Source organism: Streptomyces sp. NPDC057543 (assembly GCF_042801895.1).
Taxonomy (GTDB): Bacteria; Actinomycetota; Actinomycetes; order Streptomycetales; family Streptomycetaceae; genus Streptomyces.
This window is the reverse complement of record NZ_JBHVFF010000027.1, coordinates 1-45,121: the sequence shown is the minus strand read 5'-3', so window position 1 is coordinate 45,121 and position 45,121 is coordinate 1. Positions and strand designations below refer to the sequence as shown.

The 45,121-nt window shown below is 71.4% G+C and carries 42 protein-coding genes and 1 pseudogene; 22 read left to right on the top strand and 21 right to left on the bottom strand.

Annotated elements, in window-relative coordinates; genetic code table 11:
* Nucleotides 1-59: 59 nt before the first annotated feature.
* Both ACFU8Q_RS07670 and pip read right to left on the bottom strand, forming a co-directional pair.
* Nucleotides 60-2,348, bottom strand: a complete 2,289-nt coding sequence (locus tag ACFU8Q_RS07670) for an N-acetylmuramoyl-L-alanine amidase (RefSeq protein ID WP_384449251.1) — start codon at nucleotides 2,346-2,348, stop codon at nucleotides 60-62.
* 383 nt (nucleotides 2,349-2,731) lie between these two features.
* Nucleotides 2,732-3,718 carry a prolyl aminopeptidase gene (pip, locus tag ACFU8Q_RS07665; RefSeq protein WP_384449248.1) on the bottom strand — a complete coding sequence of 329 codons (987 nt, stop codon included), beginning with the start codon at nucleotides 3,716-3,718 and terminating at the stop codon, nucleotides 2,732-2,734.
* Between the two features lie 66 nt (nucleotides 3,719-3,784).
* Here pip and ACFU8Q_RS07660 point away from each other — a divergent pair, with 66 nt between their 5' ends.
* The 4 genes from ACFU8Q_RS07660 to ACFU8Q_RS07645 all read left to right on the top strand — a co-directional run bounded on the left by ACFU8Q_RS07660 (nucleotide 3,785) and on the right by ACFU8Q_RS07645 (nucleotide 6,615).
* Nucleotides 3,785-4,270 carry a hypothetical protein gene (locus ACFU8Q_RS07660; RefSeq protein WP_384449245.1) on the top strand — a complete coding sequence of 162 codons (486 nt, stop codon included), beginning with the start codon at nucleotides 3,785-3,787 and terminating at the stop codon, nucleotides 4,268-4,270.
* Nucleotides 4,271-4,389: 119 nt separating this feature from the next.
* Entirely contained in the window at nucleotides 4,390-4,917 is a 528-nt protein-coding gene (locus ACFU8Q_RS07655; protein ID WP_384449242.1) for a MarR family winged helix-turn-helix transcriptional regulator, read from the top strand.
* A complete protein-coding gene (locus ACFU8Q_RS07650) occupies nucleotides 4,914-5,792 on the top strand; it encodes an ABC transporter ATP-binding protein (RefSeq protein ID WP_384449239.1) in 879 nt (292 codons plus the stop codon). The genes ACFU8Q_RS07655 and ACFU8Q_RS07650 overlap by 4 nt, the downstream gene beginning before the upstream one ends.
* Nucleotides 5,752-6,615 (top strand): ABC transporter permease, encoded by an 864-nt coding sequence (locus ACFU8Q_RS07645; protein ID WP_384449236.1) that lies wholly within the window; start codon nucleotides 5,752-5,754, stop codon nucleotides 6,613-6,615. Before ACFU8Q_RS07650 ends, ACFU8Q_RS07645 begins: the two co-directional genes overlap by 41 nt.
* A gap of 73 nt (nucleotides 6,616-6,688) precedes the next feature.
* Here the strand turns inward: ACFU8Q_RS07645 and ACFU8Q_RS07640 are convergent, their stop codons facing one another.
* Nucleotides 6,689-8,443, bottom strand: coding sequence for an NlpC/P60 family protein (locus ACFU8Q_RS07640; protein WP_384449233.1), 1,755 nt, complete (start codon nucleotides 8,441-8,443; stop codon nucleotides 6,689-6,691).
* Between the two features lie 263 nt (nucleotides 8,444-8,706).
* On the opposite strand from ACFU8Q_RS07640, the gene ACFU8Q_RS07635 reads away from it, so the two are divergent.
* Both ACFU8Q_RS07635 and ACFU8Q_RS07630 read left to right on the top strand, forming a co-directional pair.
* A complete protein-coding gene (locus ACFU8Q_RS07635) occupies nucleotides 8,707-9,291 on the top strand; it encodes an isochorismatase family protein (protein WP_384449230.1) in 585 nt (194 codons plus the stop codon).
* 149 nt (nucleotides 9,292-9,440) lie between these two features.
* Complete coding sequence (locus ACFU8Q_RS07630) at nucleotides 9,441-10,103, top strand: hypothetical protein (RefSeq protein WP_384449227.1); 663 nt, start codon at nucleotides 9,441-9,443, stop codon at nucleotides 10,101-10,103.
* 37 nt (nucleotides 10,104-10,140) lie between these two features.
* On the opposite strand, the gene ACFU8Q_RS07625 is transcribed toward ACFU8Q_RS07630, so the two are convergent.
* Entirely contained in the window at nucleotides 10,141-10,959 is an 819-nt protein-coding gene (locus ACFU8Q_RS07625) for a class I SAM-dependent methyltransferase (RefSeq protein WP_384449224.1), read from the bottom strand.
* A gap of 449 nt (nucleotides 10,960-11,408) precedes the next feature.
* Here ACFU8Q_RS07625 and ACFU8Q_RS07620 point away from each other — a divergent pair, with 449 nt between their 5' ends.
* Nucleotides 11,409-12,035 carry a TetR/AcrR family transcriptional regulator gene (locus tag ACFU8Q_RS07620; RefSeq protein ID WP_384449222.1) on the top strand — a complete coding sequence of 209 codons (627 nt, stop codon included), beginning with the start codon at nucleotides 11,409-11,411 and terminating at the stop codon, nucleotides 12,033-12,035.
* 49 nt (nucleotides 12,036-12,084) lie between these two features.
* On the top strand, nucleotides 12,085-12,711 hold the full coding sequence (locus ACFU8Q_RS07615) for a helix-turn-helix domain-containing protein (protein WP_384449219.1): 627 nt from the start codon (nucleotides 12,085-12,087) through the stop codon (nucleotides 12,709-12,711).
* Nucleotides 12,712-12,781: 70 nt separating this feature from the next.
* Here ACFU8Q_RS07615 and ACFU8Q_RS07610 read toward each other — a convergent pair whose 3' ends face one another.
* Nucleotides 12,782-13,468, bottom strand: coding sequence for a GDSL-type esterase/lipase family protein (locus ACFU8Q_RS07610; protein ID WP_384449216.1), 687 nt, complete (start codon nucleotides 13,466-13,468; stop codon nucleotides 12,782-12,784).
* Nucleotides 13,469-13,526: 58 nt separating this feature from the next.
* Between ACFU8Q_RS07610 and ACFU8Q_RS07605 the strand changes: the two genes are divergently transcribed.
* Both ACFU8Q_RS07605 and ACFU8Q_RS07600 read left to right on the top strand, forming a co-directional pair.
* Nucleotides 13,527-14,537, top strand: coding sequence for a WD40 repeat domain-containing protein (locus ACFU8Q_RS07605; RefSeq protein WP_384449213.1), 1,011 nt, complete (start codon nucleotides 13,527-13,529; stop codon nucleotides 14,535-14,537).
* Between the two features lie 51 nt (nucleotides 14,538-14,588).
* Nucleotides 14,589-15,119: a GNAT family N-acetyltransferase gene (locus tag ACFU8Q_RS07600; RefSeq protein ID WP_384449210.1), complete on the top strand. Its 531-nt coding sequence runs from the start codon at nucleotides 14,589-14,591 to the stop codon at nucleotides 15,117-15,119.
* 23 nt (nucleotides 15,120-15,142) lie between these two features.
* Here the strand turns inward: ACFU8Q_RS07600 and ACFU8Q_RS07595 are convergent, their stop codons facing one another.
* Both ACFU8Q_RS07595 and ACFU8Q_RS07590 read right to left on the bottom strand, forming a co-directional pair.
* Nucleotides 15,143-16,573, bottom strand: coding sequence for an amidase (locus ACFU8Q_RS07595; RefSeq protein ID WP_384449207.1), 1,431 nt, complete (start codon nucleotides 16,571-16,573; stop codon nucleotides 15,143-15,145).
* A 121-nt stretch (nucleotides 16,574-16,694) separates the two neighbouring features.
* A complete protein-coding gene (locus tag ACFU8Q_RS07590; protein WP_384449205.1) occupies nucleotides 16,695-18,086 on the bottom strand; it encodes an MFS transporter in 1,392 nt (463 codons plus the stop codon).
* 271 nt (nucleotides 18,087-18,357) lie between these two features.
* On the opposite strand from ACFU8Q_RS07590, the gene ACFU8Q_RS07585 reads away from it, so the two are divergent.
* The 7 genes from ACFU8Q_RS07585 to ACFU8Q_RS07555 all read left to right on the top strand — a co-directional run bounded on the left by ACFU8Q_RS07585 (nucleotide 18,358) and on the right by ACFU8Q_RS07555 (nucleotide 25,335).
* Nucleotides 18,358-19,107 (top strand): helix-turn-helix domain-containing protein, encoded by a 750-nt coding sequence (locus ACFU8Q_RS07585; protein ID WP_384449202.1) that lies wholly within the window; start codon nucleotides 18,358-18,360, stop codon nucleotides 19,105-19,107.
* A gap of 231 nt (nucleotides 19,108-19,338) precedes the next feature.
* Entirely contained in the window at nucleotides 19,339-19,857 is a 519-nt protein-coding gene (locus ACFU8Q_RS07580) for a type 1 glutamine amidotransferase domain-containing protein (protein ID WP_384449199.1), read from the top strand.
* Nucleotides 19,858-19,985: 128 nt separating this feature from the next.
* Nucleotides 19,986-21,161, top strand: a complete 1,176-nt coding sequence (locus ACFU8Q_RS07575; RefSeq protein ID WP_384449196.1) for an aromatic ring-hydroxylating dioxygenase subunit alpha — start codon at nucleotides 19,986-19,988, stop codon at nucleotides 21,159-21,161.
* 134 nt (nucleotides 21,162-21,295) lie between these two features.
* Nucleotides 21,296-22,348 carry a PDR/VanB family oxidoreductase gene (locus tag ACFU8Q_RS07570; protein WP_384449193.1) on the top strand — a complete coding sequence of 351 codons (1,053 nt, stop codon included), beginning with the start codon at nucleotides 21,296-21,298 and terminating at the stop codon, nucleotides 22,346-22,348.
* 107 nt (nucleotides 22,349-22,455) lie between these two features.
* Complete coding sequence (locus ACFU8Q_RS07565) at nucleotides 22,456-23,322, top strand: NAD-dependent epimerase/dehydratase family protein (RefSeq protein WP_384449190.1); 867 nt, start codon at nucleotides 22,456-22,458, stop codon at nucleotides 23,320-23,322.
* 61 nt (nucleotides 23,323-23,383) lie between these two features.
* Entirely contained in the window at nucleotides 23,384-24,037 is a 654-nt protein-coding gene (locus tag ACFU8Q_RS07560) for a hypothetical protein (RefSeq protein WP_384449187.1), read from the top strand.
* The gene (locus ACFU8Q_RS07555; protein ID WP_384449184.1) at nucleotides 24,034-25,335 is read left to right on the top strand and encodes a DUF1116 domain-containing protein; all 1,302 of its coding nucleotides are present in this window, start codon (nucleotides 24,034-24,036) and stop codon (nucleotides 25,333-25,335) included. The genes ACFU8Q_RS07560 and ACFU8Q_RS07555 overlap by 4 nt, the downstream gene beginning before the upstream one ends.
* Here the strand turns inward: ACFU8Q_RS07555 and ACFU8Q_RS07550 are convergent.
* From ACFU8Q_RS07550 to ACFU8Q_RS07515, 8 genes and pseudogenes are all read right to left on the bottom strand, one after another.
* Nucleotides 25,336-25,461: pseudogene (locus ACFU8Q_RS07550) on the bottom strand (Uma2 family endonuclease); the annotation flags it as partial.
* A gap of 129 nt (nucleotides 25,462-25,590) precedes the next feature.
* On the bottom strand, nucleotides 25,591-26,709 hold the full coding sequence (gene serC, locus ACFU8Q_RS07545; RefSeq protein ID WP_384449181.1) for a phosphoserine transaminase: 1,119 nt from the start codon (nucleotides 26,707-26,709) through the stop codon (nucleotides 25,591-25,593).
* Between the two features lie 110 nt (nucleotides 26,710-26,819).
* A complete protein-coding gene (locus tag ACFU8Q_RS07540) occupies nucleotides 26,820-28,028 on the bottom strand; it encodes a cytochrome P450 (RefSeq protein ID WP_384449178.1) in 1,209 nt (402 codons plus the stop codon).
* Nucleotides 28,025-29,317, bottom strand: a complete 1,293-nt coding sequence (locus tag ACFU8Q_RS07535; RefSeq protein WP_384449175.1) for a cytochrome P450 — start codon at nucleotides 29,315-29,317, stop codon at nucleotides 28,025-28,027. The genes ACFU8Q_RS07540 and ACFU8Q_RS07535 overlap by 4 nt, the downstream gene beginning before the upstream one ends.
* Nucleotides 29,314-29,964 carry an ATP/GTP-binding protein gene (locus tag ACFU8Q_RS07530; RefSeq protein WP_384449172.1) on the bottom strand — a complete coding sequence of 217 codons (651 nt, stop codon included), beginning with the start codon at nucleotides 29,962-29,964 and terminating at the stop codon, nucleotides 29,314-29,316. Before ACFU8Q_RS07530 ends, ACFU8Q_RS07535 begins: the two co-directional genes overlap by 4 nt.
* Nucleotides 29,945-30,307: a DUF742 domain-containing protein gene (locus ACFU8Q_RS07525; protein ID WP_266747753.1), complete on the bottom strand. Its 363-nt coding sequence runs from the start codon at nucleotides 30,305-30,307 to the stop codon at nucleotides 29,945-29,947. Before ACFU8Q_RS07525 ends, ACFU8Q_RS07530 begins: the two co-directional genes overlap by 20 nt.
* On the bottom strand, nucleotides 30,304-30,747 hold the full coding sequence (locus ACFU8Q_RS07520) for a roadblock/LC7 domain-containing protein (RefSeq protein WP_327273700.1): 444 nt from the start codon (nucleotides 30,745-30,747) through the stop codon (nucleotides 30,304-30,306). The genes ACFU8Q_RS07525 and ACFU8Q_RS07520 overlap by 4 nt, the downstream gene beginning before the upstream one ends.
* Nucleotides 30,744-32,189: a sensor histidine kinase gene (locus ACFU8Q_RS07515; protein WP_384449168.1), complete on the bottom strand. Its 1,446-nt coding sequence runs from the start codon at nucleotides 32,187-32,189 to the stop codon at nucleotides 30,744-30,746. The genes ACFU8Q_RS07520 and ACFU8Q_RS07515 overlap by 4 nt, the downstream gene beginning before the upstream one ends.
* A gap of 343 nt (nucleotides 32,190-32,532) precedes the next feature.
* On the opposite strand from ACFU8Q_RS07515, the gene ACFU8Q_RS07510 reads away from it, so the two are divergent.
* Nucleotides 32,533-35,367, top strand: a complete 2,835-nt coding sequence (locus ACFU8Q_RS07510) for an FAD-binding and (Fe-S)-binding domain-containing protein (protein ID WP_384449165.1) — start codon at nucleotides 32,533-32,535, stop codon at nucleotides 35,365-35,367.
* 208 nt (nucleotides 35,368-35,575) lie between these two features.
* Here ACFU8Q_RS07510 and ACFU8Q_RS07505 read toward each other — a convergent pair whose 3' ends face one another.
* The 4 genes from ACFU8Q_RS07505 to ACFU8Q_RS07490 form a co-directional block, all read right to left on the bottom strand.
* Entirely contained in the window at nucleotides 35,576-35,761 is a 186-nt protein-coding gene (locus ACFU8Q_RS07505; RefSeq protein ID WP_384449162.1) for a DUF397 domain-containing protein, read from the bottom strand.
* The gene (locus tag ACFU8Q_RS07500) at nucleotides 35,758-36,645 is read right to left on the bottom strand and encodes a Scr1 family TA system antitoxin-like transcriptional regulator (RefSeq protein ID WP_384449159.1); all 888 of its coding nucleotides are present in this window, start codon (nucleotides 36,643-36,645) and stop codon (nucleotides 35,758-35,760) included. Before ACFU8Q_RS07500 ends, ACFU8Q_RS07505 begins: the two co-directional genes overlap by 4 nt.
* A gap of 406 nt (nucleotides 36,646-37,051) precedes the next feature.
* Nucleotides 37,052-37,612: a hypothetical protein gene (locus ACFU8Q_RS07495; protein WP_384449156.1), complete on the bottom strand. Its 561-nt coding sequence runs from the start codon at nucleotides 37,610-37,612 to the stop codon at nucleotides 37,052-37,054.
* 207 nt (nucleotides 37,613-37,819) lie between these two features.
* Nucleotides 37,820-38,737 carry a LysR family transcriptional regulator gene (locus ACFU8Q_RS07490; RefSeq protein WP_384449153.1) on the bottom strand — a complete coding sequence of 306 codons (918 nt, stop codon included), beginning with the start codon at nucleotides 38,735-38,737 and terminating at the stop codon, nucleotides 37,820-37,822.
* Between the two features lie 150 nt (nucleotides 38,738-38,887).
* Here ACFU8Q_RS07490 and ACFU8Q_RS07485 point away from each other — a divergent pair, with 150 nt between their 5' ends.
* Together ACFU8Q_RS07485 and ACFU8Q_RS07480 are read left to right on the top strand one after the other, a co-directional pair.
* A complete protein-coding gene (locus ACFU8Q_RS07485) occupies nucleotides 38,888-39,862 on the top strand; it encodes a DMT family transporter (protein WP_384449151.1) in 975 nt (324 codons plus the stop codon).
* Between the two features lie 192 nt (nucleotides 39,863-40,054).
* The gene (locus ACFU8Q_RS07480; RefSeq protein WP_384449148.1) at nucleotides 40,055-40,849 is read left to right on the top strand and encodes a TIGR03084 family metal-binding protein; all 795 of its coding nucleotides are present in this window, start codon (nucleotides 40,055-40,057) and stop codon (nucleotides 40,847-40,849) included.
* Between the two features lie 21 nt (nucleotides 40,850-40,870).
* On the opposite strand, the gene ACFU8Q_RS07475 is transcribed toward ACFU8Q_RS07480, so the two are convergent.
* Nucleotides 40,871-41,980, bottom strand: a complete 1,110-nt coding sequence (locus tag ACFU8Q_RS07475) for a citrate synthase 2 (RefSeq protein WP_384449145.1) — start codon at nucleotides 41,978-41,980, stop codon at nucleotides 40,871-40,873.
* Between the two features lie 220 nt (nucleotides 41,981-42,200).
* Between ACFU8Q_RS07475 and pdxH the strand changes: the two genes are divergently transcribed.
* Nucleotides 42,201-42,827 carry a pyridoxamine 5'-phosphate oxidase gene (pdxH, locus tag ACFU8Q_RS07470; RefSeq protein WP_384449254.1) on the top strand — a complete coding sequence of 209 codons (627 nt, stop codon included), beginning with the start codon at nucleotides 42,201-42,203 and terminating at the stop codon, nucleotides 42,825-42,827.
* A gap of 356 nt (nucleotides 42,828-43,183) precedes the next feature.
* Here the strand turns inward: pdxH and ACFU8Q_RS07465 are convergent, their stop codons facing one another.
* Entirely contained in the window at nucleotides 43,184-43,939 is a 756-nt protein-coding gene (locus tag ACFU8Q_RS07465) for an SIS domain-containing protein (protein ID WP_384449142.1), read from the bottom strand.
* Between the two features lie 210 nt (nucleotides 43,940-44,149).
* Here ACFU8Q_RS07465 and ACFU8Q_RS07460 point away from each other — a divergent pair, with 210 nt between their 5' ends.
* On the top strand, nucleotides 44,150-44,842 hold the full coding sequence (locus tag ACFU8Q_RS07460) for a metal-dependent transcriptional regulator (RefSeq protein ID WP_266747775.1): 693 nt from the start codon (nucleotides 44,150-44,152) through the stop codon (nucleotides 44,840-44,842).
* Nucleotides 44,843-45,121 lie beyond the last annotated feature (279 nt).

The following is a 45,121-nucleotide window of genomic DNA, read 5'->3' as shown; positions in this document are numbered from 1 at the left end:
GCCCCCGGCGCGGTGCCGGGGGCAGGGCGTCACGCGAATGCCTCGCGGGAGTGGCTACGTCACTTCAGGTACACGATGCCGTCGGTGGTGACCGTCGGCCGGCCGGAGGTGGCCACGACGACGATCTTGACGGTGTGCTTGGCGCTGCTGGTCCAGCTCTTCGTCCACAGCGCGTCGCGGTACTTGGTGGTGCTGGACTTCAGGTCCACCGTGGACACCTTGACCCCGTCCACATAGACGTACACCTGGCCGGAGGTGGTGGCCCTGGAGGCGATCAGGGCGACCGAGCGGCCGGTGAACGTCCAGCTCAGGCTCGCGTTCTTCGACGAGCTGGAGTACGACTTGCCGCCGAGGTAGCTGGACGAGGACTTCGTCGTCCAGGTGCCGGTCTTCGTCGCCGAGCTCTCCTGGACGATGACCGGCGTGCCGGAGACCGATGCGGCGGCGGTGTTGCCGGCCAGGTCGTACGCGGTCATGGCCCAGCTGGTCGCGACGCCCGACTTCGCGGTGTGCGAGGCGCTGGTGGTCGTCGGGCCGTAGGTCTTGGCGACCGGGGCGGTGAGCCTGACCTCCTTGAGCGAGGCGGCGTCGGTGGCCTTCCACTTCAGGGTGAGCGGTACGGCCGTGGTGTTCACCGTGCCGGTGCGCAGGGCCAGGTTGGGCTTGGTGGTGAAGGAGGGCGCCGCCTGGTCGGCGACGACGGTGGCCGCCGTGGACGTGGTGACCTTGCCCGACTGGTGGGTGGCGCGCACCTGGACCTTGTGGGAGCCGACGGTGAGCGTGGCCTTGGCCGAGGTGGCCGTCCCGGCGGTGGTGGCGACGGACTTGCCGTCGACCAGCAGCTCGTACTTGGAGACGAACGCGCTCGGGGTGCTCGCCGACCAGCCCACGGTGACCGCGGACTTGGTGTAGTACGTCGTGCCCGAGAGCCCGGCGCCGGTCACCGACTTGATGGCCAGTCCGGTGACGGGGCCCGCGGCGAGGCTGCGGATCGCGGGCAGCTGCCCGTACAGCTTGGTGCCGGGGCACTCGGTGTTGAAGCCGTCGCGGTGCCCGGAGATCTGGTTGAACGGGTACTTCGTACCGGCGGTGAACGTCTTCCTGAAGCCGTTGGAGCCATTGGCGCCCGCGGTGAGCATCGTGGTGCCCGTCGGGTCGCCCTTGTACTGGCCGAGCTTCCATGCGGCGATCCGTGCCACGGAGGTGGTCACCGCAGTGGGAGCGGTCGCGTCCGTGTACGTACCGATGACCGCGATACCGGTCGACTCGCGGTTGAAGCCGTAGGTGTGCGCGCCGAGGACCGGCCGGTCCACGCCGCCCTTACGGCCCTCGAAGACCGTCCCGCACTTGTCGACCACGAAGTTGTAGCCGAGGTCCTTCCACCCGTTGGCCTTGACGTGGAACGCGTACAGGCTGCGCACGATCGCCGCGGAGTCGGCGCAGGAGTATGTGTTGCTCCCCGCGGTGTGGTGGACGAAGACGGCCTTGATGGTGTCCAGGTACTCCGGCGCCTCCGGGCTCATCGACTCGTCGGCACCCCAGCCCGCCCGCGAGGTGATGGGCGGCTTCGGCACGGTCGACGGCGGCGCGGGCGGCAGGGTCTCGGACGGGGTCGGACTCGCGGACGGCGAGGGGCTCTGGCTCGCCGGGGGAGTGGGCGCCTGTGTGGCCGGGGCGGACGGGGTGGGCGACGCCGGTTCGGACGGAGTGGCCTCGGCGGGCGGTTCCGTGCTGTCGCTGGGCGCGAGCGACTCGGGGGTGGTGGAGTCCGTCTCGTCGGCGGAGGGCGTGGCCGAGGGGTCGTCCGCCGTCGGGAGGTCGGCGGCGAAAGCGGCCGGGTCCGCGTTCAGGGTGCTGCTCCGGCCCGGGTCCACGGTGTCCAGCCGCAGCCCTGCGGGCAGCTTCGAGGAAACCTTGCCGCCCGCGTTGATCCGTACCTCGACCCCGTTGGACGGGCCCACCCAGCGCGGCTCGGTGGTCCCACGTACGCCGGCCCGGCCGGCCTCCGTGCGTCCGTCGACGTCGGTTTCGAGCGGCAGCCAGGACGTCCAGTTCCCGTTGGCGGCGGACCGGGTCCGTACCTCCACGGCCCCGGTGACCTTGGCCGCCGGGTCGGTCCAGGTGATGCCCAGCATGCTGAACGGCGCGGTGTCCCGCTTGTCGAGGGAGGCGGACGTGCCGTCACCGGTGACCTCGAGCGCGGTCGCGCGCACATCGGCCTTGGCCGGGGCGGACTTGGTGTCCGAGTCCACTGAGGGGTTGCCCGTCACCCCCTCGAAGACCAGGACGCCCGCCAGGGCGGAGGTGGCCACGGCAGCCGTGACCCAGATTCTCTTCTTCGATCTCAAGTCGTACCCCAAGGATCGCTTTCGGACGGTCATTGCGTCGGGGGCTGCGGCAGGCGACAGCACCGGTCGTCACAGGACCAGTGGGGGGTACGAGTGCTACCGCGCGCATACAGCGGAGACATAGCTTGCCATGGTCCGACGCCGTGGTGTCTACGCGGGTGGCATCGCGCCGGTCCGGGGAGCGCCGGGTGCCAGGATCCAGCCGGGTCCCAGGGCGGTGACGAGCCGGACCGCGCAGCCCACGGTCAGTGCGCCGAACGCTCCGGGAGGGGTGCAGAGGGCGAGTGCCGGCTCGGAAAGGTCCGGGCGCCGGCGCTCCAGGGCGGCGCCCGGTGTCCCCGTACGCCGCTACCGGTTCCCGATTCCCTTGTACATCAGGGACGCTACGGCCGGGTCCGGACCGCGAACCGGTCCAGCGCCGCCAGCACCGTCCGGCTCGTCGCCGGACCGCCCAGATGCCCCGCACCGTCGATCACGGTCAGTTCCGCGTCCGGCCACGCCTTCGCCAGTTCCCAGGCCGTGATCAGCGGCCCGCCCAGGTCGAACCGCCCGTGCACCAGCACGCCCGGAATCCCCGCCAGCCGTCCCGCGTCCCGGATCAGCTGCCCCTCCTCCAGCCAGGCGCCCTGGGAGAAGTAGTGCGAGCAGATCCGCACCAGCGCCTGCCGCGCCCGGTCGGGGCGCCCGCTGTACGGCGGCGGTCCCGAGCAGGTCTCCTGGGAGAGCACCGCGTCCTCCCAGGCGCACCAGTCGGCCGTCGCCTTCTCCCGTACTCCGGCGTCGGGGCTCTCCATCCGCCGGGCGTACGCGGCGAGGACGTCCGCAGTCGCGCCGCTTTCGGCCTCCGGCACACCCGCCCGGAACAGTTCCCATGCCTCGGGGAAGATCTGCCCGGCGCCCCGGTACAGCCAGTCGATCTCGCTGCGCCGGGTCGTCGTGACCGCCGGAATCACGATCTCGGAGACCCGTTCGGGGTGCTGCTCGGCGTACGCGAGGATCAGCGTCGATCCCCAGGAACCGCCGTACAGCAGCCAGTTGTCGATCCCGAGGTGGCGGCGCAGCCGCTCCATGTCGGCGATCAGCCGGTCGGTCGTGTTGAACCGCATGTCGGTGGCCGGGTCGCTCGCGTGCGGGGTGGAGCGGCCGCAGCCCCGCTGGTCGAAGAGGACGACGCGGTAGCGGTCCGGGTCGAAGTACTGCCGGGACCGCTCGGTGCACCCCGAGCCGGGACCGCCGTGCACGACGACTGCGGGTTTGCCGTCCGGATTTCCGCACACCTCCCAGTACACGAGGTTGCCTTCCCCGACATCGAGCATGCCGTGCTCGTACGGTTCGATCGGCGGGTACTTCTCGTCGGGCTCGCGGTCCATGGCGCGGCGGCTCCTTCGACTCGGCGGGCAAAGGGGCCAGCGTAGGGCGGGCGTAGCCTGTTCGTTGTGAATTCCGTACCCCGGGTACTGGCCGTACTCGACGAACTGCTGACCGCCGCCGCCCACGACGACCGCGGAGCGCTGTGGCAACTGGCCGAGCAGGGACGGGAGTTGGACGCCAATCTGGTGCGTCTTCCGGCGGGCGCGGAGGTCGGTGAGCATCAGGAGGACGTCCTGGACGTCCTTCTCGTCGTCGTCGCGGGCAGCGGCCGGATCGTGGCCGGGGGCGGCGACGTGCTGAACCTGACCCCGACCACGGTCGTCTGGCTGCCCCGCACTTCGCGCCGTGCGCTCGTCGCGGGACCGGAAGGGCTGGCGTACGTGACGGTCCACCGCCGCCGCCCCGGCCTGACCATCAAGCCCTCGACGGCCTACGAGGGCGGCGAGGCGCCCTGCATGCTTGACCGGGTCTGCCCCGAGTGCGGCCGGCTCTCGCAGGACCCGGAACCGGTGTTCTGCAGTCGGTGCGGGGAGCGGTTCCCGGACTGCTGAACATCCGGCCCGGCCTGCTCGCCGCCGCGCGGGGACCGGGCTTCCCGGATCCTTCCAGTCCTTCCGCATGGACAAAACGTGCTGGGGCATTACCTCGCATACAGAGATAAAATGGGCAGATGGCGGCGAGTGATCTCCCCGATGAGCTCGCCGGACTCCTGCCCCGCATACAGAGGCTCGCCCGGCGACGCCTGTGGAGTGGCATGGGTGTTCCCCGGCTGCGCGGGGCGCATGCCGAGTTGCTGCGGCTGGTGGCCGCCGAGCCCGGCATCCGGGTCTCGACGGCCGCACACAGTCTCTGTCTCGCGGCCAACTCGGTCAGCACCCTGGTGAACCACCTGGCCGCCGAAGGACTGCTGCGCCGCGAGAAGGACCCCGGGGACGGGCGTGCCGCGCTGCTGTATCCCACTCCGGCGGGGGTCGGGAAGCTTCGCGACTGGCGCGCCCGTCGCGAAGCGCTCTTCCGTGAACACCTGGCCCGGCTCGGCCCGGACGACCGGGCGGCGCTCGCCGCCGCGCTCCCGGCCCTGCGCGGACTGGCCGACTCCCTGCGTGAGGGGGACCCGATGCGGGAGGGAAACCCGCTGTGCGAGGGAAACCCACTGTGCGAGGAAAACCCACTGCGCGAAGGGGATGAGATCGCGTGACCACGGCAACCGACCTGGCCCCCGCCCTCAACTGCACCGGCCTGAGCTACAGCTTCGGCGAGGCGAAGGCCGTCGACGGCCTGGACCTGCTGGTCGGCCGGGGGGAGGTGTTCGGTCTCCTCGGGCCCAACGGCGCGGGCAAGACCACCACCCTGCGCGCGATCACCACACTCCTGCCCGTACCGCCCGGCGTCATCGAGGTCTTCGGCCACGACGCGGCCCGGCACAAGATGGCCGTACGGCGCCTGCTCGGCTACGTACCGCAGCAACTGTCGGCCGACGCGAGCCTCACCGGCCGGGAGAACGTCCAGCTCTTCGCCCGCGTCTTCGACGTACCCCGCCGCCAGCGCGCCGCGCGGGTCTCCCAGGCGCTGGACGCGGTCGGCCTCGGCGAGGTCGCGAACCGGCTCGCCGCCACGTACTCCGGCGGGATGGTCCGCCGCCTCGAACTCGCGCAGGCCCTGGTCAGCGCGCCCCGGCTGATGATCCTGGACGAGCCGACCATCGGCCTCGACCCGATCGCACGGGACAGCGTCTGGGACCGCATCACCGAGATACGGACCGGCACCGGCATGACCGTGCTGGTCACCACCCACTCGATGGACGAGGCCGACCAGCGCTGCGGCCGGCTCGCGCTGATGCACCTCGGCAGACTCCGCGCGATCGGCACCCCCGCCGAGCTGAAGAACGAACTCGTCGCCCACCGTCGGGAATCCGGCGAGACGGACCTGCCACCGCCGTCCTTGGAGGATGTCTTCCGGTACCACTCCGGACGCGGACTGGACGACCTCGGATCCGGCTCGGGTTCCGACGAAGGGAAAGGAGCGTTCCGAGATGTCCGCCGTACCCGTCGCACCGCATCCCGCCTCGGCTGAGTCCGGCCCGCCCGACCAGCGCTTCGCACTGCTGCTGACCCCGCCACCGCCTCGCGCCGCCTGGCGCGTCGTACCGGCGAGAGTGGCCGCGATGTGCGCCGTCGAACTGCAGAAGTTGCTCCACGACCGCACCGAGATCTACACCCGCGCCGTCCAGCCCGCCCTCTGGCTGCTGATCTTCGGCGAGACCTTCTCCCGTATCCACGCCATCCCCACCGGGGGCGTCCCCTATCTCGACTTCCTCGCGCCCGGCATCATCGCCCAGTCGGCCATGTTCATCGCGATCTTCTACGGCATCATGATCATCTGGGAGCGGGACTCCGGCGTCCTCACCAAACTCATGGTCACCCCCACGCCGCGCACTGCCCTGGTGACGGGCAAGGCGTTCGCCGCCGGGGTGAAGGCGGTGATCCAGGCCGCGGTCGTCATCGCGATCGCCGCCCTGCTGGGCGTGGGCATGACGTGGAACCCGCTGCGGCTGCTGGGTGTCGTGCTGGTGGTCGTGCTCGCCTCGGCGTTCTTCTCCTGCCTGTCGGTGACGATCGCCGGGATCGTCCTCACCCGCGACCGGCTGATGGGCATCGGCCAGGCCATCACGATGCCGCTCTTCTTCGCCTCGAACGCGCTCTACCCGGTCGCGCTGATGCCCGGCTGGCTCCAGGCCGTCAGCAGGGTGAACCCGCTGAGTTACGAGGTCGATGCCCTGCGCGGCCTCCTCATCGGCACCCACGCCCATCTCGCCCTCGACCTCGCGGTCCTCGCCTTCGCGGCCCTGGTCGGCATCGTCGCCGCCGGTTCGCTGCTGGGGCGCCTGGCCCGCTGAGCACTGCCGTTCCGGCGGGTACGCACCCGAGGGGGCGCGAAACATCGCCGGAGCCGGGCCGCATGGCGTGGTGTCAGAGGCGATGGACCGTGTGCAGAGTCCTCGCGTAGGTGCCCGTACCGTCCAGCAGGGAGGCACCGCCGAGGTCGGCCATGGTGGGCCCGTTGACGGTCTTGCGGCTGGAGAGGAAGCGGCGCTTGCCGGCGGCGTCCTCGCCCAGGTAGATGCCGACGTGATCGACGGTGACCGTCGGGCTGTCGTCGCCGGAGTCGGCGTTGAACAGCACCAGGTCACCGGGTTGGAGCAGCGCCGCGGCGGGCGGATTGATGCCGTCGGTCCGGTCGACGCGCACACCGGGCGAGTAGTCGGCCATGTGCCGGGACTTGCGGGGAATCCGCAGTCGGGAGGTGTCCTCGCCCGCGGCCAGCGGCACGCCCATGTGGTAGCCGTACACCATGCGCGTGTAGCCGGAGCAGTCGAGATTGCCGACCTGCTTGCTGGACGGCCCGGTGTAGGCGCCGTCGTCGAAGGTCCAGCCGATGTTCATGTACTCGTGGAAGTCGGCGCCCTCATAGCGGTAGCCCTGAGGGTTCAGGTACCCGTACCCGGCCTCGCCCAGCACCTGCGTGCCCTGGGCCGGCCCCGCCCCGGCCGTCACCGTGGGCGCCCCGCCGAGGAACATCGCGGCGTACGCGAGCGTGTCCGGAGCCGTGGAACCGGCCCAGCCGCGTATGCTCCGCTCCACCTCATCGGTCCACGTACCGTCGAAGGGCCGGGACAGCACACGCACCCAGTCGCCGTGAGTGACACTGGGCGGGACGTTCCAGTTCGCGACATCCACCTGGAAGCGGCTGACGGCGAGCTTGACCGGCAGGTTGGTGCAGCCGGTGTTGGCCAGCGCCCGCAGGCCCACCCGGCCCTTGGTGAAGGTGGAGTCGCTGACGTCGACGGCCCACGCGGAAGGTTCTGCCGACGCCGAACGCCACGCCTTGACCTGGATGCGGGAGCCCTCACGGCGCACCCGGATCGTCCATTCGGTGCCCGCGGGCACGCCCGTGGCGAGTGTCAGGTACGACGTCAGCTGGGTGACCGTGTCGGCGACCTCCTTCTCGACGCGCAGTTCGACCGCGCCCGTGGTGAGGAAGGACAGCCGGGCCCGGTAGTTGTTGTGGGTGTCCTGATAGCCGAAGGACAGCGCGTACGAGCACGCCTGACCGGTGGGCACCTTGTCGAAGCCCGCCACGGAGCGCACATCGACGTCGGTGATCTCGTCGTCGCGCAGGCTGGCGTGACGGCTGGCGTTCTCGGTGGTCAGGGTGATGACGCCGGTACCAGGCACCACCGAGTAGTCGGTGTCGGCGGGGCCGAGCGTGGACCAGCTGCCGCCGCCCGGGGAAGTGCCCCAGTACCGCCGCTCCGCGGTCGGCAGCGACAGGTCCGGCAACGTGCGCCGGAAGTCGTCCACGAAGGGCCGCTTGTTCTCGATGAACGTACGCTGCGGACCCGGCAGTACGACAGTCCGTGCACCGTGGGTCAGCAGCGCGACGCGCCTGCCGCCGGAGGTCACCTCGGTACGGGCCGGGGTCCCCGGCAGGACGGCGGCGGTGAGTGGGGTGCTCAGCGTCACGGAGGTGAAGTAGGAGGCGTCCAGCGGGGGCATCGTCACGGAGAAACGAGCCGAGGCCGGACCGGCCGACGCCGCGAAAGGCCGCACGGATACGTCCGGGGCGGCGGCGCGCGCCGGAGCGGTGGCCAGGCCGGTGAGCGGGACGGAGGCGGCGGAGGCCGCGAGGGCGGTCAGCAGACTTCGCCGAGATGCGTTAACCATGCGGCACATGATGGCGTGTGCCGCGCCGGCTGTTCCTTCGCCCCTACTGCGCCGCGACGTACTGCCACGCCCGCATCGGCATGCCGCGATGACTGAGTTCAGGCCCGGCAGCACCCCTCACCCGGAAACGAACGTGACACAAAGACCCCCAACTGTCACGTCGCCACGAGACCTTGCGGGTCATGCCCAGGTCCGATGCCGTGGGCCGGACGGTCGGGAGAAACCACGTGGAAGCGCTCGGTGCGGACGGACATGATGGCGGGATGACCAGTAGTCGTGCGATGCCCGTAGAGGCCCTGCTCGTTGTGGACGTTCAGTCGGCCGCCGTCTGCGGTGACAGGGCGGTGCCCGACACGGACCGGCTCGTCGACCGGACCGCGGACCTGATCGCACGGGCCCGGCGGGGTGGGGCGCTCGTCGTGCACGTACAGAACGACGGGGCGCCCGGAGCGGGCGACGAGCCGCACACGTCCGGCTGGGAACTCCACCACCAGGTCGAGGCGGGCCCCGCGGAGGTCGTCATCCGCAAGACCCGGGACGACGGTTTCCACGAGACGCCGCTGCGCGGCCTGTTGAACGAATCCGGGGTCCGGGCGCTCGCCATCTGCGGCGTGATGTCCGAGATATGCGTCCAGGCGACCGCCCGTACGGCGCTGGCGCTCGGGTACCGGGTCGTCATGCCGCACGACGGCCACGCGACGCACGACATCCCCGCCGCCCCGGGGATCAGCGACGCGGTCCCGGCCGCCGCGGTCTCCCGGGTCGCCGAATGGGCTCTCGGCGGCGAACTGGAGGTCATCGCGCACGCCGCGGACGTCGCGTTCGCGGCCCCACCCCGACGGCGTTGACGCGCCAAAGCACCGAAGGGGATGGGGAGTTGGTCGCGCGCCGCTCGTGAGGTGGTCGGCTCGTTCGGGGAACCGCGGGGCTCGGTCCTGTCGTCCTCACGCGCGCCCCTATGCGGGCCACACCCCCATTCACGGACTCGAGGAGAAGCATGAGCGTTGACGGCAGCACGCGATCCCGGAGCGGCAGCCGAAGCAGCGGTGGCACCGTTTCCTCGACGCGGCGCAGTTCTCGTACGGCTCTCCTGGACTGCGCGAAGGCGGTGCTCGCCCTCGCGCTTGTCCTGGGGGCCGCCACCGCCTGCGGTCAGTCGTCCGACAGCGGGAGTCACCAGGCCAAGGACTGGAAGGTCGGGGACTGTGCCGGTCCCGACCACAGCGAGTCGAAGGACGGCTACCAGGCCATGGACTGCGACGACTCCAAGGCGACGATCAAGGCTCTCGTCATCAAGGACGGTGCCGTCTTCGCCGATTCCATCCAGTGCCCGGCCGGGACGGACGCGATCATCTCGGTGAAGGTCGCCATCGGCACCAGTGACGCGAGCGCCGGCATCCCCAGCAAGACCATCTGCGGCCGGAACCTCTCCGGTGACCACCCCGGCGACGCGGGCGCGGGCGGCGGCCAGTTGGTGAAGGGCGACTGCGTGGACGACCAGGCCAAGGAAGTCCCCTGCGGCAGCGGGGGCAGCGGTGTGAGCAAGGTGCTCGCCCTGACGAAGACGGCCAAGGAATGCCCGGCCGGGACCGACGAACCCCTGGACCTGTTCCCGAGCCCGGGCAGGCCGTACAACACGATCTGCACCACCAAGGTCTGACGGTCCGGGTCACTCCACGGCCGGTGAGGCCCACGCTTCACCGGCCTTGCGGTGCCTTCGTTTCGTCCCGCGACGCCGGGTCCGTGACACGGCTCTGATCGGCACCGGCACCTGCACGGGCACTGCGGAACAGGGCCGTCCAGAGGAATGGTTCGCCGAAGTACGGGGACTCGGACGGTTCGTCGTGCATGCGGCGCAGTTCGATCTCCGTCAGGTCGGCGAAGATCCGGCGCAACGACTCCGGCGTGTAGGCCAGGCCGCCGTGGAGGCCTTCTCCGGCCTGCTCGTAGAAGGAGGCGTCGGGGAGTTCGGAGCCCATGCCCCTCTCGCCGGCCGCGAAGCAGGAGAGGGCGAAGTGGCCGCCGGGGGCGAGGACGTCGTCGAGGAGGCCGAGGTAGCTGATGCGACGGTGCGGCGGCAGGTGGTGGAAGCAGCCGGAGTCGTAGATCAGGTCGTACGGGCCCGTCAGCTCCGCCCCCGCGAGGGCGAACGCGTCGCCGCAGTGGAACCGTACGTCGGCCCCCGCCTCCCGCGCGCGGTCCTCGGCCCAGGCGATGGCTGCCTGGGACAGGTCCACCGCGTCGACCTCGAAACCCAGGGACGCGAGGTGGAGGGCGTTACGGCCCGGGCCGCAGCCCAGATCCAGGGCGCGCCCCGGGTTGATCAGGCCGCGGTCCACGTACGAGGCGAGGCTCTCGTCGGGCTTCGCCACGAAGAACGGAACCGGCTTCGTCCGGTCCGCGTAGAAGCTGTCCCACCAGGGCGCCCCGTCGGCCGTCCAGCGGTCCGCCTCCCGTGCGAACAGGTTGTCCAGAAGCGTGAGTACGTCGTCCACCGTGCGTATGTCGCGGTCCACGCGACCCCCTTTCCCGGAGGGTGAAAGCGTAGGTCCGCTCGGCTCCGGAGCCCAGTTCCGCACCCGCCGACGGCGGTCGCCGGAGGTCGTGTGCGGGTGTTTGACGCCCCCGTGTCGGCGGGTCTGCATCCCCCCTCGCGCCTGGGCCTTTCGGGGGCGTGGGTGCCCATGGGGCGGCGGGAAGGGGGTTGTTCCGCCCCCTCTGGGGTCTGTTTTTTCGCGGTGCTCCGAGTTTCGCACTCTGAGTTCCGCGTTCCGCTTGTGCGCCGGGTCCCGGTCGGGATCGAGGAGTTGACACCGCAGTAGCAACGGTTCGATGGGCATTCGGACTTGATCGGGACGTCACCCTCCGCGTGGTCGAGCGCGTGGCGGACACCCCATCGGCCGGGCAGAGCGTGAAGAGTGGGGGCGGCGGTACGGACGACGAAGGAGGACCGAAGGTGGGTGTCGTGGCGAACCAGCGGAACAGGGTGCCCGGGCAGGCCGTGGAGGGGCCGGGGGCGCGGGACCGACTCCTGCGTGCCGGGCGTCAGTTGTTCGCCGCGTACGGGTACGCGCACACGAGCGTCGAGGCTCTGTGCGAACAGGCTAAGGTGCCCGTCCACATCTTCCGGCAGGAGTTCGTCTCACGGGAGGTGCTCCTGATGGCGATCTACGACGAGGTCGCGACCCACGGGCTGCGCGCCGCCGAGAACGCCCTGATGGCCGAGGGGATGGAGGACTGTCCGACGGCGGAACGGGTCCGGCTGCTCTTCGACGCCTATGTGAAGGCCGTCACCGAGGACCCGTGCGCGGCCAGAGTGGCGTTCGTCGAGGTGCTGGGGGTGAGCAGGGAGGTGGACAACCACCTCGCGACCTGGCGGGCGATGTGGATCGAGTTCCTGACCTCCGAGGCCGAGCGGGCCGTGCGACGGGGCGAGGCGGTGCCGAGCGACCACGCCGTGACGGTCACGGTGCTGAACCACTCGGTGGACGAACTCATGGCCCACCACGGCCGCCGGCCCCGGCAGGTCGACGCCGAGTGGCTGACCGATGAGCTGACCCGGCTCTCGCTGGCCATGATCCTGCCGTCCTGACACACCCCGTCGCCGGGACGGCGCATACCGGACGGCGAATAATGGGGAGATGGAAGAAGACGGACAGCGCCCGGCGCACGTCGAGCGTACGGACGACGAGATCTCGACCGTCCTGACCGGCGTCGGGCCGAGGCTGCGCGCTCTGCGCCAGGAGCGCGGCACGACGCTGGCGCAGCTCAGCGAGACGACCGGGATCTCCCTCAGCACCCTCTCGCGCCTGGAGTCGGGCGGCCGTAAACCCACGCTCGAACTGCTGCTGCCGCTGGCCAAGGCGTACGGGGTGCAGTTGGACGAACTCGTCGGCGCCCCGGCCACCGGCGACCCGCGCATCCACTTCCGCCCCTTCACCCGGGACGGCATGACCTTCGTGCCCCTGACCCGGCACCTCGGCGGGCTGCACGCGTACAAGCAGATCCTGCCCGGCGGGCGCGGGGCGACGGGTCCGCTGGAGCAGCGGGTGCACGAGGGATACGAGTGGGTGTATGTCCTGGCGGGGCGGCTGCGGCTGGTGCTGGGTGAACACGATCTGGTGCTGACGGCCGGTGAGGTCGCCGAGTTCGACACGCGTACGCCCCATGCGTGGGCCAGCGCCGGGCCCGGACCGGTCGAATTCCTCAGCCTGTTCGGAGAGCAGGGGGAGCGGATGCACGTGAGGGCCCGGCCCGCGGGGCGGTGAGGTGGCGCGAACCCCGTGCGGGGCAGGCCTCAGGGGCGAACGGCCGCGCTGGTCGATGTATCACGGCCGGTCAGGGACGGGCCGCGTACGGGCCGCCCGTGCCCCACGCCTGGTGCATCGCGTCGGCGAAGGCGGCCGCCAGTTTGTGTTCGCCGGTGGGGCCGGGGTGCGTCCCGTCGTACGTGTCCCGATGGATGTCGTATCCCGGTGGACGGGAGGCCAACAGGACCGGGGACATCGGGTCGTCGAGGTCGGCGACGGCCTTCGCCAGGAGTTCGTTGAAGCGGTCGCACTCGGCGGCGAACGGGGCGTCCGACTCGGCCCGTACGTTCGGTATCACGGGCAGGAGCACCATCTTGACGTGCGGGTTCGCGGTGCGGGCCGCCGTGATGAACGCCCTTGCGTTCAGGGCCGTCTGGTCGCTGTCCGTGTAGAACCCGAGGTCTATCAGGCCGAGCGAGACGAGCAGGATGTCCGTACGGTGCTCGGTGACCGTGTCGGCGATCACCGGGGCCATGTGCAGCCAGCCCTCGCCCCAGCCGGCCAGATGGGCGCGGGCCTCGGCGGGGAAGTCCGGTGCGCCGTACTCGTAACTGACGGGGCTGTCCGCCCCGGTGTCGTACAGCTCGCTGCGCGGGCCGACGATCGCGAACGGGGCACCGAGGGTGGAGGTGAGGTGCTGCCACATCCGGTAGCGCCAGGTGAAGTCGCCGACGCGGCCGATCGTCATGGAATCGCCGACAAACGTGAAACGCATGGCGTCATCATCGCGGATCACTCCTGCGACCTGCGACGTGACGATGGACACTGGCGTCATGCCTTCGTACCTGACTGTGTCCGGAGCCGTCGCGCTGCTCCTCCTCGCCGGGGCGGCTCCGGCCGTGGCCGGAGACGGGGCCGACCGGAGCTTCACGATCGAGGACCCCCGGATCACCGAGTCCAGCGGCCTCGCGGCGAGCCGCACCCACCCCGGCATCTACTGGACGCACAACGACAGCGACGACGGCCCGTACGTCTACGCCGTCGACTCCCGCACCGGGAAGACCGTCGCGACGATCACGATGCGCGGGGTGGGGCGGCCGCGCGACATCGAGGCCATCTCGCTCGGGCCCGACGGCAATCTGTACGTCGGTGACATCGGCGACAACCTGAACGGCAGCTGGGACCACGTCTGGATCTACCGCTTCCCGGAACCGAAGCAGCTGCGGGACGCGACGGTCGACGCCACACAGTTCGATGTGAAGTACGCGGACGGCCCGCGCAACGCCGAGGCGCTGATGGTCCACCCCACGACCGGGCGGGTCTACATCGCGTCGAAGAACGAGGGCGGCGGCGGACTGTACGAGGGCCCCGCGAAGCTCACCACCGGCGCGACCAACGTCTTCCGTCGGGTGGGGGAGGTGCCGTGGGTGACGGACGGGGCGTTCTCGCCGGACGGCAAGGAGCTGGTGCTGCGCTCGTACTTCAGCGCCCGTGGGTACGTCTTCGAGAACGGCAGGCTCGGCGCCGACCACGCGGTCAGCGCTCCGCTGCAGCGACAGGCCGAGTCGGTGACGTTCACGGCGGACGGCTCCGCGCTGATGTTCGGCTCGGAGGGGGAGCGGAGCGATGTGGTGCGGGTGGACGTGGACGGAGCCGGAGCAGCAGGCGGCGGTGGCGGTGGCGGCGGGGACGCCGGGAAGTCGCCGTCCCCGGGCGGCGACTCGTCGGCGTCGTCCGCCGGGGCGAAGGACGGGGAGGCGAAGGGGACGACCCTGACCGGTGTGCTGGTGCTCGCGGGGATCGGCGTCCTGGTGTTCATGGGACGGCGGCGGAAGGGGAACTGACGCGCCGGTCCGCCACGGTGCGCATAGGGTCGGGCCGCTATGGAGAACCGAATGATTCCCGGCCCCGGGCCCTTCGCCACCGCCCGGCTGGACGCGCTGCCGCTGCGGGTCGGGTACGCGGACGAGATGGCGGCCGTGCTCGACGACCCCGCCCTGCACGCGTACACCGGAGGCGCCCCGGAGACCCCCGGCGAGCTGTGGGCCCGCTACGCACGCTGGACAGCCGGTTCGCCGGACCCCGGCGTGGGCTGGTGGAACTGGGTACTGCGGGTACGGGACGAGGGCCGTCTGGCCGGTTACGTACAGGCGACGGTGAACGCGCGTGACGCGGAGGCGGAGGTCGCCTGGGTGGTCGGAACGCGGTGGCAGGGGCAGGGGTACGCGAAGGAGGCGGCGGTCGGGCTGGTGGCCTGCCTGATGGGGGTGGGTGTGGTGCGTACCGTCGTCGCCCATGTCCATCCGGACCATGACGCCTCCGCCGCCGTGGCCGCCGCGGCGGGGCTGGTGCCGACGGAGGAGTGGTGCGACGGCGAACGGCGCTGGGAGCGGGGGCGGGCGCGTGGAGCGGGGGGAACCGGATGACGCCGGGGCGGTGGATTCGCTCGTCAGGTGGTTGGCGGGGCCAGCAGGCGTTCCACGTGATGGGCGACCGCCAGTAGGTGTTCGTCGCCGCTGACCCGTCCGATCAACTGCACCCCGAGAGGGAGGCCGTTCGCGTCCCGGTGGCCCGGGATCGTCACGGTCGGCAGTCCCAGCACCTGCCAGGGCCGGCTGAAGACCGGGGAGCCGGTGGCGGCCAGGCCGACGGGGGCGGGGCCCGGAGCGGCCGGTGCGAGGACGGCGTCCGCCGATTCGAACAGGGCATGGAGGCGGCGGCGCTGTTCGGCCGCGTGGTCGAGCGCGGCCAGGTAGTCGGTGCGCGAGACCCGGTGGCCGTCCTCGACGAGTTGACGCAGAGGGGCGCTGAGGGGTTGTTCCCCGGGTACGCCGGTCGGGGGCCCGGCCTCGTACGCGTCGGTCGCCGCGCCTGTCGCGTGTGCCGTGTACGCGGTGGGCAGCGCGCCCGCGTCGTATTCGTCGGCGAGGGCACGGGCGGCCTCGTACGCCATGACCGTGGTGTGCGTACGGACCAGTTCGGCGAGATCCGCGTCGATCGCCAGCTCACGGACCTCGGCCCCGGCGGCGACGAGCGCCCGGCGGGTGTCCTCCACGGCCCGGTCCATGGCCGGGTCGGTGGGGTGGAAACCGTATACGGGGCCCGGCGTTCCGGCGTCCGTGCCGGAGCAGACCAGGATCACCGGGTGCGGGACGTCCGGCAGGGCGGCGTCCGCGCTGCGTCGCGCGCGGCCGAGCAGGGCCGCACGGGCCAGGGCGAGGTCCTCGACGGTGCGGGTGAGCAGGCCGAGGGAGTCGAGCGTGTGGCTCAGCCCCGCGATGCCGGTGAGCGGGAAGGTGCCCGGCGTGGCGACATGGCCCGCGGTGCCGCAGTACGCGGCCGGGCGGATGGTCGACGCGGCTGTCTGGGTGCCCAGGGCGAGCGGGACCATGTGATCGGCCACGGCCGCGGCCGAACCGCTGGAGGAGCCGCCCGGGGTGTGGTCCGGGTCGTGCGGGTTCGCGGTTCGGCCCGGCGTGAAGTAGGCGAACTCGGTGGTCACCGTCTTGCCGACGAGCACCGCGCCGGATGAGCGCAGCCGGGCCACGCACCAGGCGTCGTCGGCCGGGCGGTGGCCCCGGTGGCGGGGTGAGCCGTATCCGGTGGGCTGGTCGGCGGTGTCGATGATGTCCTTCACGCCCACCGGGACACCGTGCAGCAGTCCCCGGCGAGGGCCGTTGTCCAGCAGCCCGGCGTGACGCACGGCGGCGTCCCGGTCGAGGTGTTCCCAGGCCCCGACCACGGGCTCGCGGGCATCGATCCGTTCCAGGCAGCCGGCCAGCAGCGCGGTGGCGGTCAGCTCACCGGACTCCAGGGCGCGAACCGCCCGGGTGAGGGTCAGCTCGTGCGGGGGGACGGTGGTGGTGGTGGGCGGGGGCATGGGCGTGGTCTTCCTGGTCGAGGTGCGGGCGGGGTGGGGGACGGACGGGGCCCGGCCGCAGTCGTAGCCGGCCGGGCCCGTCGGGACGGGGGCGAGGGGTTCCCCTGTCCGGAGAGGTGGTTCAGACGACGGTGCGTGTCGGTTCGGTGGCCACGGGGCCGGCCGGGTCCTTGGCGGCGGTGCCGATGCCGCTGGCTTCGGAGAGCGACTTGCCCTTGGTCTCCGGTGCGAGCAGCAGCGAGACGACCAGACCGGCCAGGGTGAGCGCGGCAGCCATGAGCATGGTCGGGCCGTTGCCGTACTTGTTCAGCGAGAGCGGCAGCAGATACGTGCCGATCGCCGCACCGATGCGGGAGATCGCGGTGACCACACCCATCGCGGTGGCCCGGATCTCGGTCGGGAAGATCTCGTTGGGGTAGGACCACTCCAGGATGTTCGGCCCCCCGGAGGCCAGCGCGTACAGGCAGAAGCAGGCGATGACCAGGACGGTCGGGCCGGTGGGGAACAGGCCGAGCACGGTGAACGGGATCAGCATGATCGCGAACGACCAGAGGAGCAGCGGGCGGCGGCCGGTGGTCTCGCACCAGCGGAGCGCGGGCAGACAGCCGATCAGGAAGACCACGCTGATCAGTGTGGCGCCGAGGTTTTCGAGGTTGCCGCCGTCGAGTCCGAAGGACGCCAGCACGGTCGGGCCGAAGGTGTACATCGCGAAGACCGGGGTGACCGCGCACAGATAGAACATGCCGCAGAAGAAGGTGCGCTTGAGGTACTCGCCGCGCAGCAGGCCGCGGAAGCCGAGCTGGACGGTGGTCCGCGGTTCGACCGCCGTGATGCTGTCGAAGTCGGCGTCGTCCCCGTACACCTTGCGGACCACGGCCCGGGCCTCGTCGGTCCGGCCCTTGGAGACCAGCCAGCGCGGTGATTCGGGTGTGCCGACGCGCAGCAGCAGGATGATGATTCCCGGCACGATGGCACTGGCGAGCATGATCCGCCAGGCTCCGTGCCCCAGCCACTCGGTGAGCAGGAAGCCGAGCATGGTGGCGAGCGTGGCGCCGATGTACCAGGCGACCACGAGCGAGCCGAGCATCGCGCCGCGTTTCTTGGCGGGCAGCCACTCCGCGAGCAGGGCGGTCGCGATCGGGTAGTCGGCGCCGATGGCGAGACCGACGACGAACCGCAGCGCGATGACCTGCCAGCCGTCGGTGACGAACGCGCAGAGCAGCGAAGCGCCGACCAGGATGAGCAGGTCGAGGGTGTACATCAGCTCGCGGCCGATGTGGTCGGTGACTCGTCCGAAGACAAGACCGCCCATGAAGATGCCGATCAGCGCGGCGGCGCCGGCGAGGCTCAGCTCGGTGGCGCTCAGCCCCAGGTCGGGCTGCATACCGACCAGCGCGATACCGACGATGCTGAGCAGCCATCCGTCGAGGAACGGTCCGCCGGAGGACTGGATCAGCAGTTTCTTGTGAAATCGCGACAGCGGACTGTCGTCGATGATCGAGGTCGTCGCCATGAGAGGGCTCCCGGAGCAGGACGCCACGCCGACAGGGCGACGAGGCGTTCAGAGAGTGTATGGGTGGGGTGTTTTCTGCACCAGCGAGTGACATCGGCGGGAATGCGAGCGGATTGCCGGATGCTCTGTTGGCGCTTCGGGTGAACACACGAGTCCCGATGGCGCATTACTGTCCACCTGGACAGAACACCTGTCAATGACTGTGAACATCTCGATAGCATCGTGTTCGGTCAGGATCGGTTCTGTGCGCTGCCTCTGTACACTCGCGCACATGACTACCGGGGCGACGACTGAAGGACCCACCGAGGGCGACAAGGGGCGCTGGGTCGCACTGGGTGCGCGGCTGCGCTCCGCCCGTGAGGCGAAGGGGATGAGCCTGCGGGAACTCGCCCGCCGGCTGGGCTGTTCACCGAGCCACATCTCCCAGGCCGAGCGCGGCCGTACGGCCCTCTCGGTGAGCATGCTGTACGACGCCGTGGCCGAACTGGGGCTGTCGATGGACCGCCTCTTCGACTCGGCCGACGTGGTGGGACCGGCGGACTCGGCGGGGCCGGGCGATTCGGCGGGTTCGGTGGAGGGCTCCGCGGACGGCGTACGTGTGGCCGGTGGTCCGGCCGCGGGCGACCGCGGTGCGGCGTCGGCGAGCGCCCCGCCCACGACGGCCGGGGAGGCGAGGTTCGTGCAGCGTGCGGGGGCGCGGCGGGCCATCGAGGTAGAGACCGGCATGCGCTGGGAGTTGCTCACCCCGTACCCCGAACAGGGCGTGGACTTCCGCGAGATCGTGTACGAAGTGGGGGCGGGCTCGGCGCCCGGCGAGCGCTTCATCCGGCACTCCGGGCGGGAGTACGGGCTGGTCCTGGAAGGGGAATTGCGGGTACGGATCGCCTTCGAGGAGTTCACCCTCGGCCCCGGTGACTCCATCGCGTTCGACTCCACCAGCCCGCACCGCTTCTGGAACGCCGGAGACCGACGGGCCCGAGCCGTGTGGTTCTCGGTGGCCGATCCCGCCGCGGACATCTGACCGGCATCTCCGGCTGGTACCTCTGAGTCGTACCCCCGCCTGCCGCGGCTGACCGCGACTGCTCTCTCCACGCCCCCTTCTCCTCACGGAGTCGGGGGCGTTTCTCGTCTGTGTCCTTCTCGAGCGGATCCGGCAGGTCTTGACAAGGGTGTTCTTCATCGTGAACATCTGTGTTTACTGTGAATGAACACACCGGCCCGAACGGTGTGCTGATGTGCCGGAGGAAAACCGATGTCGCTTCAGGGCCGCAAGATTCTCGTCCTCGCCGCCGACTACTTCGAGGAGTCGGAGCTGCTCTATCCGGTGATCCGGCTGCGCGAGGAGAACGCCGACGTGGTGGTGGCCGGAGTCACCCGGGACGCGGTCAAGGGCAAGACCGGCTACGGCCCGTACCCCGTGGACGTCGCGGCGGACGAGGTGGACGCGGCGGAGTTCGACGCGGTGGTCGTACCGGGCGGCTTCGCTCCCGATCTGCTGCGCCGCTCTTCCCGGGTGCTCGACCTGGTGCGGCACTTCGACGCAGCGGGCAAGCCGCTCGCGATCGTCTGCCACGGCGGCTGGGTCCCCGTCTCCGCCGGCATCCTGCGGGACCGGACCGTCACCAGCGTCGCCGCCATCCGCGACGACCTGGTCAACGCGGGCGCCAACTGGATCGACGAGCCCGTCGTCGTCGACCGGAACCTGATCAGCGCGCAGCTCCCGCGCGACCTCGGTCCCTGGATGAAGGCCCTCATCACCGCCCTCGCCTGATCCCCGCCGCCCCGAGCCGCCGCTTCGGCGTGAGCCCCGTCCGCGCCCGGGCCCTGCCCCGCCGGCCCCCTCGCCCGAAGCCCGCCCGCCCTCCCCGGAGCCCCGTCCCAGCCCGACAGGAGTACCTCATGAACAGCCCCGCACCCGCCTGCCCCGTCCCCGTCGAGGACTTCGCGCCCAGCATCCTCGGCATCGAAGAGGCCGTGTCCCTGCCGCCGGCCTGCTACACCTCGCCCGAGTTCCACGCCTTCGAGATGGACGCCGTCTGGGGCCACGAGTGGTTCTGCGTCGGCCGGGCCACCGACATCCCGGACAAGGGCGACTACTACTCCGTCACCGTCGGCGACGACCCGCTGATGGTCGTCCGCGGCGCCGACGGCGAGGTCCACGTCCGGTCCGCCGTCTGCCAGCACCGGGCCATGCCCCTGATCGAGGGCCGCGGCAACGCCCGCCGGTTCCGCTGCCCGTACCACAGCTGGGTCTACGGCCTGGACGGTGTGCTCCAGTCCGCCCCCGACCTCAACGACGTGCCCTGCTTCGACAAGGCGGCCGTCCGGCTGCCCGAGGTCCGCTCGGAGGTCTGGGAGGGCTTCGTCTTCATCACCTTCGACGACACCATCGCCCCCGTCGCCGAGCGCCTCGGCCACCTCTCCGAGCAGCTCGCCGGCTACGGCATGTCCGAACTGCGCGCGGCCGAGCCCCAGCAGCTCGACCCGTACGAGTGGAACTGGAAGATCTTCGCGGACGAGTGCTACCACTGCGCCCATCTGCACGCCAAGACCTGGAACCCGGTCTACCCGACGCCCGAGGAGCGGATCGACTTCGACTCCTCCCTCAACGACGTCGAGCGCGGCATCATCGCGTACGAGATCCTCGGCCGCGAAGCCGGTTCGTCGCCCACCCACACCGGCAAGGTCCTCCAGCCGCTGCTTCCCGGGCTGACCGTGCACGAGCAGGAGCGGCTCTCCTACGTCACCGTCATGCCGAACCTGCTGATCGTGGCCATGCCCGACAAGGTCAAGTACTTCCTCTGGCTGCCCACCGGCACCAAGTCGTCGGTCTTCGGCGCCACCTGGCTCTACCCCGAATCCACGCTCGCGCGCCCGGACTTCGAGGAGAACTGGATCAAGGAGAAGGAGGACCTCGCGGGCGTCATGGTCGAGGACGTCTTCGCCTGGTCCGGCGTGCAGCGCGGGCTGCACTCCCGCTTCGCCCCGCGCGGCCGTTACGCGCCCAGCGAGGTGGTCCTGGTCCGCTTCAACCGGTGGCTCGCCGAGCGGTACACCGCCCGCGCCACCTCCTGAGCCCTCCCGGCTCCTGTCCTTCACCACCCCTTCTCCACGCGGCCCGTCGCGTCAGCTACGCGGCCCTGCCCCTGCGGCACACATCCTCACCGCGCGAGTGCGTCCCATTCGCCGTGTCACCCCGGGAGAACACCATGACCCTCCAGCTGGAGCGGCCCGAGGCACCGCGCCCGCCGGCCGAACTCCCCGAGCCGCCCGCCGTGGAATCCGGACCGCCCGGAACACTGACCCTCCGGGTCGAGTCGTGCGGGCCGGTCGCCGAGGACATCGTCGCGCTCACCCTGCGGGCACCAGACGGGGCGGAGCTGCCGCCGTGGGAACCGGGCGCCCACATCGACCTGCTGCTGCCCGGCGCCGGGCCGGACGGCGGTGAACTGGTCCGCCAGTACTCCCTGTGCGGGGACCCGGACGACCGCACCCGGTGGCGGGTCGCGGTGCTGCGCTCGGCGGACGGGCGGGGCGGTTCGGTGCACGTCCACGACCGGCTCCGGCCGGGTGACACCCTGCGGGTGCGCGGACCCCGCAACCACTTCCGGGTCTCGGCCGCCCCCGAGTACCTGTTCATCGCCGGAGGCATCGGGATCACCCCGGTCCTGGCGATGGTGCGCGCCGCCGAGCGGGCCGGGCAGCGCTGGCGCGCGGTCTACCTCGCCCGGGAACGGGACCGGATGGCCTTCGTCGACGAACTGACCGCCTGCGGACCGGGGCAGGTACGGCTGCACACGGACGAGACCGACGGCCGGTTCGACCTCGGCGCACTGCTGTCCGGTGTCGCACCCGGCACCGCGGTGTACTCCTGCGGCCCCGGCCCCCTGCTCACCGCCCTCGAAGAGCTCCACGCGGCGTGCGAGGGCCGCTGGGACCTGCATCTGGAACGGTTCGCCGCCGTCCCCGTACCGGACGAAGTCACCGCGCACGACCGGGAGTTCGAAGTGGTGCTCGCCGGCGACGGCAGCAGCCACCGGGTACCGGCCGGCGCCTCCGTGCTCAGCGTGCTGCGGACCGCCGGGGTGCGGGTCGACTGGTCCTGCGAATCGGGTACGTGCGGCTCCTGCGAGACCAGGGTGCTGGAAGGGGTGCCCGAGCACCGCGACAGCGTGCTCGACGCCGACGAAAGGGCCGCGGGCGACTACATGATGATCTGCGTCTCGCGGACCCGGTGCGAGCGGCTGGTCCTGGACCTCTGACACCGCTGCGCCTCCCACCTTTCAAGAACCGCTCCAGCCCGGCCAACAGCCGCTCCGGCCCGGTCCAGAACACCTCAGAGCAAATCGAGTCCCGAGAGGAACCACTCATGCGTCCCATTTCCAAGGTCGTCGTCACCGGCGGTTCGGGCCGGGTCGGCCGGTACGTCGTCGAGGAGCTGGCACGCACCTTCGACGTCACCAACGCCGACCGGGTCGCGTCCGACGCCTCCGTCACCTACGTGCAGACGGACGTGATGGACCTGGAGGCGGTCCGCCAGGTCACCAAGGGCGCCGACGCCGTCGTCCACCTGGCCGCCATCGACTACGACTGGAAGGCCGCCCCCGAGTCGTACATCAGGGTCAACACCCTCGGCTCCTGGCACGTGCTCCAGGCGGCAGCCGAGAACGGCGTCCGCAAGACCGTCCTGACCTCGTCCATCTCGGCCTGCGGGCTCTCCGAGATGCGGGCCGACTGGACACCCCGCTACCTCTCCGTCGACGAGGACCACGAGAACCGCCCCGTGCAGGCGTACAGCGTCAGCAAGCGGATCATCGAGGAGATGGGGCTGAGCTTCACCCGCGGCACCGACATGGACGTCATCTGTCTGCGTCCGCTCGCCGTGGTGCTGCCCGAGACGCTGCCGGAGTTCGTCGACTTCATCGACAACCCCGAACTGCACTGGCTCTACTACTACGTCACCGCCCAGGACGTCGCCCGCGGCTTCCGCGCCGCCCTGGAGACCGACGGGCTGCGGTACGGCGCGTTCTTCCTCTCCGCCGCAGACACCTGCCGGCCCGAACCCACCCTGGAGTGGTACCGCGAGCGCTTCGGCGAGCTGCCGGAGATCCGCAACCCGCGGCTCTACCGGACCAGTCCCCGCGCCTCCGTCTTCTCCAGCAACCGGGCCCGCGACCTGCTCGGCTGGGAGCCGACCTCCGACTTCCTGGAACTGCGCGCCGCCCAGGGCCTCTGAGCCCCGCCCAGCCCGTCAGAAACCCGCTCCACCCGCCCCGCACAGACAAGGACTTACGCTCATGGCCGACGTGGTACGCCCCGGCAAGGTCGACTGGACCGGCGACAACCCCTTCATCTACCTCAAGACGGACCCGGCCGGCGACTGGTCCGCGCTCTCGCTGTTCTTCCGCGTGACGGCCTCCGAGTTCGGTCCCGGCAGCCTCGTCCTCACCGTCGAGGACCCCTACGACAACCGTGCCGAGGGGGCGGACGGCCCGGCCCCCGTACGGCTGGCGCTCACCGACAACGAGCCGCTGGCCCGATTCCTGATCGACGGATTCGTCCGCCGTTTCGTGCTGTTCCGCCCGGCGTCGGCCGCGCTCGACACACTGGAACTGGTCGGCGGCGCCGTGTTCACCACCGAGGGCGACGGGGCGACGGTGCACACCGAGTCGGCGCGTGCCGGGGAGCGCGGGCTGTCCCTGGCGATGACGTGGGAAGACCTCGGCAGCCCCTTCGCCGTGGACGTCCCCGGACCGCAGTCCGGCACCGGACAGCACGAGATGTTCAGCGTGTTCCGGACGGCCGGGGCCGCGCACGTGACCGTGAACGGCGCCGTCCTGCCCGGCTCCACGGTGGAACGCGACTTCCTGAACGGCCCCGCCCAGTCCGCCGCGCTCGCGCTCTCCGAGACGTGGGTGCGCGACGGGGGCGCCGAGGCGGCGCAGGCATGACGACGACCCCGGCGACGACCACGGCACAGGAGACGGCCCCTGCGCCGACTGCCGACCAGCGGGCCTTCGAGTTGCTGGCCCGCTGCCGTCCGGCCTGGACCGGAATGACCACCGTGCGCGAGGTCCTCGGCGAGGACCGGCTGTTGCTGCACGCCGGGCCTCCCTTCGGCGACCCGGCCACCATCCCCGCTCCGGTGCTCAACTCGCTCGCCCTGGCCTGCGTCCTCGAGGGCTGGGCGGACGGCGTCGAGGAGGGCAGGCGGCTGGCCGTCTCCGGCGAGGTGCCGGTGGGCGCGGCCCAGGACCACGACATCGTGGTGCCCCTCGCGGGTGCCGTCTCACCGTCCATGGCCCTGCACGTGGTGCACGACCTGGGCCCGTCGGACACCGACACGGCCGCCGGTCCGCGCCGGGTGCGGTACGCGGTGCTCAACGAGGGCCAGGAGTACGCCCTGCGTCTGGGCACCGCCGACCCCCGGATCGTGGCACACCACCGCTGGCTCAACGGCGCCTTCGCCGAGGAACTGGCGGCCGTACTGACGGCCGCGCCGGAGGCGGGTCCCGTCGAGCTGTATCCGTTGATGTCCGCCGCACTCGCCGAAGGCGACGAGTGCCACAGCCGTACGCTCGCCGGGTCCCGGCTGGTGGCCGCGCGGCTGCGGGGACCGGTGGCCGGCGACGGATCGCCCGGATCCGGACTGTCCGAGCGGTCCGTGGCCTTCCTCGACGGCGCGGGCGCCTTCGCCCTCAACCTGTGGATGGCCGCGGCCTCGCTCGCCCTCGGCGCCGCCGAAGGGGTGCCGGACGCCACCCTGATCACCCGGGCCGGCGGCAACGGCACGGAATTCGGGGTGCAGTTGGCCGGAACACCGGGCCGCTGGTTCACCGTTCCCGCCACTGCGCCCCGCGGTCCGGTCGAGCCTGCTCACGAAGGGCGCCGTGTCCTCGGCGCGGTCGGTGACAGCGCGGTGGTCGACGTGCTCGGCTTCGGCGGCCAGGCCCTGGAGTACGCGCCCGCGGTACGCGCCGCGCTCGGCGAGTATCTTCCCGAGGACGCCGCCGACCGGCCGGCCAGGCTGCTGGCCCGCCCGTTCGCCGCCGGGACCGGACCGGGTGCCCCCTGCGCCTCGGGCGGCACGGGCAAGTACATCGGCACCAGCGCCGCCCGGATCACCGCGGCCGGTACCGGCCCGATGGTGCTGCTCGGCATGATCGAGGAGACCGGTACGCACGGCCGGATCGGCGGCGGCGTCTTCGACACCCCGGTGTCCCTGTTCCAGGATGCGGCCGCCGGCTGATCAGCTCCGGGGGCGGCCGGCCCGGATCAGCTCGGCGACATCGAGGGTCACCGGGGCGCCGATCGAATCGGGCAGCGTGGCCGTCTGCCCGGGGGCGTACACCTGGTGGCTGCCGTAACCGCCGCCTGTCGTCGGACGCACCCCCGCCCGTGCCCGGAAGCCGTTCCGCCACCCGGCCGAGTGAACGACGAAGGGCCCCGCGCACCCGATGTGCGTGGGGCCCTTCGCACGCGTATTCGCGTGACGCCGTGCCTGTTACAGCTTCTCGATCACGTAGTCGACGCAGGCCGTCAGCGCCTGGATGTCCGCCGGGTCGATCGCCGGGAACATCGCCACGCGCAGCTGGTTGCGGCCCAGCTTGCGGTACGGCTCGGTGTCGACGATGCCATTGGCGCGCAGCACCTTGGCGACGGCCGCGGCGTCGATCTCGTCCGAGAAGTCGATCGTGCCGATCACCTGCGAGCGCTTCGCCGGGTCGGTGACGAACGGGGTCGCGTACTTGGACTCCTCCGCCCAGCCGTACAGGTTCCGCGCAGAGGCGGCCGTGCGGCCGACCGAGAAGTCCAGGCCGCCCTGCGAGTTCAGCCAGTTCAGCTGCTCGTTCAGGAGGAAGAGCGTGGCCAGGGCCGGGGTGTTGTACGTCTGGTTCTTGAGCGAGTTGTCGATCGCCGTCGGCAGGCTGAAGAACTCCGGGATGTGGCGGCCCGACGCGTGGACGCGCGCGGCGCGTTCCAGGGCGGCCGGGGAGAAGACGCCGATCCAGAGCCCGCCGTCGGAGGCGAACGACTTCTGCGGGGCGAAGTAGTAGACGTCCGACTCGGTGATGTCGACCGGCAGGCCGCCCGCGCCGGAGGTGGCGTCCACCAGGACCAGGGAGCCTTCGTCGGCGCCCGCGACGCGCTTGACCGGCGCGGCGACACCGGTCGAGGTCTCGTTGTGCGTGAACGCGTAGACGTCCACGCCCGCCTCGGCGCTCGGCTCCGGGTGGGTGCCCGGGTCGGAGGCGATCACGGTCGGGTCGGCCAGCCACGGGGCGAGCTTGGCGGCCTTCGCGAACTTCGACGAGAACTCGCCGAAGGTGAGGTGCTGGGACTTCGTCTCGATGAGTCCGTGCGTCGCGATGTCCCAGAAGGCGGTGGAGCCGCCGTTGCCCAGGATCACCTCGTACCCCTCGGGGAGGGAGAAGAGGTCGCGCACGCCCTGACGCACCGCGCCGACCAGGTTCTTGACCGGGGCCTGGCGGTGTGACGTACCGAGAAGAGACGTACCGGTGGCGGCCAGCGCGTCGAGCGCCTCCGTCCGCACCTTGGAAGGACCGGCGCCGAAGCGTCCGTCGGCGGGCTTGATGTCAGCGGGAATCTGGATATCGGCCACGAACCGGAGCGTAGTACCTCAAGGACGGGGTCGAGGACCGTGTCCGTCGGATGAGACACCCGCTCCGGTACGTGGGCGGCCTACGGGGAGGCCGTGGGGGACGCCGCAGCTCAGCCCAGTTCCACCGGCAGGTCGTACAGGTCGTTCTGGGTGACGATCGGCTTGTTCCGCAGCTCGGACGCCGGAACGGCGAGCTCCAGGTCCGGGAACCGCTCGTACAGCGCGGGCAGTGCCACCCCCGCCTCCAGCCGGGACAGCGCCGCACCCGGGCAGACGTGCGGGCCGTGGCCGAACGCGATGTGGCGGTTGGGCGAGCGGGTGACGTCGAAGTCACCGGCCGTCGGCCCGTGCTGCGCCTCGTCGCGCCCGAGCGCGCCGAAGGAGACGATCAGCGCCTCGCCCTTGGGCAGGACCTTCTCGCCCACCGCGATGTCCTCCGTGGCGAACCGGATCAGGACATGGGACGTGGGGGTGTTCCAGCGCAGCGTCTCCTCGATCACGTTCTCCCACGGCACCTCCCCGTTCAGCACCTGCTTGCGCTGCTCGGGGTGGGTCTGGAGCGCGGCGACCGCGTTGACGATGAGGCTGATCGTGGTCTCGTGACCGGCCGCGATGATCAGCTGGAGGGTGTTGACGATCTCCTCGTCGGTGAGGTGGTCGCCGTCCTCCGAGGCCGCGATCAGGGCGCTGGTGAGGTCGTCGCCCGGATTCTCCCGCTTGGCGTCGACGATCTTCGTGAAGAGCGCCGTGAGGTCCGCCATCATCTGCGGGACCTCCTCGGGCGGCGTTTGCGTCGAGAAGAACTTCTCGAAGAGCTCCTTCAGCCGCGGGTGGTCCGCGCTGTCCACGCCCATCAGCTCGCTGATCACGTTCATCGGCAGCGGGTACGCGAACTCCGCCTTCAGGTCGACCTTCTCGCCCTCGGGCAGCGCCGCCAGCCGGTCCAGGCTCGCCGTGGTCAGCGCCTCGATGCCGGCCCGCAGCCGCTCCACCCGCTTCACGGTCAGCGCCTGCGCGACCAGGGTGCGCAGCCGGCGGTGGTCCGCGCCGTCGACGGTGAGCATGGAGCGGCCCGGGTTGGCGAGGCCGATCAGCGGCCAGTCCATCGGTATCTCGCCGCGCTGCCAGGCTCCCCAGACGTTGATGTCCTTCACGAGCCGGCTGTCGGTGAGCAGCTGCCGCGCCTCCGCGTGGTGGGTGACCGCGTAGCAGTGCACCCCGCCCGGCAGTTCCACCTCGGCGAGCGGGCCCGCGGCCCGCAGCCGGGCGCTCTCGCCGTCGAGGTCGGTGACGAAGGGGTCGAGGGCGATCCGGGTCATCTCTGGCCTCCGAGGGCGGTTGCGAGGGTACTTTCGGCGGTGGTTCCGAGGGCGGGCGTGGGTGTGAAGACCACCGGCAGGTCCGTCAGGCCGCGCAGCCACGGGGACGGGCGTCGGGTGAGCTGCTCGGCGGGGACGGCGAGGTCGATGTCCGGGAGCCGGTCCAGCAGCACCTCGATGCCCGTACGGGCGATGACCTCGGCGGTCTCCTGAGCCGGGAACGGGCAGCGGTGCTCGCCGTGGCCGAAGGAGAGGAACGCGTTGTTGCCGCCGGTCAGCGCGGAACCGTCGGTACGGACCTGCGGGTCCGCGTTGGCGGCGGCGATGCCCAGCAGCAGCAGGTCGCCCGCCTCGATGTGGCGCCCGCCGAGACGGGTGTCGCGCGACGCCCAGCGGCCCGCCACGTTCTGCGTCGGGGTGTCCTCCCAGAGCACCTCGTTCATGGCCTCGGCGACGCTGTGCCGGCCGCCCGAGAGGGAGGCGGCGAACCGGTCGTCGGTGAGCATCAGCCGCAGCGAGTTGCCGATCCAGTCGGCGGTCGGCTGGTGGCCCGCGGCCATCATGACCATCAGGTCCTGGGCGACCTCCTCGTCGGTGAAGCCGCCGGTGTCGGCGAGCATCCGCGTCGCGACGTCGTCGCCGGGCGCGGCGTGCTTGTCGACCAGCAACTGGACCATGGACGAGGCGAGGTGCTGCTGCCCGGCCAGTGCCCGCTCCCGGCCGTCGATCATGTCGTTGATCGAGCCGACGAGCTCCGCGCCGACGGCGTTGCCGAAGCCGTAGATCTTCGCCAGGACGAGGGCGGGGAGCAGCATCGCGTACTCGGCGATGATCTCCGTCCCGCCCGTGGAGCAGAACCGGTCGATGAGCGCGTCGGCGAACTCCTCCGCGTACCGCTTCAGGGCGAACGGGTCGACGGACTCCAGCGCGTTGCTGATCATCGCCGCGCGCTCGGTGTGCCGGGGGCCGACCGTGTAGAGGATCGACGGCTGCTTGCGGCCGATCATCGGCAGCAGCGGCCAGTCGTCCGGGATGCGGTCCCACTGGTTCCACAGGTCGGAGTCGCGGCTGAACAGCACCGGGTCACCGGTGACCTGGTGCAGTTCGCGGTAGCCGAGCACGAGCCAGGCGGGCACGTCGCCGTCGAGGACGACGGGCGCCACGGCCCCGTGGTCGCGGCGCATCTCCCGGTACAGCCGGGTCGGTTCGGTCTGGAACCGAGGGCCGGAGAGCGGCGCGCGGCCCTGGGACACGGGGCAGCCGGCGGGTGGCGCCGGGGGCTGGGTCACGAGGTGGGCTCCGGGGTCTTCGCCGGCGTGGTCTCCGGGCCGGCGGCGGACGGGGTGGCGGCCTTGCGCTGCGAGAGGGCGTGCAGGTGCTCGACCAGCGTGATCAGTACGTACTTGCTGGACGAACGGTCCCGGGCGTCGCACTCCACCAGGGGCACGTCGTCCGAGAGGTCGAGCGCCTCGCGTATCTGCTGTTCGGTGTGGAGCGGGCCGCCGAAGTCGTTGCACGCCACGATGAACGGCGTGCCGTGGTGTTCCAGGCGGTCGATCGCGTACCAGGAGTCGGCGAGCCGGCGGGTGTCGACGAGAACGACGGCGCCGAGCGTGCCCGAGAACAGCCGGTCCCACAGGAACCAGAACCGTTCCTGGCCCGGGGCGCCGAAGAGGTACAGCACCGAGCGTTCGTCGAGCGAGATCCGGCCGAAGTCGAAGGCGACGGTCGTGGACGTCTTCGCGTGCACACCGTCGAGGTGGTCGACGGCCTCGCCCGCGCGGGTCATGGTCTCTTCCGTGTTCAGCGGACGGATCTCGCTGACGGACCGGACCATGGTGGTCTTGCCGACCCCGAAGCCGCCGACGACAACGATCTTCAGTCCGTTGTCGGCCGTCGGCCGCAGGGCGGCACGGTCAGAGGTTGCGGAGTCCAACGAGCACCTGTTCCAGGATGTCGGGGTCGGGGAGCCGGTCCGCGACACGGGCGGTACGGGGGTGGCGGGCGCTGATCCGGCCGGTGTCCAGCAGATCGGACAGCATGATCCGGACGATGCTGACGGGCAGGCCGAGGCCCGCCGCGATCTCCACGACCGCGGTGGGCAGTTGGCACATCCGCAGGATGGTGACGTGTTCCGACTGCATGCCGGGAGCCGGTTCGCACTCGGAGACCACCAGCGTCACCAGGTCGAACGCGTCCGAATCGGACCGGCTGCGGCCACCGGTGAGGGTGTACAGCCGGTCCGGCGCGTCGTCCCGGCCGGGGCGGGGGCGAGTCATACGGATGCGGTCGCGTCGGCTGCGCCGGCCTCGGTGGCCGAGGGGGAGCGCGGCGGGGCGCTGAGGTGCTCGCCGAGCTGCTCGACGAGTTCGCTCATGTTGTGGCCGATGAGGCCGACGTCGGCCTCATCGGATGCGACGACCGCGAGATGGGCGCCCGCGCCCGCCTCGACGATGAACAGCACACCGCCGTAGAACTCCGCCATCGCGGACCGTACGCCGCCGGTGCCGTCACCGAACTCGACGGACGCGCCGTGCGAGAGGCTCTGGATACCGGCGGAGATCGCGGCCAGCTGATCGGCCTGATCGACGGAGAGCTCGGGGGTGCGGCACAGCTTGAGGCCGTCCCTGGACAGGACGAGGGCGTGACGAGTGCCGGGGGTGCGCTCCAGGAGCCCCTCCAGCAGCCAGTTGAGCTTCTCGTCGGTGGTCGCGGTCATGGGGTGTTGCCTTCTTCCGGGTGCGGGGGATTGGGCCGGACAGCCTGGCGGAAGCTGCTGAAGCGGGCTGCCTGTTCCTTGGGGTCGGCGGTACGCGGCCGAGCGGTCGCGGCACCGTCGGGGTTGGCGTGGGCACGGGCCTCGGCGGCGGCGAGGGTGCGGCCGCGGGGGCGCTTGGGGAGCCCGCTCTCGCCGAACCGGGGGAGGTTGCGGGTGGTCTCGGACGAGGGGGAGTCCGGGGCGTCGGTGTCGGGAGCCGTGGTGGCCGCTCCGTGCGCGGGCTCCGGCTCGGACGCCGAACCGGACGACGGCTCCGTGACCGGGGGCGGCACCTGCACCGGTACCGGCACCGCGGTCCGGGTGAGGAGCTCCTGCGGGAGCATCATCAGCGCGCCCGTGCCGCCGCGCGCGGACGGCCGGAACGACACGGTCAGACCGTGCTTGCGGGCCAGTCGGCCGACGACGGCGAGGCCTAGCCGGGTGCCGGAGAGCCCGGTCAGATCCTGGTGGGTGGCCGACACCGCACGCTCGGCGCGGCGCAGCTGCACATCGCTCATGACCAGGCCGCTGTCCTCGACGGTCAGAACGATGCCGGCCGGTACCTCCTCGACGTACACATGGACCTCGGCCGTCGGCGGCGAGAAGTTGGCGGCATTGTCGAGGAGTTCGGCGAGTGCGTGCATGATGCCCTCGGCGGCGTGGCCGGCGACCGCGACGTCGCTGGTCGAGTGGAGACGTACCCGCTGATAGCCGCTGATCCGCCCCATCGCGCCGCGCAGGATCGACTCCATCACGATCGGCTTCGCCCAGCGCCGCCCGGAGCGGGCACCGGTCAGCACGGCGATGGAGTCGGCGAGCCGGCCCGCCTGGGCGGTGCGGTGGTCGAGATGGAGCAGATCACCGAGCACGTCCTCGGCGGAGTGCCGGTGCTCCATCTCGCGCAGGTCGGCGAGCATGCTGGTGGCCAGGGCCTGCATCCGGCCGGCGGCGTTGGCGCAGGCGGCGATCGCGGCGGAACGCTCGGTGTCGCTGCGGGCCGCGCGGGCGGTGAGCCGCTCGACCTCGCCGGTGAACCGTTCGGTGTCGGCGGCGGCCTGCGTGGTGATCCGGGCGGTCTCGGCCTCGGCGGCGGCCTTGATCCGGGCGGTCTCGGCGGTGAACCGCTGGCCCTCGGCTGCGGAGGCGGACACGAGCCGGCTGATCTCGCCGGTGAACCGCTGGGTCTCCGCCGTGAGACGGGCACGCAAGCGGTTCGCCGTGGCGCGGGCGTGGACGGCGGTGGCCACGGCGGCGGACAGCGCCACGGCGGCGGCGCCCGCACCCCAGGCCAGCGTGGTCCGCACCGAGTCGGGGGCGGCGACGACCGCCCACAGGCACAGGGAACCGGTGACGACCAGTGAGATCAGCAGGGCCAGCGCGGTCGGCCGGGATGAGGGGCGCAAGTGGAGTCCTTGGGGGCGGACGGGACGAACGGGGGGCTTACGGGGCTCGGACGAACGCGGGGCTTGCGGGTGCTTTCGGGGCAGGCATGGCCTACGGGTCCGATGGGGGCAGATCGGTACGACGGGGGCGAACGCGACAACTGGAGCTGATGATTCCCAGACAAGTCGTGGTCACTATATGAGAATTGACACTCCTTTTGGGAAGTGCTTGTGGCGTTCTCTGTCACGTATGTGATTACGCATCCGACGCATTCCGACGTATTGACGTATTCGTATGGACGTTTTCGGGGGACTCGCACGGGTGCGGGCCGCCGGGTGACCGGATCGGCGGCATCCTGGGCCCATGGCCGCACATCAGAAACCGCCGGAGCGCGACGCACTCGCACAGGCCCTGCGCACCGCGGTCCGCGGAGAGGTCGACTTCGGCCGCACCGCCCGGGCGCTGACGACGATGGACGCCTCCAACTACCGCCGCGTACCGCTCGGTGTCGTCACCCCGCGCGACGCCGACGACGTGGCCGCCGCGCTCGCCGTCTGCCGCGCGCACGCGGTGCCCGTGGTCCCGCGCGGCGGTGGCACCTCCATCGCCGGGCAGGCCACCGGCACGGGTGTCGTCCTCGACCTCACACGCCATATGCGCAGGATCGTCCAGCTGGACGCCGGGTCCCGTACCGCGGTCGTCCAGCCGGGCGTGATCCTGGACGACCTGCGCACCGCCGCCGCCCCGTTCGGACTCACCTTCGGCCCCGACCCCGCCACGCACAGCCGCTGCACGTTGGGCGGCATGATCGGCAACAACTCCTGCGGCGCGCACTCCGTCGCGTGGGGCACCACCGCCGACAACGTGCACGGCCTGACCGTGGCCCGCTACGGCGGCGGCGCACTGCGACTGGGCCGGGAGTCCCCACTGCCCGGAGCGCTTTTCGGCCTCCCCGAACTCGTCGCCGCGAACCTCGCCCTCCTGCGTACCGGATTCCCCGAACTCCCGCGCCGCATCTCCGGATACGCCCTGGACGCGCTCCTTCCCGAGCGCGGAACCGACCTCGCCCGTGTCTTCTGCGGCAGCGAGGGCACGCTCGGCGTGGTGACGGAGGCGACCGTACGGCTGGTCGAGGCACCGGCGGCCCGCGCGCTCGCCGTGCTCGGTTACGCGGACGAGTCCGCGGCCGCCGAAGCCGCCCCCGGCCTGCTCCCGTACCACCCGCTGACCGTGGAGGGCATGGCCGCCGACCTCGTACCGGAACCGGCCGGACTGCCGCGCGGAGCGGCCTGGCTCTTCGTCGAGACGGGCGGCGCCACCCCGGCCGAGGCGCGGGCGCACGCCGAACGCATCCTCCGGGCGGCCGACGCGCTCGATGGTGCGGTCGTCACCGACCCGGCCGGGCAGCGGTCCCTGTGGCGCATCCGCGAGGACGCGGCGGGCACCGCCACCCGGATGCCGGACGGCACGGAGGCCTGGCCCGGCTGGGAGGACTGCGCCGTACCGCCCGCCCGCCTCGGCCCGTACCTCCGCGACTTCCGCGCCCTGCTCGCCGCCCACGGCCTGCGCGGCACCCCGTACGGGCACTTCGGCGACGGCTGCATCCACGTACGGATCGACTTCGACCTGCTGAACACGGACGGAATCGCCCGCTTCCGCCGCTTCTCCGGGGAACTGGCGGACCTCGTCGTCGCGCACGGCGGGTCCCTGAGCGGGGAACACGGCGACGGCCAGGCCCGCGCCGAACTGCTCCCGCGGATGTACGGGGACGAACTGGTCGCTCTCTTCTCCCGGTTCAAGGACATCTGGGACCCGGACGGCGGCATGAACCCCGGCATCCTCGCCCGCCCCGCCCGGCTCGACGAGAACCTCCGCTTCGAGGTGCTGCCCGAGCGCCCGGTGGACGTCACGTTCGGCTACCCGCACGACGGCGGGGACTTCTCCTCGGCGGTACGCAGATGCGTGGGCGTCGCCAAGTGCCGAACGACGGAGTCGGCGGGCGCGGGGGTGATGTGCCCGTCCTTCCGCGCGACCGGCGAGGAGGCCCACTCCACCCGCGGCCGGGCCCGGCTGCTGCACGAGATGCTCGCGGGCGAGGTGATCACGGACGGCTGGCGGTCGACGGAGGTGCGCGACGCGCTCGATCTCTGCCTGTCCTGCAAGGGCTGCCGCAGCGACTGCCCGGTGGGCGTCGACATGGCCACGTACAAGGCGGAGTTCCTGCACCACCACTACCGGGGACGGCTGCGCCCGGCGGCCCACTACGCGATGGGCCGGCTGCCGACGTGGCTGCGCCTGGCCGCTCCGATCGCGCCCGCCCTCAACGCCCTGGCCCGGGTGCGCCCGCTGGCGGCCCTGGCCAAACGGCTGGCGGGCATCGCTCCCGAACGGACGCTCCCGGTACTGGCGCGGGAGACGTTCACCCGGTGGCTGGACCGGCGCTGGGGCAAGGGCACGTTCGTCTCCTCGAACGACGAGGTGGTCATGGTCTGGCCCGACACCTTCACCAACCACCTCTCGCCCGAGGTGGGACGGGCGGCGGTCCGGGTCCTGGAGTCGGCGGGCCGCAGAACGCTGGTCCCCGGCCAGGGGCTGTGCTGCGGCCTCACCTACGTATCCACGGGCCAACTGGACAAGGCCCGCAAGGTCATGCGCCGCACCCTGGACCGGATGGGCGTCTGTCTCGGCGACCCGATCGTCGTCCTGGAACCGAGCTGCGCCGCGACCCTCCGCACGGATTTGCCCGAACTCCTCCCCGACGACCCACGGGCCGCCGAACTGGCGGCATCGGTACGGACATTGGCCCAGTACCTGGAGGAGTACGCCCCCGACTGGCAACCACCCCGCCTGGACCGCCCGGTCACCGGCCAGACCCACTGCCACCAGCACGCGGTCCTGGGCGACGCGGCGGAGCGCCGACTGCGCGAGCGGGCGGGCCTGACCGGCGAGCTGAGCGGCGGCTGCTGCGGCCTGGCCGGAAACTTCGGCTTCGAGAGGGGCCACTGGGACGTGTCGGTGGCGTGCGCGGAGGAGAGCCTGCTGCCCTCGGTGCGGGCGTCGGAACCGGGCACGGTCTTCCTGGCTGACGGCTTCTCCTGCCGGACGCAGCTGGACCAGCTGGGCGGCGTACGGGCACGGCACCTGGCGGAACTGCTGGCAGAGGGGCTGCCGCCGGAATCGGGTACTTCCTGTGGCTGAGGTACGGGGCGGCGGAAGCCCGAGCTTCGGGAGCCGAGGGCCGGGAGCCGGGGGTCGGGCCTCGGGCTTCGGGGAGGAGCTGTCAAGGGGTGCTATCCGCCTGACCGCCAGGAGGAGTCCGGCGCCCTGCCCCAGCTCATCGTGGAGGCCGCCTGCCCGGGGAACGGCAGCGCCCCGCGCCAGACGGGTCCGGCGTGGGGCGTGAAGGTCAGCGCTGGGCGGCGTAGGAGACGAAGTCGTCCCACGCGGCGGGGGAGAGGGCGAGTTCGGGGCTCAGTTGGTCCTTGGAGTCCCGGACGTGGATCGCTTGCGCGCCCTTCGCCACCTCGACGCAGCTGTCACCCTGCGAGCCGCTGTAGCTGCTCTTGAACCAGGCCAGTTCGGACGTGCTCATAGCGCTCCTCGCAATCGCCTCAACAGGCCCAGGGAGTCCTCGGGGGTCAGGGCCTGTGAGCGCAGTTTCGCATACCGCTGCTGGAGCAGGCTGATCTCTTTCGCGTGGGCGATCAACCGTCCGTTCTGCTGCCCCTCAGAGTAGGCGAACCAACGATTGTCAGGCGTCTCGGCCAGCTGCATGGGACCGTCAAGCCCGGCGTGCGTCGGCCTCCGCGTCGGCATCACCTGAAACTCCACGTTCCAGTTCCGCGCGATCAACTCCAGCAGCCGGTCGAACTGTTCCCGCGTCACCGCCTCCCCGCCGGTCCACCGCTCCAGCACCGCCTGTTCCACGATGAAGCTGAACGCCGTCGGCGGCTTCCGCGTCACTGCCAGGAGCTCCTGCCGAGCGAGCCGCGCCGCGATCCGCTCCTCCAACTCGTCCGGGTCGGGCAGCGGCGGGACGTTCAGCGACACCGCCCGCGCGTACGCCTCCGTCTGCAACAGGCCCGGCACGACCCGGCACTCGTACGTGTACAGGCTGATCGCCGTCGTCTCCACCCGTGCCCACTGCCGGAACCAACTCGCCAGTCCCGCCTGCCGTGTCAGATGCGGTGCGGCCTTCCGTAGCGCGCCGGTGTTCCCGAGTGCCACCTCCGCGCGTTCCACGAAGTCGCGGTCCGGCATCCGGCGGCCCTGCTCGATCGAGGCGACGGTGTGCTTGGAGAAGCGCACCTGGTCGCCGAACTCCTCGCGGCTGAAGCCCGCGTGCTCCCGTAAAGCTTGGACGAACGCGCCGAACGTGCGCAGACTGTCCGACACCCCGGGCTCGGCGCCGGCTCCCGCGCCCGTTCCTCCCGCCGCCGTTTCCGCAGCGCCGTCGTCCGTGTTCTCGTAGGCCACAGTCGGCCACCTTTCGCGCGCACCCGCCCCGCCGTACCGCTTCTGACTCGGCTCCATCGTCACGCCGCGCGATGCGTACCGTCCACTGATTGTGTGCGTACGCTGACTCAGCGTACGCATGCAGGTCCTCGCCCCCGCGAACCGCCAAGTGCCGGTTACCGTCGGTGTATTCACTCAGCCGCTCAGTTCGACCTCGCGCGGGAGGGCCAGGCGGCCTCGATGGTGAGGCGGGCCCGGGTGTTCTGGGCGAGCCAGCGGTGGATGGCCTGCTCGTTGGTGGTCACCACCCTGCTGGGTGGCCCATTGGGTGGTCTCCCGGTCGGGCTAGGAAGCGGAACGGGTCAGCACGGGGGCATCCTCTCAAATCACCTGCTCAAGAGCAGAGCTCGTACAGGTGGCAGGCGGTTCAGTAGTCGGAGAAATTCCAGAACATGCCCACCTCGGTGTCCGAGACGACGATCAGGCCGCAGTCCTCCGAGTAGACGCTCAGCGGGCGGTACCCCGAGTTCGGCGTCGTGAAGTCGAGTGTGCCGGGCTCGCTGCCGCGCTTGCTGACGTTGGTGTGATACGTGGCCTCGTCCCCGTAACGTGCGAGGACTGTCCGCGCCATCGCCCGCAGTTCCTCCTCGCTTTCCGTGAAGCGCCTCAAGTTGGACAGGGTGCAGCAGTCGTCCGTGAGGGCAAGGAGCAGGTTCTCGGCGCTGTCCCGGTCGATCTCCTGGAGACGCCTCGCGATGTACTCCGGGGGGTGGGCGACGAAGGGGTACGTGGGGGACGCCTCGCGCTCCGGGTTCTGGGCCGCGTCGTCGAGACCGGCCCAGCCCCGCGGGTCCGGGACCCGCGCCATCAGCGCGAGGACGTCAAGGACCCAGTCCTCGTGGCGACGCGGGCCCGTGGCGTCGTACGGGTACGCGTCCTCGTACAGGTGGCGTACCGCGGCTTCCCAGGACGTCTGGTCGACGGGCATGAGGTGCGGGCCTTTCTCGGCGGGGTCGCTAAGGCTTGGAGGAGGTACGGAAGTCGGCGTCGGCACCGAACCGGCTGACGGCCCGGATGCCGCACCGGCGGCCCCGCACGTCGCGCTGACAGGCACCTGTGACGTCCGGTGGTCGAGGAGTGAGCTGAGACGGGCGGGGTCGCTCACCCGGACCATCCGGCCCCGTGCGGGAGTTCCTCAGCCGTCGGTGGTGTCCTGCGCCACGATCTCGCGGGCGAGGGCGGCGAGCTCCGGCAGCGCGGGATGGCCGGGGGCGTCGCGCCGGGCGAGCAGGACGGGGACGGTCGGGGCGTCGAGGAGTGGGCGGTAGGCGACCCCGGAGTGCGGGTGCATCCCGGCGGTGGACGCGGCGGAGACTCCGACGCCGCGCCCCGCCGCGATGGCGGTCAGCCAGTCGTCGGTGTTGGCGACGGTGAGCGTCGCGGCGGGCCTCGCGTCCGGCGGCCACAGGTCCAAGGTGGTGGTGCCGGAGACGGTGTTGAGGACGACGGTGCCGCCCGCCAGATCGGCGAGCCGGAGCGTGGCGTGGGCGGCGAGCGGCCCGTCCGCCGCCACCGCCGCCACCCGGTCCTCGTCGAACAGCACCTCGGTGACGAGCCCCGGCGCCTCGACGGGCCCCCGTAGCAGCGCGGCATCGACCTCGCCGCGGGTCAGCCCGGCGGTGCGGTCGTCGATCCGGAGCAGTTCGAGCGGGATCTGCGGATACCGCTCCTGCCAGCGGCGGAGCAGCGGCGTGGTGTACGGGCCGAACGCGGACCAGGCGTGCCCGATCCGCAGTGGCCAGTGGTGCGGGCCGCCCGCGTCGAGCGCCTCGTCGAACGCGGCGACCGCGGCGGCGGCCTTGTCCCGGAAGGCGATGCCTTCGGGCGTGAGGACGAGATGGTGGGTGGACCGGTCGACGAGCCGGATGCCGAGGTGCTGCTCCAGTGCGGCGAGCGTACGGGAGACCGCGGGCTGGGTGAGGCGGAGCCGGGCGGCGGCGCGGGTGACGTTGCCCTCGTCGGCGACGGCGAGGAAGGCGCGCAGATGGCGGATCTCGATGCCGCGGCTCGATGTGCTTCCGGTACGGCCGTCACCGCTGCGTCCCAGGCTCATGCGCGGGGAGCATAACGGGAGCGCAGCAGGCATTTTACGTGCCACGCGGAGATACCTACCTTGAGAGGAGGTGCCACAGGGCGAGAGTGCAGTATCTTCAATCGAGCAGTGCATTGAAGTGAACTTTTTGGTTGGGGAGGAACACCGCAGGTGAACGACCAGCGCAGTGCAGCAGGGGCGGCGGACGCGGAGCGGGCCGCGGCCGTCGCCGTACCGGAGGCGGTGCCCGCCCTGGACGGGGCGGCGGCTGCCCGCCCACGGCGCCGCGGGGCGGCGCTCGCTCCGGTCGCGCTGGTGGTCGCGGGCGGCCTCTCCGTCCAGTTCGGCGCGGCGGTCGCGGTCCTGCTGATGCCGCGGGCCGGCGCACTCGGCGTCGTCACCCTGCGCCTGGCCGTCGCCGCGCTCGCCCTGATGATCGTCTGCCGCCCGAAGGTGCGCGGATACTCGCGCGCCGACTGGGGCACGGTCCTCGCGTTCGGGGTGGCGATGGGCGGCATGAACACGCTCTTCTACCAGGCCGCCGACCGCATTCCGCTGGGCGCGGCCGTCACCCTGGAGGTGCTGGGCCCGCTCGCCCTCTCGGTGATCGCCTCCCGCCGCCTGATCAATGTGGTCTGGGCGGGCCTCGCGCTGGGCGGCGTCGTGCTGCTGAGCGGGGGTGGCTTCGACCGTCTCGATCCGGTCGGCGCCGCGTACGCACTGGGCGCGGGCGCCATGTGGGCGACGTACATCGTCTTCAGTGCCCGCACCGGACGCCGCTTCCCCCAGGCGGACGGCCTGGCCCTGGCCATGGTGGTCGCCGCACTCCTCTCCCTGCCCCTCGGCATCCTGGAGTCGGGCTCGAAGCTGCTGGTCCCGTCCACGCTGGGACTGGGTGCGGCGGTCGCACTGCTGAGCTCGGTCCTCCCGTACACCCTCGAACTCATGGCACTGCGCCGGCTGCCCGCGCCCACCTTCGCGATCCTGATGAGCCTGGAACCGGCGATCGCGGCCACGGCCGGCTTCCTCATCCTCGACCAGGCCCTCTCCACGACGGACGCCCTGGCCATCGCCCTGGTCATCGGGGCGAGCATGGGCGCGGTGCGCAGCCAGGTGGGGGGCGCGAAGGGCCGCGACCACACCTGAGCCCTGACCACCCCTGGGCCACGCCCGGCCGCTCGGCGCCGCACCAGCCCGCGCGTCCGGGCCCGAGCGTCCGGGCTTGAGCAGCGTCAGGGCTCGCGCGTCAGGGCAGAAAATCACGCAAGGATGCTCGCCTATTCATGGGTCCGCTACCGTGCTGCTGGGCACACCGCCATGCCCCGAGGGGAGCGCACCGTGCCCGATGTCGCAGCCGTGATCGACGATCTGCACGACGAGAGCCAGGAACTCGACGTACTCGTACGGGGGCTGAGCACCGGGCAATGGGCCGCCGCGACCCCCGCCCCCGGCTGGAGCGTCGCGCATCAGATCGCCCATCTCGCCTGGACCGACGAGATCGCGCTGCTGGCCGCCACCGATCCCGACGCCTTCGCCGGAGAGGCCGCCAAGGCCCTGGAGGCGCCCGAGTCCTTCGTCGACCGGGGCGCCGAGGAACTGGCCGTTCTCGCGCCGGATGTGCTGCTCGCGCGGTGGCGGGACGGGTGCGCGCGGCTGGAGGCGGTGTTGCGGGCCGCGCCGGCCGGTGTGCGCATCCCCTGGTACGGACCGCCGATGAGCGTCGCCTCCATGGCGACCGCCCGGATCATGGAGACCTGGGCGCACGGTCAGGACATCGCCGACGCCCTCGGTGTCACCCGGGCCCCCACCGCCCGGCTGCGGCACGTCGCCCGGATCGGGGTGCGGGCCAGGGACTACGCCTACCTGGTACGGGGGATCGCGGCGCCCGAGGACGAGTTCCGGGTCGAACTGATCGCGCCGGACGGCGAATTGATCGCCTTCGGGCCCGAGGACGCACCGCAGCGCGTCACCGGGCAGCTGCTCGACTTCTGCCTGCTCGTCACCCAGCGCGCCCACCGCGACGACCTCGCCGTCCGCGCCACCGGACCCGACGCCGGCCAATGGCTCGACATCGCCCAGGCGTTCGCCGGGCCGCCCGGACCCGGCCGCGCACCCCAGGGAAGTGAGGAGTGACCGGGCTCAGGCCGGACGGTCTCAGTTCCGCAGGTCCGTGATCTGCTCGTACCCCTCGATCTCCCGGGGATCACGCGCCCCGGGACCGACGTAGCGCGCCGAAGGCCGCACCAGGCGCCCCGTCCGCTTCTGCTCCAGGATGTGCGCCGACCAGCCCGCCGTACGCGCGCACGAGAACATCGACGTGAACATGTGCGCCGGAACCTCCGCGAAGTCCAGCATGATCGCCGCCCAGAACTCCACGTTCGTCGCCAGCACCCGGTCCGGGCGCCGCGCGTGCAGCTCCTCCAGCGCGGCCTTCTCCAGCGCCAGCGCCACCTCGAAGCGCGGCGCGCCCAACTCCTCGGCCGTGCGCCGCAGCACGCGTGCCCGCGGGTCCTCCGCCCGGTAGACCCGGTGCCCGAAGCCCATCAGCCGCTCACCCTTGTCCAGGGCCTTGCGCACGTACGCGGCGGCGTCCCCGGTGCGCTCGATCTCCTCGATCATGCCGAGGACCCGGGACGGCGCACCCCCGTGCAGCGGCCCCGACATCGCGCCCACCGCACCCGACAGCGCCGCCGCCACATCGGCGCCGGTCGACGCGATGACACGGGCCGTGAACGTGGACGCGTTCATCCCGTGCTCGGCGGCCGACGTCCAGTACGCGTCGACGGCCTTGACGTGCCGGGGGTCCGGCTCGCCGCGCCAGCGGATCATGAACCTTTCGACCACGGACTGCGCCTTGTCGATCTCGCTCTGCGGAACCATCGGCAGCCCCTGCCCGCGCGCCGACTGGGCGACGTACGACAGAGCCATCACCGCGGCCCGCGCCAGATCGTTGCGCGCCGTCTCCTCGTCGATGTCGAGCAGCGGCCGCAGGCCCCAGACGGGAGCGAGCATCGCCAGCGCGGACTGCACATCGACCCGGATGTCACCCGAGTGCACCGGAATCGGGAACGGCTCGGCGGGCGGCAGACCGGGGTTGAACGCCCCGTCGACGAGCAGACCCCAGACATGTCCGAACGACACATGGCCGACGAGATCCTCGATGTCGACGCCCCGGTAACGGAGCGAACCGCCTTCCTTGTCCGGTTCGGCGATCTCCGTCTCGAACGCGACGACTCCCTCTAGTCCCGGTACGAAGTCGGACATGGCGGCTCCCTCGGTCGGCGGCTGTACGGAGGCCACAGTGGCCTGCCCCAAGATATTGGCGGGTTCCCACGACGCGGGGAAGCGTGACATCCGGCACAGCTCCCCATTCACCGGTGACGGATTGACGCCCCTCCTTGACGGGCGGACGCGACCGCTGCGGCAGGATGACCCCGTGCCCACCGCAGATTCCTCCTCCGATTCCACCACCGATCCGGCCGCGATGCGCGAGCAGTACCGTTCCGAGGGCTTCACCGAGGACACGCTGGCCGCCGACCCGATCCAGCAGTTCGCCCACTGGTTCCGGCAGGTCGCCGCGGGCGGGGTGCTGTACGAGCCCAACGCCATGGTGGTCTCCACCGCCACCCCCGAGGGCCGCCCGTCCTCACGCACGGTGCTGCTGAAGAAGTACGACGAACGCGGCTTCGTCTTCTTCACCAACTACGAGTCCCGCAAGGGCCGCGAACTGGCGGCCAACCCCTATGTCTCACTGCTCTTCCCCTGGCACCCGATGGCCCGCCAGGTCATCATCACCGGCCAGGCGTCCCGCGTCGGCCGCGAGGAAACGGTCGCCTACTTCCGCACCCGCCCGCACGGCTCCCAGCTCGGCGCCTGGGCGAGCGCCCAGTCGTCGGTGATCGGCTCCCGCGACGAGCTGATCCGGCGCTACGAGGAACTGGCCGCCCGCTACCCCGAGGGCGAACACATCCCCGCGCCCCCGCACTGGGGCGGCTTCCGCGTCGTCCCCGACACGATCGAGTTCTGGCAGGGCCACGAGAACCGGCTGCACGACCGCCTGAGGTACGTACGCGAGGGCGAGAACTGGCGCGTCGAGCGCCTGTGCCCGTAGCGAACCGGTCCGGACACGCAGAAACCCGCAGGCTCTGGTCCCTCCTTGCGGAGGAGCCGGCCGGACTTACCGGCGAGCCTGCGGGTCGGTGACTGCTTGGGATTGGCCGATGACCGGCCTGCACTGCAAAGAGCGCGACAACGGGCGTCAGCCCGCAGCCACCTCACGAGTCCGAGAAGAAATCACTTCCGGAACACCTCCTTTCGCGTGTGGCAGCAGCTTAGGAACCCTCGGAGAGCCTCTCAACCCATTTATTCCGGTGACTTCCTGCCTGGAGCCGTACGCGTATCCGTCACCCGGGCAGAACCGGCTTGTCCGGCGGCGACGTCGTGCCGGATGCCGCTTTCTCAGCTTTCTCAGCGCCGGTAGAAGATCCGGTCCCGGTACTCCGTCATGACGCGCCCGTTCCACTCGTGGCCGCCGTCGACGTTCCCCGACCGCAGCATCGGCGGCTCGATCCCGCGCGCCACGAGCTGCTCCGCCGCGGCGGCCATCATCGCCTGCATCACCGCGCTGGTGACCACCGTCGACGCGGGTCCGAACGGTGCCTCGATCCCCTCGGTGGTCAGCTCCGCGTCGCCGATGGAGATCTTGCTGTCGAGCACGATGTCGCAGTGGTCCCGCAGGAAACCACCCGAGGCGTGCCGGGACCGGGTGCCGTCCGCGTACGCGACCGAGGTGACGCCGATGACCTTCAGGCCGAGCGCGCGCGCGTTCATCGCCATCTCCACCGGCAGCGCGTTGCGCCCGGAGAGCGAGATGATCACGAGGACGTCGCCCGCCTCGGCGGGGCTGGAGTCGAGTACCGCGCTCGCCAGCCCGTCGACCCGCTCCAGCGCCGAGCCGAGGGTCGCGGGCATGACGTCGACGCCGAGCGTTCCCGGGACGGCCAGCAGGTTCATCAGGGCGAGTCCGCCCGCCCGGTAGACGACGTCCTGCGCGGCGAGCGAGGAGTGCCCGGCGCCGAAGGCGAAGAGCCGGCCACCCGCGGCGACCGTGTCGGCGATCGCGGCACCGGCGGCCGCGATGTTGCCGGACTCCTCGTCGCGTACGCGCTCCAGCAGGCCGATCGCTGCATCGAAGAACTGACCGGCCAGCTTGCTGTCGCTCATCGAGGAGGCCCTTTCCGGCGGTGAGAATGGTCCGTGGGGTGTCCGTGCCGCCGATCACGTTGCGGTCCGGACCAGTGGCCTGTCAATACCGCCCACGCCGCTCCGCTGCACGGTGTTCGGTCGGCGCGGCACGGTTGTCAGCGGTATGCGTCAGAATTGGGTCAGGGCCAGCGCACGACGTTTTTCATGTCACAGCATCGAGGGGCACGAATGTCCGGACTGATCGACACCACGGAGATGTATCTCCGCACCATCCTCGAACTCGAAGAGGAAGGCGTGGTCCCCATGCGCGCCCGGATTGCGGAACGGCTGGACCAGAGCGGTCCGACGGTCAGCCAGACGGTGGCGCGCATGGAGCGTGACGGCCTGGTGCAGGTCGCGGGCGACCGCCACCTGGAGCTGACCGGCGAGGGGCGCCGCCTCGCGACCCGCGTCATGCGCAAGCACCGGCTCGCCGAGTGCCTGCTCGTCGACGTGATCGGCCTGGAGTGGGAGCAGGTGCACGCCGAGGCATGCCGTTGGGAGCATGTGATGAGCGAGGCCGTGGAGCGGCGGGTGCTGGAGCTGCTGCGCCACCCGACGGAGTCGCCGTACGGGAACCCGATCCCCGGCCTGGAGGAGCTGGGCGAGAAGGCCGAGGCCGACCCGTTCCTCGACGAGGGCATGGTGAGCCTGTCGGAGCTCGACCCGGGCGCCGAGGGCAAGACCGTGGTCGTGCGCCGGATCGGTGAGCCGATCCAGACGGACGCCCAGCTGATGTACACGCTGCGGCGGGCGGGTGTGCAGCCCGGTTCCGTGGTCAGCGTGACCCAGTCGCCCGGCGGAGTGCTGGTCGGCAGCAGTGGCGAGGCGGCGGAGCTGGACGCCGAGGTCGCCTCGCATGTGTTCGTGGCCAAGCGCTGACGGATTCGTGGCCGAGCGCGACGGACGCTGAAGCGTGACGTCCGCTTCCCTTCTTTTCCGTCCGGAACCGCAGCGCTCGGACGGATCACGTGCCAGGCTGTGGCTGAGGCATACCTGAGAGTGTCGGCCACCTGACCGTGCGGGTCGGGGAGGGAGCAGGCGGATGCGCCCGTGGTACTTGCTCGTTCGGCATGTTCGGTTCGTTCCGTACGTTACGCACGTCCGGGTTGCGCACGCAGAGGGCCCCGGCGCCTTGCGGCGCCGGGGCCTGTCCTCCCC

Bases quoted from the DNA above. Each gene is read 5' to 3' on its own strand.
- ACFU8Q_RS07510 (WP_384449165.1), top strand. From the start codon at position 32,533: ATGGCCGCACATCAGAAACCGCCGGAGCGCGACGCACTCGCACAGGCC.
- ACFU8Q_RS07600 (WP_384449210.1), top strand. From the start codon at position 14,589: ATGATTCCCGGCCCCGGGCCCTTCGCCACCGCCCGGCTGGACGCGCTG.
- ACFU8Q_RS07490 (WP_384449153.1), bottom strand. From the start codon at position 38,737: ATGAGCCTGGGACGCAGCGGTGACGGCCGTACCGGAAGCACATCGAGC.
- ACFU8Q_RS07610 (WP_384449216.1), bottom strand. From the start codon at position 13,468: ATGCGTTTCACGTTTGTCGGCGATTCCATGACGATCGGCCGCGTCGGC.
- ACFU8Q_RS07475 (WP_384449145.1), bottom strand. From the start codon at position 41,980: ATGTCCGACTTCGTACCGGGACTAGAGGGAGTCGTCGCGTTCGAGACG.
- ACFU8Q_RS07630 (WP_384449227.1), top strand. From the start codon at position 9,441: ATGAGCGTTGACGGCAGCACGCGATCCCGGAGCGGCAGCCGAAGCAGC.
- ACFU8Q_RS07505 (WP_384449162.1), bottom strand. From the start codon at position 35,761: ATGAGCACGTCCGAACTGGCCTGGTTCAAGAGCAGCTACAGCGGCTCG.
- ACFU8Q_RS07570 (WP_384449193.1), top strand. From the start codon at position 21,296: ATGACCCTCCAGCTGGAGCGGCCCGAGGCACCGCGCCCGCCGGCCGAA.
- ACFU8Q_RS07460 (WP_266747775.1), top strand. From the start codon at position 44,150: ATGTCCGGACTGATCGACACCACGGAGATGTATCTCCGCACCATCCTC.
- ACFU8Q_RS07635 (WP_384449230.1), top strand. From the start codon at position 8,707: ATGACCAGTAGTCGTGCGATGCCCGTAGAGGCCCTGCTCGTTGTGGAC.
- ACFU8Q_RS07565 (WP_384449190.1), top strand. From the start codon at position 22,456: ATGCGTCCCATTTCCAAGGTCGTCGTCACCGGCGGTTCGGGCCGGGTC.
- pdxH (WP_384449254.1), top strand. From the start codon at position 42,201: ATGCGCGAGCAGTACCGTTCCGAGGGCTTCACCGAGGACACGCTGGCC.
- ACFU8Q_RS07580 (WP_384449199.1), top strand. From the start codon at position 19,339: ATGTCGCTTCAGGGCCGCAAGATTCTCGTCCTCGCCGCCGACTACTTC.
- ACFU8Q_RS07495 (WP_384449156.1), bottom strand. From the start codon at position 37,612: ATGCCCGTCGACCAGACGTCCTGGGAAGCCGCGGTACGCCACCTGTAC.
- pip (WP_384449248.1), bottom strand. From the start codon at position 3,718: ATGGACCGCGAGCCCGACGAGAAGTACCCGCCGATCGAACCGTACGAG.
- ACFU8Q_RS07520 (WP_327273700.1), bottom strand. From the start codon at position 30,747: ATGACCGCGACCACCGACGAGAAGCTCAACTGGCTGCTGGAGGGGCTC.
- ACFU8Q_RS07615 (WP_384449219.1), top strand. From the start codon at position 12,085: ATGGAAGAAGACGGACAGCGCCCGGCGCACGTCGAGCGTACGGACGAC.
- ACFU8Q_RS07560 (WP_384449187.1), top strand. From the start codon at position 23,384: ATGGCCGACGTGGTACGCCCCGGCAAGGTCGACTGGACCGGCGACAAC.
- ACFU8Q_RS07465 (WP_384449142.1), bottom strand. From the start codon at position 43,939: ATGAGCGACAGCAAGCTGGCCGGTCAGTTCTTCGATGCAGCGATCGGC.
- ACFU8Q_RS07555 (WP_384449184.1), top strand. From the start codon at position 24,034: ATGACGACGACCCCGGCGACGACCACGGCACAGGAGACGGCCCCTGCG.
- ACFU8Q_RS07595 (WP_384449207.1), bottom strand. From the start codon at position 16,573: ATGCCCCCGCCCACCACCACCACCGTCCCCCCGCACGAGCTGACCCTC.
- ACFU8Q_RS07605 (WP_384449213.1), top strand. From the start codon at position 13,527: ATGCCTTCGTACCTGACTGTGTCCGGAGCCGTCGCGCTGCTCCTCCTC.
- ACFU8Q_RS07585 (WP_384449202.1), top strand. From the start codon at position 18,358: ATGACTACCGGGGCGACGACTGAAGGACCCACCGAGGGCGACAAGGGG.
- ACFU8Q_RS07525 (WP_266747753.1), bottom strand. From the start codon at position 30,307: ATGACTCGCCCCCGCCCCGGCCGGGACGACGCGCCGGACCGGCTGTAC.
- ACFU8Q_RS07645 (WP_384449236.1), top strand. From the start codon at position 5,752: ATGTCCGCCGTACCCGTCGCACCGCATCCCGCCTCGGCTGAGTCCGGC.
- ACFU8Q_RS07540 (WP_384449178.1), bottom strand. From the start codon at position 28,028: ATGACCCGGATCGCCCTCGACCCCTTCGTCACCGACCTCGACGGCGAG.
- ACFU8Q_RS07640 (WP_384449233.1), bottom strand. From the start codon at position 8,443: ATGGTTAACGCATCTCGGCGAAGTCTGCTGACCGCCCTCGCGGCCTCC.
- ACFU8Q_RS07590 (WP_384449205.1), bottom strand. From the start codon at position 18,086: ATGGCGACGACCTCGATCATCGACGACAGTCCGCTGTCGCGATTTCAC.
- ACFU8Q_RS07655 (WP_384449242.1), top strand. From the start codon at position 4,390: ATGGCGGCGAGTGATCTCCCCGATGAGCTCGCCGGACTCCTGCCCCGC.
- ACFU8Q_RS07575 (WP_384449196.1), top strand. From the start codon at position 19,986: ATGAACAGCCCCGCACCCGCCTGCCCCGTCCCCGTCGAGGACTTCGCG.